Annotated in this window: 48 protein-coding genes; 32 read left to right on the top strand and 16 right to left on the bottom strand. The window is 60.7% G+C overall.

Features of this window, described 5'->3' with window-relative positions; genetic code table 11:
- The 5 genes from ACIO0C_RS28425 to ACIO0C_RS28405 form a co-directional block, all read left to right on the top strand.
- Positions 1–206: hypothetical protein (locus ACIO0C_RS28425; RefSeq protein ID WP_401317372.1), on the top strand; the 206-nt coding region annotated here is incomplete at its 5' end.
- A gap of 130 nt (positions 207–336) precedes the next feature.
- Positions 337–1,593: a serine hydroxymethyltransferase gene (glyA, locus tag ACIO0C_RS28420; protein WP_401317368.1), complete on the top strand. Its 1,257-nt coding sequence runs from the start codon at positions 337–339 to the stop codon at positions 1,591–1,593.
- Between the two features lie 116 nt (positions 1,594–1,709).
- Entirely contained in the window at positions 1,710–2,663 is a 954-nt protein-coding gene (gene lipA, locus ACIO0C_RS28415; RefSeq protein WP_401317365.1) for a lipoyl synthase, read from the top strand.
- Positions 2,664–2,701: 38 nt separating this feature from the next.
- Positions 2,702–3,463 (top strand): M15 family metallopeptidase, encoded by a 762-nt coding sequence (locus ACIO0C_RS28410; RefSeq protein ID WP_401317362.1) that lies wholly within the window; start codon positions 2,702–2,704, stop codon positions 3,461–3,463.
- The gene (locus ACIO0C_RS28405; protein WP_401317359.1) at positions 3,460–4,182 is read left to right on the top strand and encodes a L,D-transpeptidase; all 723 of its coding nucleotides are present in this window, start codon (positions 3,460–3,462) and stop codon (positions 4,180–4,182) included. The genes ACIO0C_RS28410 and ACIO0C_RS28405 overlap by 4 nt, the downstream gene beginning before the upstream one ends.
- Here ACIO0C_RS28405 and ACIO0C_RS28400 read toward each other — a convergent pair.
- The 3 genes from ACIO0C_RS28400 to ACIO0C_RS28390 form a co-directional block, all read right to left on the bottom strand.
- Positions 4,085–5,188 (bottom strand): sterol desaturase family protein, encoded by a 1,104-nt coding sequence (locus ACIO0C_RS28400; protein ID WP_401317357.1) that lies wholly within the window; start codon positions 5,186–5,188, stop codon positions 4,085–4,087. The genes ACIO0C_RS28405 and ACIO0C_RS28400 overlap by 98 nt on opposite strands.
- Positions 5,189–5,291: 103 nt before the next feature.
- Entirely contained in the window at positions 5,292–6,173 is an 882-nt protein-coding gene (locus ACIO0C_RS28395) for a nitrilase-related carbon-nitrogen hydrolase (RefSeq protein ID WP_401317355.1), read from the bottom strand.
- A complete protein-coding gene (locus ACIO0C_RS28390; protein WP_401317353.1) occupies positions 6,170–7,669 on the bottom strand; it encodes a purine-cytosine permease family protein in 1,500 nt (499 codons plus the stop codon). Before ACIO0C_RS28390 ends, ACIO0C_RS28395 begins: the two co-directional genes overlap by 4 nt.
- Positions 7,670–7,868: 199 nt before the next feature.
- Between ACIO0C_RS28390 and ACIO0C_RS28385 the strand changes: the two genes are divergently transcribed.
- Positions 7,869–8,774 (top strand): LysR family transcriptional regulator, encoded by a 906-nt coding sequence (locus ACIO0C_RS28385; RefSeq protein WP_401317351.1) that lies wholly within the window; start codon positions 7,869–7,871, stop codon positions 8,772–8,774.
- A 39-nt stretch (positions 8,775–8,813) separates the two neighbouring features.
- Here ACIO0C_RS28385 and ACIO0C_RS28380 read toward each other — a convergent pair whose 3' ends face one another.
- Complete coding sequence (locus tag ACIO0C_RS28380; protein ID WP_401317349.1) at positions 8,814–9,347, bottom strand: cysteine hydrolase family protein; 534 nt, start codon at positions 9,345–9,347, stop codon at positions 8,814–8,816.
- Between the two features lie 63 nt (positions 9,348–9,410).
- Positions 9,411–11,138 carry a gamma-glutamyltransferase gene (gene ggt / locus ACIO0C_RS28375; protein ID WP_401317347.1) on the bottom strand — a complete coding sequence of 576 codons (1,728 nt, stop codon included), beginning with the start codon at positions 11,136–11,138 and terminating at the stop codon, positions 9,411–9,413.
- Positions 11,139–11,274: 136 nt separating this feature from the next.
- On the opposite strand from ggt, the gene ACIO0C_RS28370 reads away from it, so the two are divergent.
- Positions 11,275–11,787, top strand: coding sequence for a methylated-DNA--[protein]-cysteine S-methyltransferase (locus ACIO0C_RS28370; protein WP_401317344.1), 513 nt, complete (start codon positions 11,275–11,277; stop codon positions 11,785–11,787).
- 12 nt (positions 11,788–11,799) lie between these two features.
- Here the strand turns inward: ACIO0C_RS28370 and ACIO0C_RS28365 are convergent, their stop codons facing one another.
- A complete protein-coding gene (locus ACIO0C_RS28365) occupies positions 11,800–12,237 on the bottom strand; it encodes a hemerythrin domain-containing protein (protein WP_401317342.1) in 438 nt (145 codons plus the stop codon).
- A 145-nt stretch (positions 12,238–12,382) separates the two neighbouring features.
- On the opposite strand from ACIO0C_RS28365, the gene ACIO0C_RS28360 reads away from it, so the two are divergent.
- Positions 12,383–12,808 carry a GNAT family N-acetyltransferase gene (locus ACIO0C_RS28360; RefSeq protein ID WP_401317340.1) on the top strand — a complete coding sequence of 142 codons (426 nt, stop codon included), beginning with the start codon at positions 12,383–12,385 and terminating at the stop codon, positions 12,806–12,808.
- Positions 12,809–12,911: 103 nt separating this feature from the next.
- Here ACIO0C_RS28360 and ACIO0C_RS28355 read toward each other — a convergent pair whose 3' ends face one another.
- Positions 12,912–13,262 (bottom strand): hypothetical protein, encoded by a 351-nt coding sequence (locus ACIO0C_RS28355; protein ID WP_401317338.1) that lies wholly within the window; start codon positions 13,260–13,262, stop codon positions 12,912–12,914.
- 148 nt (positions 13,263–13,410) lie between these two features.
- On the opposite strand from ACIO0C_RS28355, the gene ACIO0C_RS28350 reads away from it, so the two are divergent.
- From ACIO0C_RS28350 to ACIO0C_RS28310, 9 genes are all read left to right on the top strand, one after another.
- Complete coding sequence (locus tag ACIO0C_RS28350) at positions 13,411–13,677, top strand: hypothetical protein (RefSeq protein ID WP_008064345.1); 267 nt, start codon at positions 13,411–13,413, stop codon at positions 13,675–13,677.
- A 2-nt stretch (positions 13,678–13,679) separates the two neighbouring features.
- The gene (locus ACIO0C_RS28345) at positions 13,680–14,009 is read left to right on the top strand and encodes a DUF6388 family protein (protein ID WP_401317335.1); all 330 of its coding nucleotides are present in this window, start codon (positions 13,680–13,682) and stop codon (positions 14,007–14,009) included.
- A gap of 24 nt (positions 14,010–14,033) precedes the next feature.
- Positions 14,034–14,738 (top strand): YoaK family protein, encoded by a 705-nt coding sequence (locus ACIO0C_RS28340; RefSeq protein WP_401317332.1) that lies wholly within the window; start codon positions 14,034–14,036, stop codon positions 14,736–14,738.
- Positions 14,739–14,936: 198 nt separating this feature from the next.
- Complete coding sequence (tusD, locus tag ACIO0C_RS28335) at positions 14,937–15,329, top strand: sulfurtransferase complex subunit TusD (RefSeq protein WP_008062056.1); 393 nt, start codon at positions 14,937–14,939, stop codon at positions 15,327–15,329.
- A gap of 1 nt (position 15,330) precedes the next feature.
- Positions 15,331–15,693, top strand: coding sequence for a sulfurtransferase complex subunit TusC (tusC, locus tag ACIO0C_RS28330; protein ID WP_401317329.1), 363 nt, complete (start codon positions 15,331–15,333; stop codon positions 15,691–15,693).
- Positions 15,693–15,986 carry a sulfurtransferase complex subunit TusB gene (gene tusB, locus ACIO0C_RS28325; protein ID WP_401317327.1) on the top strand — a complete coding sequence of 98 codons (294 nt, stop codon included), beginning with the start codon at positions 15,693–15,695 and terminating at the stop codon, positions 15,984–15,986. The genes tusC and tusB overlap by 1 nt, the downstream gene beginning before the upstream one ends.
- Entirely contained in the window at positions 15,983–16,318 is a 336-nt protein-coding gene (locus tag ACIO0C_RS28320; protein WP_008062047.1) for a TusE/DsrC/DsvC family sulfur relay protein, read from the top strand. The genes tusB and ACIO0C_RS28320 overlap by 4 nt, the downstream gene beginning before the upstream one ends.
- The gene (locus ACIO0C_RS28315) at positions 16,315–17,316 is read left to right on the top strand and encodes a glycosyl transferase family protein (protein ID WP_401317324.1); all 1,002 of its coding nucleotides are present in this window, start codon (positions 16,315–16,317) and stop codon (positions 17,314–17,316) included. Before ACIO0C_RS28320 ends, ACIO0C_RS28315 begins: the two co-directional genes overlap by 4 nt.
- A 90-nt stretch (positions 17,317–17,406) precedes the next feature.
- Positions 17,407–18,405 (top strand): glutathione S-transferase family protein, encoded by a 999-nt coding sequence (locus ACIO0C_RS28310; RefSeq protein WP_401317322.1) that lies wholly within the window; start codon positions 17,407–17,409, stop codon positions 18,403–18,405.
- A 133-nt stretch (positions 18,406–18,538) separates the two neighbouring features.
- Here the strand turns inward: ACIO0C_RS28310 and cysG are convergent, their stop codons facing one another.
- The 6 genes from cysG to ACIO0C_RS28280 all read right to left on the bottom strand — a co-directional run bounded on the left by cysG (position 18,539) and on the right by ACIO0C_RS28280 (position 26,208).
- A complete protein-coding gene (gene cysG / locus ACIO0C_RS28305; RefSeq protein WP_401317320.1) occupies positions 18,539–19,933 on the bottom strand; it encodes a siroheme synthase CysG in 1,395 nt (464 codons plus the stop codon).
- Positions 19,934–21,214 carry a serine--tRNA ligase gene (gene serS, locus ACIO0C_RS28300; RefSeq protein WP_401317317.1) on the bottom strand — a complete coding sequence of 427 codons (1,281 nt, stop codon included), beginning with the start codon at positions 21,212–21,214 and terminating at the stop codon, positions 19,934–19,936. It abuts the gene before it with no gap.
- 15 nt (positions 21,215–21,229) lie between these two features.
- Positions 21,230–21,604 carry a fluoride efflux transporter CrcB gene (gene crcB, locus ACIO0C_RS28295; RefSeq protein WP_008062037.1) on the bottom strand — a complete coding sequence of 125 codons (375 nt, stop codon included), beginning with the start codon at positions 21,602–21,604 and terminating at the stop codon, positions 21,230–21,232.
- A complete protein-coding gene (locus ACIO0C_RS28290) occupies positions 21,604–22,926 on the bottom strand; it encodes a replication-associated recombination protein A (RefSeq protein WP_401317315.1) in 1,323 nt (440 codons plus the stop codon). The genes crcB and ACIO0C_RS28290 overlap by 1 nt, the downstream gene beginning before the upstream one ends.
- Positions 22,927–23,074: 148 nt before the next feature.
- Positions 23,075–23,698 (bottom strand): outer membrane lipoprotein chaperone LolA, encoded by a 624-nt coding sequence (lolA, locus tag ACIO0C_RS28285; RefSeq protein WP_401317313.1) that lies wholly within the window; start codon positions 23,696–23,698, stop codon positions 23,075–23,077.
- A gap of 68 nt (positions 23,699–23,766) precedes the next feature.
- Positions 23,767–26,208: a DNA translocase FtsK gene (locus ACIO0C_RS28280; protein ID WP_401317310.1), complete on the bottom strand. Its 2,442-nt coding sequence runs from the start codon at positions 26,206–26,208 to the stop codon at positions 23,767–23,769.
- 272 nt (positions 26,209–26,480) lie between these two features.
- Here ACIO0C_RS28280 and trxB point away from each other — a divergent pair, with 272 nt between their 5' ends.
- The 4 genes from trxB (at position 26,481) to infA (ending at position 29,279) form a co-directional block, all read left to right on the top strand.
- Complete coding sequence (trxB, locus tag ACIO0C_RS28275) at positions 26,481–27,440, top strand: thioredoxin-disulfide reductase (protein WP_401317308.1); 960 nt, start codon at positions 26,481–26,483, stop codon at positions 27,438–27,440.
- A 63-nt stretch (positions 27,441–27,503) separates the two neighbouring features.
- A complete protein-coding gene (gene aat, locus ACIO0C_RS28270) occupies positions 27,504–28,184 on the top strand; it encodes a leucyl/phenylalanyl-tRNA--protein transferase (protein ID WP_401317305.1) in 681 nt (226 codons plus the stop codon).
- Between the two features lie 57 nt (positions 28,185–28,241).
- A complete protein-coding gene (locus ACIO0C_RS28265; RefSeq protein WP_008062021.1) occupies positions 28,242–28,949 on the top strand; it encodes an arginyltransferase in 708 nt (235 codons plus the stop codon).
- Positions 28,950–29,060: 111 nt separating this feature from the next.
- Positions 29,061–29,279, top strand: coding sequence for a translation initiation factor IF-1 (gene infA / locus ACIO0C_RS28260; RefSeq protein ID WP_002553999.1), 219 nt, complete (start codon positions 29,061–29,063; stop codon positions 29,277–29,279).
- A gap of 138 nt (positions 29,280–29,417) precedes the next feature.
- On the opposite strand, the gene clpA is transcribed toward infA, so the two are convergent.
- Complete coding sequence (gene clpA, locus ACIO0C_RS28255; protein WP_401317302.1) at positions 29,418–31,688, bottom strand: ATP-dependent Clp protease ATP-binding subunit ClpA; 2,271 nt, start codon at positions 31,686–31,688, stop codon at positions 29,418–29,420.
- Positions 31,689–31,718: 30 nt separating this feature from the next.
- On the bottom strand, positions 31,719–32,102 hold the full coding sequence (gene clpS, locus ACIO0C_RS28250) for an ATP-dependent Clp protease adapter ClpS (RefSeq protein WP_020799529.1): 384 nt from the start codon (positions 32,100–32,102) through the stop codon (positions 31,719–31,721).
- 224 nt (positions 32,103–32,326) lie between these two features.
- On the opposite strand from clpS, the gene cspD reads away from it, so the two are divergent.
- Entirely contained in the window at positions 32,327–32,593 is a 267-nt protein-coding gene (gene cspD / locus ACIO0C_RS28245; protein WP_401317299.1) for a cold shock domain-containing protein CspD, read from the top strand.
- An 81-nt stretch (positions 32,594–32,674) separates the two neighbouring features.
- Here cspD and icd read toward each other — a convergent pair whose 3' ends face one another.
- A complete protein-coding gene (gene icd, locus ACIO0C_RS28240) occupies positions 32,675–33,931 on the bottom strand; it encodes an NADP-dependent isocitrate dehydrogenase (RefSeq protein WP_007951441.1) in 1,257 nt (418 codons plus the stop codon).
- A 495-nt stretch (positions 33,932–34,426) separates the two neighbouring features.
- On the opposite strand from icd, the gene ACIO0C_RS28235 reads away from it, so the two are divergent.
- From ACIO0C_RS28235 to ndhC, 10 genes are all read left to right on the top strand, one after another.
- Positions 34,427–36,652 carry an NADP-dependent isocitrate dehydrogenase gene (locus ACIO0C_RS28235; protein ID WP_401317295.1) on the top strand — a complete coding sequence of 742 codons (2,226 nt, stop codon included), beginning with the start codon at positions 34,427–34,429 and terminating at the stop codon, positions 36,650–36,652.
- A 190-nt stretch (positions 36,653–36,842) separates the two neighbouring features.
- Positions 36,843–37,289 (top strand): NUDIX hydrolase, encoded by a 447-nt coding sequence (locus ACIO0C_RS28230; protein WP_401317292.1) that lies wholly within the window; start codon positions 36,843–36,845, stop codon positions 37,287–37,289.
- A 59-nt stretch (positions 37,290–37,348) separates the two neighbouring features.
- Complete coding sequence (gene mnmA, locus ACIO0C_RS28225) at positions 37,349–38,494, top strand: tRNA 2-thiouridine(34) synthase MnmA (RefSeq protein ID WP_401317289.1); 1,146 nt, start codon at positions 37,349–37,351, stop codon at positions 38,492–38,494.
- Entirely contained in the window at positions 38,491–39,114 is a 624-nt protein-coding gene (gene hflD, locus ACIO0C_RS28220) for a high frequency lysogenization protein HflD (protein ID WP_008062011.1), read from the top strand. The genes mnmA and hflD overlap by 4 nt, the downstream gene beginning before the upstream one ends.
- Before the next feature lie 124 nt (positions 39,115–39,238).
- Positions 39,239–40,609 carry an adenylosuccinate lyase gene (gene purB / locus ACIO0C_RS28215; protein ID WP_401317287.1) on the top strand — a complete coding sequence of 457 codons (1,371 nt, stop codon included), beginning with the start codon at positions 39,239–39,241 and terminating at the stop codon, positions 40,607–40,609.
- 86 nt (positions 40,610–40,695) lie between these two features.
- On the top strand, positions 40,696–41,865 hold the full coding sequence (locus ACIO0C_RS28210) for a JmjC domain-containing protein (RefSeq protein ID WP_401317286.1): 1,170 nt from the start codon (positions 40,696–40,698) through the stop codon (positions 41,863–41,865).
- Entirely contained in the window at positions 41,858–42,280 is a 423-nt protein-coding gene (locus ACIO0C_RS28205; protein ID WP_401317284.1) for a GNAT family N-acetyltransferase, read from the top strand. Before ACIO0C_RS28210 ends, ACIO0C_RS28205 begins: the two co-directional genes overlap by 8 nt.
- Positions 42,281–42,514: 234 nt before the next feature.
- Positions 42,515–43,276 carry a secretin N-terminal domain-containing protein gene (locus tag ACIO0C_RS28200; protein WP_401317282.1) on the top strand — a complete coding sequence of 254 codons (762 nt, stop codon included), beginning with the start codon at positions 42,515–42,517 and terminating at the stop codon, positions 43,274–43,276.
- 473 nt (positions 43,277–43,749) lie between these two features.
- Positions 43,750–45,075: an isocitrate lyase gene (gene aceA, locus ACIO0C_RS28195; protein WP_019689825.1), complete on the top strand. Its 1,326-nt coding sequence runs from the start codon at positions 43,750–43,752 to the stop codon at positions 45,073–45,075.
- A gap of 579 nt (positions 45,076–45,654) precedes the next feature.
- Positions 45,655–45,899, top strand: a 245-nt coding sequence (gene ndhC / locus ACIO0C_RS28190; protein ID WP_401317280.1) for an NADH-quinone oxidoreductase subunit A, incomplete at its 3' end; no start/stop codon positions are given.

The raw sequence follows: 45,899 nt of genomic DNA, 5'->3' as shown, positions 1-45,899 counted from the left end.
AGGACGACAACCCACTGAAAAACGCCCCGCATACCGCGGCGGAGCTGGTCGGCGAGTGGTCGCACCCGTACAGCCGTGAGCAGGCGGTTTATCCGCTGGACACCTTGATCGACAGCAAATACTGGCCGCCCGTAGGTCGCGTCGACAACGTCTTCGGCGATCGCAACCTGATCTGCGCCTGCCCATCCATCGCCGACTACGCCTGAAAACACCGCATAACCCTGTAGGAGCTGGCTTGCCAGCGAAGCTTTTAGCGGCCTTGAGGGCCCCTTCGCTGGCAAGCCAGCTCCTACAAGAGGGTGTCAACCTATTTCGAGAACAACAGAGGGCTTCACCATGTTCAGCAAACACGACCAGATCAAAGGCTACGACGACGAACTGCTGGCAGCGATGAACGCCGAGGACGCGCGGCAGGAACACCACATCGAGCTGATCGCTTCGGAGAACTACACCAGCCAACGGGTCATGGAGGCGCAAGGCAGCGGCCTGACCAACAAGTACGCCGAAGGTTATCCGGGCAAGCGCTACTACGGCGGTTGCGAACACGTCGACGTGGTCGAGCAACTGGCCATCGACCGCGCCCGGCAACTGTTCGGCGCCGACTACGCCAACGTCCAGCCGCACTCCGGCAGCCAGGCCAACGCGGCGGTGTACCTGGCGCTGCTGCAGGCTGGCGATACGGTGCTGGGCATGAGCCTGGCCCATGGCGGTCACTTGACCCACGGCGCCAAGGTGAGTTTCTCCGGCAAGCTCTATAACGCCGTGCAATACGGCATCGACACCGCGACCGGGTTGATCGACTACGACGAAGTCGAACGCCTGGCCGTCGAGCACCAGCCGAAAATGATCATCGCCGGCTTCTCCGCCTACTCCAAGACCCTGGACTTCCCGCGTTTTCGGCAGATCGCCGACAAGGTCGGTGCCTATCTGTTCGTCGACATGGCCCACGTCGCCGGGCTGGTGGCCACGGGTCTGTACCCGAACCCGCTGCCCTACGCCGACGTGGTCACCACCACGACCCACAAGACCCTGCGCGGTCCGCGCGGTGGCCTGATCCTGGCCAGGGCCAACCCCGAACTTGAGAAAAAGCTCAACGCCGCCGTATTCCCTGGCGGCCAGGGCGGCCCGCTGATGCATGTGATCGCCGCCAAGGCCGTGTGCTTCAAGGAAGCCCTGGAGCCGGCGTTCAAGACCTACCAGGCGCAGGTGATCCGCAACGCCCAGGCAATGGCGCAGGTCTTTATCGAACGGGGTTATGACGTGGTGTCCGGTGGCACCGACAACCACCTGTTCCTGGTCAGCCTGATCCGCCAGGGCCTGACCGGCAAGGACGCCGACGCCGCCCTGGGCCGTGCCGGCATCACCGTGAACAAAAACGCCGTGCCCAACGACCCGCAGTCGCCGTTCGTGACCTCAGGCCTGCGCATCGGTACGCCGGCGATCACCAGCCGCGGGTTCAAGCAAGCCCAGAGCATCGAGCTGGCCGGCTGGATCTGCGACATCCTCGATCATCTCGGCGATGCCGATGTCGAGGCCGAGGTCGCCCGCCAGGCTGCCGCTCTGTGTGCGGATTTCCCGGTGTACCGCGACTGATCGCACAACACAAAACCCTTTGTAGGAGCTGGCTTGCCAGCGAAGGGGCCCTCAAAGCCGCTAAAAGCTTCGCTGGCAAGCCAGCTCCTACAATTCCGTGTACACAAGGAAAGAATATGAGCGTTGAAGTCGGCACCAAACTGCGCGGCGCGGAAAAAGTCGCGCGGATTCCAGTGAAAATCATCCCCACCGAGGAGCTCCCGCGCAAACCCGACTGGATCCGGGTACGCATGCCAACCTCCCCCGAGGTCGACCGAATCAAGCAACTGCTGCGCAAACACAAGCTGCACAGTGTCTGCGAGGAAGCCTCGTGCCCGAACCTGGGCGAGTGTTTTTCCGGGGGCACCGCGACGTTCATGATCATGGGTGACATCTGCACCCGTCGCTGTCCGTTCTGCGATGTCGGCCACGGGCGTCCGAAACCGCTGGACGTGGAGGAACCGACTAACCTCGCCGTGGCCATCGCCGAACTGCGCCTCAAATACGTGGTGATTACCTCGGTGGACCGCGACGATTTGCGCGACGGTGGCGCCCAACACTTCGTCGACTGCCTGCGCGAGATCCGCAAGCTGTCGCCGGGCATTCAACTGGAAACCCTGGTACCGGATTACCGTGGCCGAATGGACGTCGCCCTGGCGATCACCGCCCTTGAGCCGCCGGATGTGTTCAACCACAACCTGGAAACCGTCCCGCGCCTGTACAAGGCCGCACGACCCGGCTCGGATTTCGAGTGGTCGCTGGATCTGCTGCAGAATTTCAAGCAGCGGGTGCCGCGGGTTCCCACCAAGTCCGGGCTGATGCTGGGCCTTGGCGAAACCGACGAGGAAGTGATCGAAGTCATGCAGCGCTTGCGCGAGCACGATGTCGACATGCTCACCCTCGGCCAGTACCTGCAACCGTCGCGCAGCCACTTGCCGGTCCAGCGTTTCGTGCACCCGGACGTGTTTGCCTGGTTCGCCGAGGAAGGCTCGCGGATGGGGTTCAAGAACGTCGCGTCCGGGCCATTGGTGCGCTCGTCCTATCACGCCGACCAACAACTTCATGGAGGTGCCGCCAATTTCAAGCCATGATGAAGTGACTTGTCATGCCATTACGCAGGCCCGACCCGATGCCATTTGTCGTTCGAACATTGCTCCCGATCCTGAGTCTCGCCTTGTCGGGTGTCGCCGCTGCCGAGCCCAGGCCCGGGCACATGGTGTATTTACGCACGATTGATCCGGGTATCGAACAGGACATTCGTTATGCCAGCGCCCACAATTTCACCGGGCACCCGCTCGAGGGTTACGAAGCGCCCGAGTGCTTGCTGTCGCAGGATGCCGCCAAAGCTTTGTCCCGCGTACAAACGGCACTGCAGGCGCAAGGCTACGGCTTGAAGGTATTCGATTGCTATCGCCCCAGCCGCGCGGTCGCGGACATGGGGCGCTTCGCCACCGAGCCGGGCGACCCGCGCAAGGCCGAGTTCTACCCACGGGTGGACAAGCAGGACTTCTGGCGCCTGGGCTATGTGGCGCGCGTCTCCAATCACTCCAAAGGCGGTACCGTCGACCTGAGCATGACGGGACCGGGCGCCCTGCCCGCCGACACCTGGACGCCATCCGCCACGCCCGTCGACTGCACGGCGCCTTATGGTCAGCGTTGGCACGACGGCGCAGTCGACATGGGCACCGGTTTCGATTGCTTCGACGAGCGCGCCCATACCGATTCGACGTCGATCACGACGACGGCCATGGAAAATCGCCAGCGACTGACCCGCGCCATGGCGCAGGAGGGATTCACCGGTTACTCCGCCGAGTGGTGGCACTTCACCTATACCCGGGATGCGACGTTGAACAGCGTCATGAACTTCCCCATCACCCCGCTGGCGCCATGAACAGGCTTGACAGAATCTGCGCGCTGCTGATCCTGCTGCTGCCCTGTGCCGCGATAGCCCAAGGGCTCGAAGCAAGTGGCCAGTTGATCGTGGTCACCAGCAAGCACTGGGATGACATCCAGGGCAGCGCCCAACGTTACGAGCGGCACGGGGATAGCTTCCAGAAAGTCGAAGCGCCGTTTGCCGTCGTGCTGGGAAAAAACGGCATGGGCTGGGGCAAGGGACTGCTCGACACTCGGCCACTTGAGGGGCCGGTGAAACAGGAAGGCGATGGAAAGGCGCCAGCCGGGATGTTCAAGCTGGGCAGCGCTTTTGGCTACGACGTTTCAGCTGAAACGCGCCTGCCCTACCTCGCACTGACCTCGACCATCGAATGCGTGGATGACAGCCGGTCCGCTCATTACAACGAACTGGTCGACGGCGCCACGATGGCCCAAGACTGGAACAGCTCTGAACGCATGCGTCGCAATGATGACTTGTACCGCCAGGGCATATTCATCGAGCACAACACACCCGCATCCCCCGCCGCCGGTTCCTGCATTTTCTTCCACATCTGGCGTGGTCCCACACTACCGACGCGGGGCTGCACCGCGATGGACCCGATGGATATCGCACGCCTGCTCAGTTGGCTGGACCCACGCCAGTCCCCGCGGCTGGTGCAACTGCCCGAGACGCAGTACGAGCAGTTGCGCGAACGCTGGAACCTGCCTGCGCGCTGACCGCAAGCGAGCGCCTGGCCAGGCGGATCTTGCCCAGCGTTTCGACAAAGGGCGTGATGATCAGGCTGTAGACGGTCAGGTAACGTCCATGATCCGCTTCGCAGGTGCCGAAGCGGATGGGCTCCGGTTGCGTTTGGGTGACGTACAGCGTGCCGAACATCCAGTCCCAGAGTGACAGGTTGACCCCGAAGTTCTTGTTGAAGTGCCGCGGCGCATCGCTGTGGTGGACCTGGTGCTGGGCCGGGCTGTTCAGCACATGCTCGACCACAGGCCCGAAGGACAGCCAGACATGGCTATGGCGCAGATTGGCCGCCAAGGCATTGAAGATGAACACCATGTAGGTCACCCCGAACAACGTGTAGCGGCTGATCTCCCCGCCACAGGCGTACCAGAAGAGTCCGGCAAAGGCGCTGATGAACACAAGGTCAGTCAACCGCTCGACCACTTTCTCGAGGAAATGCACCCGACTGGCCGTGGCCGGGACCAGCACCGTCGCCGAATGATGGACTTTGTGGAACGCCCACAGGTAGCGCGAATGGTAAGCGCGGTGGGTCCAGTAATGGATGAAGTCCTGCAGCAAGAAAACGCCCAGGCCATAGAGCAAGGTCAGGGTCAGGTGCTCCTCGATCTGCACCCGTGCCCCCCACAGCTGAATGAAAAAGCGGATGTAGTCACCGGAACGCAACACATAGGGGTCCACTAGCCCGACGATGGGCACCACCAGCACGACCTTGAGGATCGCGCGCACGAAGTAGTAGCGGTAATCGAGCAGCGCCGAAGGATGAAAATGCACACGGTTGCCGCCGATGAATTGCCAGAAGCTGTGCGCGTCCGTCAGCCCGCGAGCTTGACGCCAGCGGAACAAGCCGTAGGCAACGGCGTAGGAAGTGAAAAGAAAGGCGACACAGAGACGGCCATTGAGGTCGAAGAGCCCGAGGAATTGGTTGCTGACAGGCGCAATCACCCACCTGGACAGGTATTGCTCGATCAGTGCGAGAACATCCATGAAAGGCTGCCCCCTGCTGAAAGTAGAGCGTTGTGTGTGGGATGGAAAAACGCGTGTCGCAGGAACACGGCCGGCTCCTGCGGGACATTATTGCGGATGTATCTTATTCAGGTCTTGGGATTTCGGCAACCTCAGGACCAGGCGTCACTTCACTGCTCAAGCCATACAACTGCGGCCGCCGGTCCCGGTGCAGGTCGTTGCGCTCACTGATGCGCTTGTTGCGTGCCTCGGCCAGGTTCAGGGTGGCCAGCAGCATCTGCTCGCCACCCTGCTCCGCCGGACCGGCCAATGGATAACCGTCGGCGTCGACGATCACCGAACCTTGCACCCAACTCACTCCGCGCTCAAAGCCATGGCGGTCACAGGCGGCGATGAACATGCGGTTGACCGAGGCATTGGCCTGCACCCGCAAGACTTCCGCCGGGCGCTCGGTCTGCGGTCGCGGGCCGTCGGGCCAATTGACCGGCGCACAGAGCAGGTCCGCACCGGCCAGCGCTGGCAGGCGCACCCATTCGGGAAACTCCAGGTCGTAGCAGATCAGCATGCCGATGCGTCCGTGGACCGTTTCGATCACCGGCGGCGCGGCAGTGCCGGCTGTGAAAACTTCTTTCTCCGCATCCCACAGGTGCGCCTTGCGGTACACCGCGCGCAAACCCCGGGCATCGATCAGTGCCGCGCTGTTGGCCAGCTCATCCCCGGCCAGACGCTCGCAGAATCCGCCGACGATGACGATGTTCAATTCACTGGCCAGCGCCTGCCACAGGTGCAAGGTCGGACCCTCGGCTGTTTCCGCGAGGGCCAGTGCTTCCGCGCGGTCGGCAAACAGGTAGCCGCTCTGCACCAGTTCCGGCAACACCACAACCTGGGCACCCTGCAGGGCCGCCGAGCGGATCGCGCGTTCGGTGAGCGTGCGGTTGTACGCGAGGTCGCCGATTTTCGGCGCCAATTGGCAGCAGGCGACCCGGATATTCTTTGCCATGTTCAACGCACCGACTCCGTGGATGAATGGGTCATGGCGATAATCTCGTTTTCACTGATTGCCTCGATGACCCGGCGCTCGGCGGCCAGGTCGAGGGAGCGGCTGAGCAGGTAATAGGTCAGGCCCGAAACCAGCAGGCCCACCAGCCAGGCGATGTCCACGCCTTCGAGCACCCTCGCCAGCGGTCCGACGAAGACTTCTTTGCCGGCGGCGGCGTCAAAGATGTAGAAGAACGGCACCATGGCGGCAAAGCCGATCAGGTAGGCCACGATGCCGCGAAATTGCCAGGCGCCGTAGATGCCCTTCGGCGAGAAGAAATGCGGGATCGCGTAGCGACCCTTGCGCACGAAGAAATAGTCCACCAGGTTGACGGCGGTCCAGGGCACGAGGAAGTACAACAACAACACAAGGAAGGTGTTCAGCAGCGCGATACCGTCACCCTTGATCGACAGCACGCAGGTCAACAGGATGACGCTGATGGCGCTGATCGACAGCACCCGGGCGCGGGGTGTCGGGGTGATCTTGCTGATCGAATCGACACCGGTCAGCAACGTCAGCATGGCACTGTAGGTGTTCAGCGCAATGATCGGCAGAAAGCCCGCCACCGACACCACCACCAGCAGATTGCCCAGCCCGGGAATCATCGAGGAACCCACCTGGTTCAGCGCCACCAACGCGTCCACCGCTTTCAGTTCCTGGGCGAGCCAGGCACCGAGGCCGATCATCCAGCTGCCCGACAACGAGGCGCCGACGAATATCGCCGCGATCAGTTTCGGCCGGCTGGTGTTTTTCGGCAGGTAGCGGGAATAGTCGGAGACGTAGGGCGCATAGGAAATGTTGTAGCTGGCGCCAATGGCGAACAGGGTGGCGAAGGCGATCCAGCTGAAACCCAGGTCGGTGGCCGGCGTGACGCCTTCGGAACCCGCGCCGAACATCAGTGCGATGGTGACCAGGGCATACAGCGGCAGCGTCGCCAGCAGCGCCCACTTGAAGGCTTTGTGCATCAGGTCGTGGCCGTAGATCGACAGCAGCGCGCCGATCAGCACCACGGTCACGGCGACGATGGTCGGGTCGATGCCGAACACATGCTCCAGCCCGTTCATGATCAGCGAGACGTTCACCACGTTGAAGCCGACGAATACGAACATCGTCGCCATCAACGCCAGGATCACCCCTCGATAGCCGAACTGGGCACGGGACTGGATCATCTGCGGCAGGCCCATTTCCGGACCTTGCGAGCCGTGAAAGGCCATGAAGATCGTGCCGAACATGATGCCCAGCGCGCCGGCCAGCAGGGTCCACAGCGCCGACAAGCCCAGGCTGGGGCCGACGAAACCGATGGAGATGGTGAAAAAGTGGAAGTTGCCGAGGAACCAGAACGGCCCCTGGCTGCTGAGTTTGGCATGGCGTTCGTTTTCCGGGATGTAATCGATCGAGTGGCCTTCGATGGCCAACCCGCTGCTCGCCTCGGCGGCGTGCGCAGAAAGTGGAGACCCTGACATACGATGATTCCTATGCAGTTGATTGTTTTTGTTTTGAGCGCAGCGGTCGATTCGCCATCCGGATCAGGTGAAACTCCAGAAAAAGCTGACGATGACCCTGGTTTCCCTGCAATGTATGGCGTTGGCCTGCGCCTTAAAATATCCACGGCGCACTGTTCACATAGATCGGCGTCAATGTAATCGAGCCACGGGAGCCCCCATGCTTGGAACTGTAACGGAGCTGGATCTGCGCCTGATCCGGGTATTTCTCACGGTGGTCGAGGCCGGCGGGATTTCGGCGGCGCAAACCGCCCTCAACACCACGCAACCGACCATCAGCGCACAACTGGCGACGCTGGAGGCACGGGTGGGTTTCCGCCTGTGCGAACGCGGTCGTGGCGGATTTTCCGTAACGCCCAAGGGCGGTCAGTTCGTCGAGGCGGCGCGCCGGTTACTGGCCGCCGCCGAGGGCTTCAGGGTTGAGGTGCAGCACATCAACCGCAAGGTATCGGGCAACATCAACGTCGGCCTGCTGGGGCAGATCGACCCGGTGGCAAATACGAAAATCGGTTTGGCCATTGCCCGCCTGCGGGCTCGGCACGAGGGTTTGTACTTTCACTTCACCGAGCTGTCGTCGTCGCTGCTGGAAGAAAAAACCATCAATGGCCATATCGATCTGGCGATCGGTTATTTCTGGCATCGCTTGCCCAATATCGACTACTTCCCGTTGTTCCAGGAAACCCAGATCGCTTATTGCGCGCCGTCACACCCGCTGTTCGGGCAGGTCGGTGCGCTGACCCGCGAGGATGTCAGCCACCATGACTGGGTCTGGCCGAGCCACCCCTTGCCGGAAATGCCGGCGCCGACCTCGATCGAACGCCTGACCGTGCTCACCGACAGCATGGACGGGGCCGCCTTGCTGATCCTGTCCGGCCAACACCTGGGCTTCCTGCCGCAGCATTATGCGGCCCGGCATGAACAGCTCGGGCAGTTGCATCCGCTCAATCCGCAGTTGCTGCGCTACGAGGTCGGCTTCCACGCGGCGGTGCGGCATTCGGCGCGGCAGCGGGATCTGGTCAGTGCGTTCCTCAATGAGCTGATCGATATCTTCGGCTCGCCTTTGTAGGAGCGAGCAGGCTCGCTCCTACAGGGGACTGTGGTGTTATCAGAAGCGGATTTCAGCAGCCGGGACCACGTCGATCCGCGCCACCGAACCGCTCAGGTCGGCCCAATCCTTGTTGTGTTCGGCAATGATGTCTTCGGCCGTGGTATTGCCATTGTCGACGGTGGAATGCGCGTCGGCGGCCAGCACCACGTCGTAGCCCAGTTGATGCGCCTGGCGCAGGGTTGCATTCACGCAGTAATCGGTTTGCAGGCCACAGATGACCAGGCGGTCGTAGTCTGACACCGGCACCAGTTTCTGCAGGTTGGTCTGATAGAACGAATCGCCGGTGGTTTTACGTACGCGATGATCGTCAGGTGAAGTGAGCAACCCTTTGGCCAGTTGCCAGCCCGGGGCGCCGTGCTTCAACAGGTCGCCCTCTTCTTCGTGCTGGACCAGCACCACCGCAACGCCGGCTTTTCTCGCCCGGGTACTGAGGCCATTGATCGTTTCGATGACGCGCTGGATCTCGAAGCACTCGTACTCGCCGGAGCACAGGGCCTGCTGAACGTCGATGATTAACAGTGCGGTGGTCATGATCCCTTCCTTGATGAGTTGAAAAATCGGGGGACGCGTGCGCCCCCCATTCAAACACAATCGTCAGTAACCGAGCGACAACCCGGTATTACGCCGCGGATCGTTGGCCCCGTAGAAACGGTTCTTGCCCACCGGCTTGCCCTCCAGCGACGGCGCGCCCACCAGGATCGCCGCCAGGTGGTTGGCATCCTGGGGACCGGCAAACTTGTGGCCCCAGCTTTCGAGGATCTTCACCGTGTCGGGGCTGGTGGTGAAGGTCTCCAGGTTGGTTTCCTCCGGCAGCCATTGCTGGTGGAAACGCGGCGCATCGACCGCTTCCTGAATGTTCATGCCGTAGTCGATCACGTTGAGCATGGTCAGCAGGGTCGCAGTGATGATGCGGCTGCCGCCGGGGGTGCCGACCACCATCACTACCTTGCCGTCCTTGGTGACGATGGTCGGGCTCATGGAAGACAGCGGCGCCTTGCCGGGCGCGATGGCGTTGGCCTCGCCCTGCACCAGGCCGTACATGTTCGGCACGCCGATTTTCGAGGTGAAGTCGTCCATTTCGTCGTTGAGGATGACCCCGGTCTTGCTGGCCATGACACCTGCACCGAACCAGTCGTTGAGGGTGTAGGTCACCGACACCGCGTTGCCCCATTTGTCGACGATGGAGTAATGGGTGGTGTTGCTGCCTTCATGGGGCGCCACGCCGGGCTTGAGATCCTTGGAGATGCCGGCCTTCTGCGGCTGGATGGCTTCGCGCAGCTTGGTCGCGTAGTTTTTGTCGAGCAGATGCGCGATCGGGTTTTTCACGAAGTCCGGGTCGCCCAGGTAGCTGTTGCGGTCCACATAGGCGTGACGCATCGCTTCGATCTGGTAGTGCATGCCCTGGGCCGAGTGGTAGCCCAGATCCTTCATCGGATAGCCTTCGAGGATGTTCATGATCTGGCAGATCACCACCCCACCGGAGCTCGGTGGTGGCGCCGAAACCACATGGTAGCCGCGGTAGTCGCACTCGATGGGCGCCAGTTCGCGGGTCTTGTACTTGTCGAGGTCGGCCTGGGTGATGATGCCCTTGTTGGCCTGGCTGGAGGTGACGATGGCGTCGGCGACCCAACCCTTGTAGAAACCGTCGGCGCCTTTATCGGAGATTTCCCGCAGGGTTTTGCCCAGGTCCTTCTGCACCAGCTTCTGCCCGACCTGCATCGGCTCGCCATTGCTCAGGAAGATCGCGCCGGAATCCTTGATGTCCTTCTTGAACACGTCGGTGGCGTACTCCAGCAACTCGACATCGCCCTGCTCCAGCACGAACCCGTCTTCAGCCAGCTTGATCGCCGGGGCGATCACTTCGTTGCGCGGCTTGGTGCCGTATTTGGACAGCGCCAGCTCCATGCCGGACACGGTGCCCGGCACGCCGACGGCCAGATGCCCGCGGGTGCTCAGGTCGGGGATGACGTTGCCCGCCTTGTCCAGGTACATGTCGGCGGTGGCGGCCAGCGGGGCTTTTTCGCGGAAGTCGAGGAAGGTCTTGCGACCGTCCGCCAGTTGAATGGTCATGAAACCGCCGCCACCCAGGTTACCGGCCGCGGGATACACCACCGCCAGCGCATACCCCACTGCAACCGCGGCGTCGACCGCGTTGCCGCCATTTTTCAGCACATCCACGCCTACATGGCTGGCCAAATGCTGGGCGGTGACCACCATGCCGTTTTCGGCCGCGACCGGGGCCACAGAGGCCGCATGGGCCATCAGGCAGCTGAGCGCCAACGACGTCGCCATCAGCGATTTGGCAAAAGGTTCGTACTTCATGAGTCGGTCTCTTTTTTGTTTTAAAGTAGGAAAACGCTTCAAGAGCAGTAGGCAGTATGGTCGGGATTGCGTATTGCGCCTCCCCGGCAAGGCAGTATGCTTAACACCTGTTCAGCAATTCGGCGATGCTCGCGGCATGACCTACACCTACATCACCCTGGCGTCACCGGTCGGCGAGCTGAAGCTGGTGGCCAACGATTCACGTCTGGCGGCCATCCTCTGGGAAAATGACAAACCGGGCCGAGTGCGCCTCGGCCCGATGATCGAAGCGCCGGACACCCCGGTTTTGCTACGCACCGCGCAACAGCTGGGCGAATACTTCGCCGGCACACGCCAGACTTTTGAACTCGACCTTGATTTTGCCGGGACGGAATTCCAGAAGAAGGTCTGGATGGCCTTGCTGACCATTCCTTTCGGCCAGACCCGCAGCTACAGCCAGATCGCCGAGCAGATCGGCAACCCGAGCGCGGTGCGGGCGGTGGGTGCGGCCAATGGCAGGAATCCGATTTCGATCATCGCGCCCTGCCATCGGGTGATTGGCGCGTCGGGGCAATTGACCGGGTTTGCCGGGGGGTTGGAGGCGAAGCAGAAGTTGCTCACGCTGGAAGGCGGGCGTTGGCCCGGAACCGCGCGCCTCCCAGGCTTCTAGCTCCTGCATTCCTCAAGCAAGCTGCGCCTTGTATTCCTTTTCATACTGAGTCGCCAGCGACTGTTTCTGCTTGTCGTCAAGCAACTTGCCGGCCATCTGGAAGAACTTCTGCTCTTCTTCCTCGAGATGGTGATGAACCTTCTCCGACAGCTTCTTCGCGGTCGCCAGCCACGCCGGGCTGGACATCTCGGTGCCGTCCAGTTCTTCCATCATTTCATCCATCTCGTGATGCTCGGCGATCGCATGGCGGCTGAGGTCGACGCCATTGTCGAACTCCATCAGCGGGATGTAGAAATGCCGTTCTTCAGCGGTTTCGTGAGCCTGCAGTTCCGACTTGAGCTGCTTGTATGCGTCGACGCGCTCAGGGGTATCGCCGCTGGTGCGGATCAGGGCTTTGGCGTAGGTACGCTGGCGCTCGTGGCTTTCGCGCAAGGCTTCGAAAATATTCACGGAATGTCCTCATCGGTCGCACTCGGGAATGGCGCGTCACAACAAGTGACATCTGCGCATTGGCGACGGTTCCACTCGCCGGGGGTCATGGAACAATCGCGGCAACCGCGATAGGCTGCCGATTCACTGCCATAAGGACATAGCCATGAACCTGCGAATAGAGTTCTCGCCCACCCCCACGGAAGAAGAGCGCCAGGCCATCCTGCTGCCGCTGCGCGCCTACAATGCCTCGAAGGCCGACGGCGCCGTACCCGAGCAGATTGCCCTGCTGGTACGAGACGAACACGATGTGATCCTCGGCGGCCTTTACGCCAGGCTGTTTTACCAGTGGATGTTCATCGACCTGCTATCGGTACCGGAGCAGGCCCGGGGACAGGGCATGGGCACCAGGCTGATGCAGATGGCCGAAGACCTGGCGCGAGAGAGAAAGTGCGTCGGATTGTGGCTCGATACCTTTGAATTCCAGGCACCGGAGTTCTACCGCAAATGCGGTTACAGCGAGATCGGCCACATCGCCGACTACCCGCCGGGGTACAAGCATTTCTTCTTCCAGAAGCGCCTGGACTACTGATCCACACCGCAAAACCCTGTAGGAGCCCGGCTTGCCGGCGAACGCGATTTCGTAAACGCCTTCGCCGGCAAGCCGGGCTCCTACAAGGGGGGACAACGTCAGATCAGAGACAGGTCGCCAGTGCCGCCAGGCGGCGCTTGGCGACAAAGTCGTCCTGCTGCGCGTAGTAGCTCAATACTGTGCCCGAGGCATCGGTGGTCACGTCGACAAAGGATTCCGCCGAGCGGGTGTAGACGGTGGTGCTGCCCTTTTCTCCCTGCTCCAGGTACGCGGCAGCATCAACGCCGAACACCCCTTCGTCCTGCCAGGAAAACTGCACGCACTGGGCGACGTCCTTGGCCGGCTTGTCGGAGTTCAGGGTCTTGTACGGGGCCTTGGTACGAGCATCGTTCATCGCCGAGCCCGCGCATCCCGCCAGCAAGGCAGCGGCCAGCGCCACCATCAGAATTCGCATTGCATTCACTCATCAGGAAAAAGCGGACTGTATCACCGTGGCAGCGCGTATCGTTCTGCTTTACTTCATTTAACCCGCGACATCGCGTGACGATTCGCGCACCCTGTTGCGCCAATCGCGCTGTATCGCAATTTTCACTGGAAGCCCCATGACACCCAACGCCGAGTTTTACAAACCGACCACTGAATATGCCGACAAGCTGATCAGCCAGATCGGTCAGACACCTTCCTGGATCGCCAAGCGAATCGGCGTCACCGACAAGCGGATTCGCTACATCCTTGAGGGCGAAAGAACCGTCAAGGGCCAAACCACACCGATCCAGATGACCTATACCGAACAGTTTGCCCTCGAGTGCCTGGCGGCAGCGGCCAAGGCCAGCAAGAAGCAATCTGCGTCATCCGTTCCCAAGGAGTGACCATGGCGGCACCCGAGCAGCAACACGAACAGGCACTGGCAAAGTTTCTCGACGTACGTCCCGAACTGCGCGACGAGCTCGACCACCTCAACCCGCTTCTGGCCCAGGCCAAGGGCGAAACCCTCGAGCAGTTTCGCGATGAGCGTTTGCACGAGGCCTTTGAAGCCGAAGCCGAGCGCCTCGGTTTGTTTGCCTGGGAGCTGACACTGCAACTGACCGCCGCCACACCTGAGGACTACCAGGCCCAGCGCCTGGAAGTGCACCGGGAAGTCGCGGAAATGGCCGGCATGGACTGGCTGGAATATTGCGACCTGTACGGGATAGAACCGTAACCCTGCCGAAGGATCCCTGCATCGATGCTGCCCACCCCCTCGAAGACCCACGCCAGCCCCGGACACCTGCACACGCATAAATGGCGAGGGCGTATCGGCCTGAGCCTGGTGGCCATGTTCTCGGTGCTGGCCGGCATGACCGATGCGATCGGTTTCATGGCCAGCGGCGACTTCGTCTCGTTCATGAGCGGCAACACCACGCGGATGGCCGTCGCCATCAGTGACGGCGACCCGGGGTTGACCCTGCGCCTGGTGATCCTCGTCGCCACCTTCATCGTCGGCAACGCACTGGGCATTATCGTCGGCCGCCTGACCGGGCGTCGGCCACTGCCCTTGCTGTTGTGCATTGCCGCCCTGCTATGCGCCGCCGCAGCCTGGCCCTATGACTCGCAGCTGCCCGCCCTGCTGGCGGCCATCATCGCCATGGGCATGCTCAATGCCGCCGTGGAAGAGGTCAACGGCCTGCCGGTCGGCCTGACTTATGTCACCGGCGCCCTGTCGCGCTTCGGCCGCGGACTGGGGCGCTGGATGCTCGGCGAGCGCCGTAATGGCTGGCGCGTGCAACTGATCCCCTGGACCGGCATGTTTGCCGGCGCGGTACTGGGTGCGGTGCTGGAACATCATTTCGGGCTCAAGGCGCTGTTTGCCAGCGGCGTGCTGGCGGCTGCGCTGGGGCTGTTGTCGCTGAAGATCCCGCGGCGTTGGCAGTTGGGGTATATGCCGCGCTGAGTTTTGTGCTGCCTGTGCGGGCCTCTTCGCTGGCAAGCCAGCTCCTACAGTTGATGTGTGGCGATCTGCAATTTTGTGCTCGACTCATTTCCTGTAGGAGCTGGCTTGCCAGCGAAGGGGCCCGCCCAGGCGACATCGATTTAGCCCCTGCGCCGATAAAGCTTTATCATGGCCGCAGTTTCGCTGATCGAGTTCGCCATGAAGTTCGCCATCGCCGTATTTTCCGCCGCCCATGCGCCCTCCTCGCGCCGCGCCTTGCTGTTCGCCCAGGCGCTGCTCGCCGGTGGGCATGAGATCGTCCGGCTGTTTTTCTACCAGGATGGCGTGTACAACGCCTCCAGCAGCGTGGTCACGCCCCAGGACGAGCTGGATGTGCCCAAACAATGGCGCACCTTCGTCGGCGAAAACCAACTCGATGGCGTGGTGTGCATCGCCGCCGCCTTGCGCCGTGGGGTGTTGAACGAGGAAGAAGCCAAGCGCTACCAGCGCGAGGCTGTCGCCGTCGGCGCGCCGTGGGAATTGTCCGGGCTCGGCCAGTTGCATGACGCGGTGCAAGACGCGGACCGCCTGATCTGCTTCGGAGGTGCGTGAAATGGCCAAATCCTTGCTGATCATCAGCCGCCAGTCGCCCTGGTCCGGTCCGGGTGCGCGGGAAGCGCTGGACATCGTCCTGGCGGGCGGTGCCTTTGATCTGCCGATCGGCCTGCTGTTCCTCGACGACGGCGTGTTCCAGCTCGCTACCCGTCAGAACGCCAAGGCACTGCAACAGAAGGACCTGAGCGCCAACCTGCAGGCACTGCCGATGTTCGGCGTCGAAGAGCTGTTTGTCTGTGCCGACAGCGCCGCCGAACGTGGCCTGGACCAAGGCGCCCTGTCGCTTGCGGAAGCCCGCGTGTTGGCCGCCCACGAAATCACTGCACTCATTGACCGTTACGACCAGGTGATCACCCTCTGATGTCGACTTTGCATGTGTTGTCTCATTCTCCGTTCGGCGACGACCGCCTGAACAGTTGCCTGCGCGTGATCGGTACTCACGACGCGCTGCTGCTGTGCGGTGACGCGGCCTATGCCCTGCAGCCGGGCACCGCACCTTTCACCGCGCTGAATACGCGCGGCCTGACCCTCTACGTTCTGGCCGAAGATGCCCAGGCCCGGGCTATCGATGTTCCGGACTGGGCAACGGCTGTCGATTATCCGGCCTTCGTCGAACTATCGATCCACCACGACAAGGTCAACAGCTGGCTATGAATGTATTGACGGTCGGCGCACGCGCCATCGAGCTGGACAAGGACGGTTTTCTGCTGGAGCTCAGTGACTGGTCGGCGGACGTCGCCAGTGCGCTGGCCGCCGCCGAGGACATCGAGTTGAGCCCCGAGCACTGGGAAATCCTCGAACTGCTGCGCAGCTTCTACGCTGAATTCCAGTTGTCGCCGGCCACCCGGCCGCTGATCAAGTACACCGCATTGAAACTCGGCCCGGACAAAGGCAACAGCCTGCACCTGAACCGACTGTTCAAAGGCACCCCTGCCAAACTCGCCGCGAAACTGGCGGGCCTGCCCAAACCGACGAATTGCTTATGACCGACTACCCAGCGTTGACCCTCCAAACGCCTGCCGAGCACCCGTTCGCCCAATTCGTGCGCATCCTCGGCAAAGGCAAGCGTGGCGCCCGCGACCTGACGCGTGAAGAAGCCCGCGCCGCCATGGGCATGGTGCTCGACGACAAGGTCGAGGACACCCAGCTCGGCGCCTTCCTGATGCTGTTGCGCCACAAGGAAGAAAGCGCGCAGGAAATGGCCGGCTTTACCGAGGCCCTGCGCGAACGCTTGCAAGCGCCGGCATTGACGGTCGACCTCGACTGGCCGACCTATGCCGGCAAGAAGCGGCATCTGCCGTGGTACCTGCTGGCGGCCAAGTGCCTGGCGCAAAACGGCGTGCGGGTGTTCATGCACGGCGGCGGCGCGCACACCACAGGGAGGCTCTACAGTGAACAATTGCTCGATGAGCTGAACATCCCGTTGTGCCGCGACTGGCAGCAAGTGGGCGTGGCGCTGGACAACGGCGGCCTGGCCTTCATGCCGTTGGTGGACTGGGCGCCGCAACTGCAACGCATGATCGACCTGCGCAACACCCTCGGCCTGCGCTCGCCGATCCACTCGCTGGCGCGCATTCTCAACCCGCTGGGCGCCCGTTGCGGCTTGCAAAGCATCTTCCACCCCGGTTACCAGGCGGTGCATCGCGATGCCAGCGGCTTGCTTGGCGACACCGCGATCGTGGTCAAGGGCGATGGCGGCGAGATCGAGATCAACCCGGACGCCGACAGCCACTTGTACGGCACCACCGGCGGCGAGAGCTGGGATGAGGAGTGGCCGCAACTGTCGAGCCAGCGCCACGTCAAGCCCGCCAGCCTGGAACCTGCGCATCTCAAGGCCGTATGGCGCGGCGATGTGGTGGACAGCTACCCGCAAATGGCCCTGATCTCGACCATGGCCCTGGCGCTGCGCGGCCTCGGCCAGAGCCGCGAGCAGGCGTTCGAGACCGCCGAGAAATTCTGGGACGCGCGGGATAAATCGATTTAGTCGATTATAACCCGGCAAACTTTGCGCTATTTTATCGAACCTATCAGCATAGACTCTTCTCCAACGCTTATCGGTTGAGGAGTCTCGGACATGGGTTTGTTAGTTGAAGGTCGCTGGCAGGACAAATGGTACGAAAGCAAGGACGGCACGTTCCAGCGTGAACAGGCGCAGCGTCGTAACTGGGTCACCGCTGGCGGCCTACCCGGCCCCAGTGGCATCGGTGGTTTTGCCGCTACGCCTGGTCGCTATCACCTCTACGTGTCCCTCGCCTGTCCCTGGGCCCATCGCACGCTGATCCTGCGCAAACTCAAGGGCCTGGAAAGCCTGATCGATGTGTCGGTGGTCAGCTACCTGATGCTGGAGAACGGCTGGACGTTCGACAAGTCCCACGGCTCCACCGGCGACAAGCTCGATCACTTTGACTTCATGCACCAGCGCTACACCGCCGATACCACCGACTACTCCGGCCGCGTCACGGTGCCGGTGCTGTGGGACAAACATCAAAAGCGCATCGTCAACAATGAGTCGGCGGAAATCATCCGCATGTTCAATGGCGCCTTCGATGAGCTGACCGGCAATGACCTGGATTTCTATCCGGCACCGTTGCGCGGCGAGATTGACGCGCTGAACGAGCGGATCTATCCGGCAGTGAATAACGGCGTGTACCGCGCCGGGTTTGCCACCTCGCAATCCGCTTATGAAGAAGCCTTCGATGAACTGTTCGCAGAACTGGGTCGGCTGGAGCAGTTGTTAAGTGCCAACCGTTACCTGACCGGCGAGTACCTGACCGAAGCGGACATCCGCCTGTTCACCACGCTGATTCGTTTCGACGCGGTGTATTACGGTCACTTCAAGTGCAACCTGAAGCGTATTGCCGATTATCCGAACCTGTCGAACTGGTTGCGGGAGATCTATCAGTGGCCGGGGATTGCCGGGACGGTGGATTTCGAACACATCAAAAACCACTACTACGGCAGCCACAAGACCATCAACCCGACGGGGATCGTCCCCAAAGGGCCGCAGCAGGATTTCACCGCGGCCCATGATCGGGAGCGGTTGAGCGGGAAAGGGGTTTGGCGCAAAGCCTGAGTTTTGTGCAGGGTGTTAGAGCCTCATCGCTGGCAAGCCAGCTCCCACAGGTTCTTTGGTGAAGCTGCTATCTCAAGCATCACACAAATCCCTGTGGGAGCTGGCTTGCCAGCGATGGGTGTCACGCGCAGGCTCAGACTTGTGATTGAGCCCCTTCAAACCACGCCAGTTTCTCGCGCAGTTGCACCACTTCCCCAACGATCACCAGCGTCGGTGCATGCACTTCATGCTCCGCCACCAGCCGTGGCAAGTCCGCCAGCGTGCCGGTAAACACCCGCTGATTGACCGTGGTGCCCTGCTGGATCAACGCCGCCGGGGTATCGGCCCCGCGACCATGCTTGATCAACTGTTCGCAGATGCTCGGCAAGCCCACCAACCCCATGTAGAACACCAGGGTCTGCGCTGGCGCGACCAGGTCGGCCCAAGGCAGATCAGTGGAACCGTCCTTCAGGTGACCGGTAATGAACCGCACCGACTGCGCGTAATCACGGTGAGTCAGCGGAATTCCGGCATAGGCCGCGCAACCGCTGGCCGCCGTGATGCCCGGGACGACCTGGAACGGGATGCCATGGGCCGCCAGTTCTTCAATCTCTTCACCGCCACGGCCGAAGATGAACGGATCGCCGCCCTTCAACCGCACCACACGCTTGCCCTGCTTCGCCAGGTCGACCAATTGCTGGTTGATCTGGTCCTGTGGCACGGCGTGATCGGCGCGGCGCTTGCCAACGTAGACGCGCTCGGCATCGCGCCGGCACAACTCGAGAATCGCTGGCGCAACCAAGCGGTCGTACAGCACCACGTCGGCTTGCTGCATCAGGCGCAGGGCACGGAAAGTCAGCAGGTCCGGATCACCGGGACCTGCGCCCACCAGATACACCTCACCGGTGGCCACCGGCGCTTCTCCAGCGATTTTCGCCTGCAGCAAACGCTCGGCTTCACCACCCTGCCCGGCCAGTTGCCGGTCGGCAATCGGGCCCTGGAACACGTCTTCCCAGAACGCGCGGCGTTGCTGCACGTCCGGGAACAGCTTCTTCACCTGATGACGGAAACCCGCCGCCAGGCCAGCCAGTTGACCGTAGGTCGAAGGAATCCAGGTTTCGATCTTGGCGCGGATCAAACGTGCCAGCACCGGCGCATCGCCACCGCTGGACACGGCAATGATCAGCGGCGAACGGTCGACGATGGCCGGGAAGATCACGCTGCACAAGGCCGGCGCGTCCACCACATTGACCGGCACACAACGCCGGTGTGCATCAGCGGACACTTGAGCATTGAGCGCTTCGTCGTCGGTGGCGGCAATGATCAGCGCGCAACCGTCCAGATCCGCCTCGACGTAACCGCGCGTCAGGCACTCACCAGCGCTGGCGGTGACCAGTTCGCGCAGTTGCGTTTCGATTTCAGGTGCGACCACCCGCAGCAGCGCACCGGCGTCGGCCAGCAGGCGGGATTTGCGCAAGGCAATCTCCCCCCCACCGACGACCAACACACGACTGCCGCGAAGGTTATGGAACAGCGGCAGATAGTTCATTTAGCCGATGACCTCAAGGCCACCCATGTACGGCTTGAGCACCTCAGGCACACGGATCGAACCGTCGGCCTGCTGGTAGTTTTCCAGCACCGCCACCAGGGTACGACCGACCGCCAGGCCGGAACCGTTCAGGGTGTGCACCAGTTCCGGCTTGCCGGTTTCCGGGTTGCGGAAGCGCGCCTGCATGCGGCGGGCCTGGAAGTCGCCGCAGTTGGAGCACGACGAGATTTCGCGGTATTTGTCCTGGCTCGGAATCCACACTTCCAGGTCGTAGGTCTTGACCGCGCTGAAGCCCATGTCGCCGGTGCACAGGGCGATGGTACGGTAAGGCAATTCCAGCAGTTGCAGGACTTTCTCGGCGTTGGCGGTCAGGCCTTCCAGCGCTTGCATCGAAGTCGACGGCTCGACGATCTGCACCATCTCGACCTTGTCGAACTGGTGCTGGCGGATCATGCCACGGGTGTCGCGACCGGATGCACCGGCTTCACTGCGGAAGCAAGGCGTGTGGGCAACGAACTTGATCGGCAGCAGTTTCGAATCGACGATTTCGCCGGCGACGATGTTGGTCAGCGACACTTCGGCGGTCGGGATCAGGTACAGGTCGGCTTCGCCTTCGCGCGCGATCTTGAACAGGTCTTCTTCGAATTTCGGCAGCTGACCGGTGCCTTGCAGCGCCGGGGCCTGGACCAGATAAGGCGTGTAAGCCTCTTCGTAGCCGTGCTCGGTGACGTGCAGGTTGATCATGAACTGCGCCAGGGCGCGGTGCAGGCGGGCGATCGGGCCGCGCAGCAAGGCGAATCGGGCGCCGGACAACTTGGCGGCGGTTTCGAAATCCAGCCAGCCGAATTTTTCGCCCAAGGCAACGTGGTCCTGCACCGGGAAATCGAATGCGGTCGGCGTGCCCCAGCGGCGCACTTCGACGTTGCCGTCTTCGTCGTCGCCGATCGGCACCGATTCGTGCGGCAGGTTGGGGATACCCAGCACGATCGAGTCCAGCTCGGTCTGGATCGCGTCCAGCTCGGTTTTACCGGCACCCAATTCGCCCGCCATGCGCTCGACGTCGGCCATCAACGGCGCGATGTCTTCGCCGCGCTGCTTGGCCTGACCGATGGATTTGGAGCGCGCGTTACGTTCAGCCTGCAGGGCTTCGGTGCGGGTCTGGACGGTCTTGCGCTGTTCTTCCAGCGCTTCGATGCGCGCGACATCCAGGGTAAAGCCACGGGATGCCAGGCGGTCCGCTACGTCCTGAAGGTTGCTACGTAACAGTTTGGAATCGAGCATGTCGGTCTCTCGTTATCAAAGTTTGGTCAAGGACAGGCCAGCCCAGGTGGCGAGCAGCCCGCCGAATACGCTGATGGCAGCATAGCCCAGGGCCAGCGGTACCTGCCCGCTTTCCAGCAGGCGCACCGTATCCAGTGAAAAGGATGAAAAAGTCGTCAGCCCTCCGAGGAAGCCGACGATCAACCCGGCGCGCACCTCGATCGGCACCTCCGGGCGTAGCAAAAACAGACCGTATAAAACGCCGATCAGCAAACAGCCGACGATATTAACGGCCAGCGTCGCGGTATAGAAGTGCCGCGGCCAATTAGCGTTGATCCAGTTACCCGTGGCAAAGCGTAGCAAGGTGCCGGCCACACCGCCGGCGGAAACCGCAAGGATCAAGGGAAGCACTATTTTCTCCGCTGCCGGGGGCTCAAACGGTCCAGTTTCGCCAGGTGATTGAGCTTTTCGCCAATCTTCAGCTCCAGGCCACGGGGCACCGGCTGATAGAACGGGATAGGGTCGAGCTCTTCCGGGAAGTAATCTTCCCCGGCGGCGTAGGCATCGGGCTCGTCGTGGGCATAACGGTATTCGTCGCCGTAGCCGAGCTGCTTCATCAGCTTGGTCGGCGCATTGCGCAGGTGCAGCGGCACTTCCAGGGAACCGTGCTCGGCAGCGGCACGCAGGGCGGTCTTGAAGCCCATGTACACCGCGTTGCTTTTCGGCGCGCAAGCCAGGTAGGTGATGGCCTGCGCCACCGCCAGCTCGCCTTCGGGGCTGCCGAGGCGCTCCTGCACTTCCCACGCCGCCAGGCACAGGCTCAGCGCGCGCGGGTCGGCATTGCCAATGTCTTCGCTGGCCATGCGCACCACACGCCGAGCCAGGTACAGTGGATCGCAACCGCCATCGATCATGCGCGCGAACCAGTACAACGCACCGTCGGGGTTGGAGCCGCGCACGGACTTGTGTAGCGCGGAGATCTGGTCGTAGAAAGCTTCGCCACCCTTGTCGAAACGCCGACGGGTATCACCGAGCAAGCTTTGCAGCAGGTCGATGCCGATCTCGCTGTTGTCTTCAGCCAGGTCCGAGGCGTTTTCCAGCAGATTGAGCAAGCGCCGGCCATCACCATCGGCGGCCGACAGCAGTATCTGGAAGCCTGCGTCGCTGAGGGTCAGGTTGCGCTTGCCCAGGCCGCGCTCTTCGGTCAGCGCGCGGTGCACCAGTTTACGCAACGCGCTTTCGTCGAGGCTTTTGAGCACATAGACCCGCGCACGGGACAGCAAGGCGTTGTTGAGTTCGAAGGAGGGATTTTCCGTGGTCGCGCCGATGAAAATCAGCGTGCCGTCCTCGACATACGGCAGGAACGCATCCTGCTGGGACTTGTTGAAGCGGTGCACTTCATCAACGAACAGAATCGTCCGTCGACCGTACTGGGCCGCCTGCTGCTTGGCGATTTCCACCGCCTGACGGATTTCCTTCACCCCGGCGAGCACCGCCGACACCGTTTCGAAGTGCGCCTCCGAGACTTCCGCGAGCAACCGCGCCAGGGTGGTCTTGCCCACTCCGGGCGGCCCCCAGAAAATCATCGAATGCAGGGCACCCTGCTCCAGCGCTTCGCGCAAGGGCTTGCCGCGAGCGAGCACGTGTTCCTGACCGACATACTCGTCCAGGTTGGTCGCGCGCAGGCGGGCGGCCAATGGTTGAGCGATCGGGGTGCTGCGAAACAGGTCCATGGTTACGGGTGAAACCTCACGTGGTTCTAACTCCTGTAGGAGCGAGCTTGCTCGCGATTAACTCAAGGACAAAGCGTAAAGCCAGGATGCACGCGTTATCGTTAACGTCCATCGCGAGCAAGCTCGCTCCTACACCAGGTTCTGCGTTTTACTCCTGGATCACGTCCGCACCCTTGGGAATGTCGAACTTGAATTTGGAGGCCGGGATCGGCTCGTTGGCCTTCACCCCGGTGAACAGGATATTGGTGCGCTGGCCGACACTGTCAATCAGCTGCATGTCATTGACCAGGCCATTGCGGAACGACAGGCGCAGGCTGTCGAACAGGGTGTCCTTGGTTTTCGGCTTCAAGGTGAAGTCGATCACGCCACCGGCTTCCTTGGCGCTGATGTCGAAGCTCTGGCTGATCTTCGACACGTCACCGGACAGCAGCAGCGCTGGCGTCTGGGTCAGGCGCTGATCGAGGTTCTTGATGGTGACCTGCTCCAGGTCCGGGTCCCACAGGGTGACTTTTTTACCATCGGAGACCATGGTCTGCTCGGCAGGTGCATCGGTGTGCCAATAGAACAGGCCCGGACGCTGCAGCGACATCTGGCCGGCGGTTTCCTGCAACTGGGTACCGGTGCCATCCAGGGTCAGCTGGGAGAAACGCGCGGTCAGGGTCTGGGATTTTTCCAGCAATTGGGTCAGGCGTGCCACGTCCTTGTCATCGGCGTGGGCCGAAAGCGTGCTCAAAGCCAGTACCGGCAGCAACAGCATGCGGATCAGACGCATGGGAGTCCTCATAACATTCGTGGGAGTGCGGGCGGCGCCTGAGGGCGCCGCCCCTTTTCAGTATCGGGTCAGTCGCGTACCGGGCCAGGGGCCAGAACTTCACGCGAACCGTTGGTATTCATGGACGTCACGACCCCGGCCATTTCCATGGCCTCGATCATGCGTGCGGCGCGGTTGTAGCCGATCTTCAGCTTGCGCTGAACCGCGGAGATGGACGCACGACGGCTTTCCAGGACGAACTGCACCGCTTCGTCATACAGCGCGTCGGCCTCTGGATCGTCGCCATCGCCGCCACCGCTGCTGCCTTCAAAGCCGCTGCCGGCCTCTTCGACACCGTTGAGGATGTCGTCGTTGTATTCCGGCGCACCGCGCAGTTTCCAAGCCTCGACCACGCGGTGAACCTCATCGTCGGACACGAACGCGCCGTGAACCCGGATCGGCAGGCTGGTACCCGGCGGCATGTACAACATGTCACCGTGACCCAGCAGTTGCTCGGCACCGCCCTGGTCGATGATGGTCCGCGAGTCGATCTTGCTCGACACCTGGAACGCCATACGGGTCGGGATGTTGGCCTTGATCAGACCGGTGATCACGTCCACCGACGGACGCTGGGTCGCGAGAATCAGGTGGATGCCCGCCGCCCGCGCCTTCTGGGCGATACGGGCGATCAGTTCTTCAACCTTCTTGCCGACGATCATCATCATGTCGGCGAATTCGTCGACAACCACCACGATGGTCGGCAGCTTCTGCAGCAATGGCGCTTCGTCGTGGATGCTTTCGCGCTTGTACAACGGATCGCTCAACGGCTCGCCAGCGTCTTGCGCTTCCTTGACCTTGGCGTTGAAGCCGGACAGGTTACGCACCCCCATCTTCGCCATCAGCTTGTAGCGCCGCTCCATCTCGGCGACGCTCCAGCGCAAGGCGTTGGCGGCGTCCTTCATGTCGGTGACCACTGGGCACAGCAGGTGCGGAATGCCTTCGTAGATCGACAGTTCGAGCATTTTCGGGTCGATCATGATCAGCTTGGCGTCATCCGGGCCGGACTTGAACAGGATCGACAGGATCATCGCGTTCACCCCCACCGACTTACCGGAACCGGTGGTACCGGCCACCAGCAGGTGCGGCATCTTCGCCAGGTCAGTGATCACCGGCTTGCCGCCAATGTCATGGCCCAGGGCCAGGGTGACCGGCGACTTGAAGTTGTCGTACTCGGGGGTCGACAGCACTTCGGAGAAGCGCACGATCTGCCGGTCTTCGTTGGGAATCTCGATACCGACCGTGGTCTTGCCCGGAATCACTTCCACCACACGTACGCTGGTCACGGCCAGGGAACGCGCCAGGTCTTTCGCCAGGTTGGAGATACGGCTGACCTTGACCCCGGCCGCTGGCTGGATCTCGTAACGGGTAATCACCGGACCCGGGTGAATCGAATCCACGGTCACTTCGACGCCGAATTCCTTGAGCTTGATTTCCAGCAAGTGGCCGACGGCCGCCAGGGATTCGGGCGAGTAATTGAGTTGTTTCTTTTCCGCCGGGTCGAGAATCGAGATCGGTGGCAAGGTGCCTTCCACGGCGCTGTCGACGAACAACGGCGCCTGTTTTTCTTTTTCCACGCGCTTGCTCGGCGCTGGCGGCTTGGGTGGCGCCGGGGCGATCACCGGTGGCACCTGCTTCTCGCGCTCGGACATGTGCTTGCTCAGGGCCTGCTCGCGCTCGATCAGGCGTTCCTTGACCTTGGCCTGTTCACGCTTGTCGGTGACGGTCGGCGCGACCACCTCGTGCACGCGCTCATCGACTTCACGCAGCTGCGCCACCAGTTGCTTGCGCTCGGTACGGGCCGCCCACCAGCGATTGGCGGCGCCCTGGAACAACTCGAACAGATCGAGGGTGATCTTGCCGGTAACGTCCATCACCTTGAACCATGACAGGTCCGTGAACACCGTGAGACCGAACAGGAACAAGGCGATGAACAGCAGCGTGCTGCCCTGGATGTTCAGCGCGTTCTTCGCCAGGTCGCCAAGGCTCTCGCCCAGCGCCCCGCCGGCGCCGGCCGGCAGACCGGTCGCGGCATGGAAATGGATGTGCGCCAGCGCGGCGCCGGACAACACCAGGAACACCAGGCCGATCAGGCGCCAGGAAAACAACCAGCCGCTCCACTCCCACGGCTCGTGGCGTTGGCGGAAGATCTGATAGGCCTTGATCGCCAGCAACAGCGGGAAGATATAGGCAAAGTAACCCAGCACCATGAACAGGATATCGGCGCTGTAGGAGCCCGCCGGGCCGCCGAAGTTCTGAACGTCGTCGATCTTGCTGTTATGACTCCAGCCCGGATCGTCCTTGCCATAGGTCAGCAAGGCCATCATCAGGAACAGGCACAACGCACCGATGGCGATCAATGCACCTTCCTTGAGGCGGTAGTGCAGGTGTTGACGCCAGAGTGGAACGACTGTTTTGGGTGCTGCGGTGGATTTCTTCAAAACCTGTTTTTCCTGCGCCAACGGCGCGTCCATCTGTTGAATGACTATAAAACTGCCCAATCCAGGCAGGTAAAAAAGTTAACAGGTGTAACCGGGACTACTTTTAACACTGCGCATCGGTTTTCATAAACACGAAACGCGATGCCTATTTTGTTACAAACACTGTTACAGCCAGGCATTGTACGGGTTTGTACGTGCGATGCCATGCTGGCAACTCTTGGGTGTAGCATAGTCAACAGCACATTACGTGCGACTCAATTTGAGCACGCATTCTCTTTTGTGACAAAGGCTTATGAGGTGTTTTTATGAGTGTAGCGAAGCATTCCCGCCTGATCATCCTCGGTTCCGGCCCCGCGGGTTACAGCGCAGCCGTGTATGCCGCTCGCGCCAACCTCAAGCCTGTTGTCATTACCGGCATACAGGCAGGTGGCCAGCTCACCACCACCGTGGAAGTCGATAACTGGCCAGGCGATGTCGAAGGCCTGACCGGCCCGGTCCTGATGGAGCGCATGCAAAAACACGCCGAGCGCTTTGCCACCGAGATTGTTTACGACCATATCCATACCGCCAAGTTGCAACAGCGCCCCTTCGAACTCATCGGTGACAGCGGCACTTACACTTGCGACGCACTGATTATCGCCACTGGCGCCTCGGCACAGTACCTGGGCCTGCCCTCGGAAGAGGCATTTGCCGGCAAAGGGGTTTCAGCCTGCGCGACTTGCGACGGCTTCTTCTATCGCAACCAGGTGGTCGCGGTGGTGGGCGGTGGCAATACCGCCGTTGAAGAAGCGCTCTACCTGTCGAACATTGCCAGCGAAGTCCATCTGATCCACCGTCGCGACAAATTGCGTTCGGAAAAGATTCTTCAGGACAAACTCTTTGAAAAAGCCGCCAAGGGCAATATTCGCCTGCACTGGAACCAGAATCTGGACGAGGTGCTGGGCGACGCCAGCGGCGTGACCGGCGCACGCCTGCGCGACAGCCATAGCGGTGCAATCACCGAGCTTGCGCTGACCGGCGTGTTCATCGCCATCGGTCACAAGCCCAATACCGACCTGTTCACCGGTCAACTGGAAATGCGTGACGGCTATCTGCTGGTCAACGGTGGCAGCGAAGGCAATGCTACGGCCACCGCCATCGAAGGCGTGTTTGCCGCGGGTGACGTCGCCGATCACGTCTATCGCCAGGCGGTCACCTCCGCCGGCGCCGGCTGCATGGCCGCCCTGGACGCGGAAAAATACCTCGACGACATTCCCGCCGTTTGACGGCACACTTCACGGCGGGCCCGACGCCCGCCATCGCCCTCCCCTTCTGTAAGCCCTGACGCCATGCTGACCTGGTTACAACGCAACACCCTGACGTTCCCGGCCCTGGAAAAGGCCATGCGCGATCCCAATGGATTGCTGGCGGCCGGTGGCGACCTGTCCGCCGATCGACTGATCCAGGCCTACCGCCATGGCTGTTTCCCCTGGTTTTCCGAAGGCCAGCCGATTCTCTGGTGGTCGCCGGACCCTCGCACCGTGCTGTTTCCCGATGAACTGCACGTGTCCCGCAGCCTGAACAAACTGCTGCGCCAACAACGCTACCAGGTGACCTTCGACCAGGACTTTGCCGCGGTCATCCGCGCCTGCGCCGCTCCCCGGGAATATGCGGACGGCACCTGGATCACCGAAGCCATGCAGGATGCCTATATCGAACTGCACAAACGCGGCCATGCACATTCGGTGGAGGTCTGGGACCAGGATGAACTGGTGGGCGGGCTGTATGGCCTGGCGATGGGCCAGCTGTTTTTCGGCGAATCCATGTTCAGCCTGGCCGACAACGCCTCGAAATTTGGCTTTGCCACACTGGTGCGACATCTGAAAGACTCGGGTTTCGTACTCATCGACTGCCAGATGCCCACCGATCATTTGCACAGCCTGGGTGCGCGGGCCATTGCGCGCCGTGAGTTTGCCGACTACCTGGCGCGGCATCTGGACCAACCCAATCGCGCAACCTGGGTTTGCTGAGCGACTTTTGCGTGTGTGGCTTACACTTAATCCAAAGCACTATCCCGAGGGTTGATCATGACCGAGTTGGCGCGCTTGAAGTTTTATGCCACTCAACCCCACTCCTGCAGCTATCTGCCCGAGGAGCAGGCCACGACCCTGTTTCTCGACCCTAGCCAGCCCATGGATGTGCACGTGTATGCAGATCTGTCTGAAATGGGTTTTCGGCGCAGCGGCGACCATCTGTACCGCCCGCATTGCCAGAATTGCAATGCGTGCGTACCGGCGCGCATTCCTGTAGGGCAATTCACACCCAATCGTCAGCAGAAACGCATTTTCAAGCGCAACGCCGACTTGCAGGTGCGCCCCGCCAAGCCAGGCTTCAGCGAAGAATATTTCGACCTTTATCAGCGCTACATCGAAGAACGCCATGCCGATGGCGACATGTACCCACCCAGCCGCGATCAGTTTTCCACCTTCCTGGTCCGCGACCTGCCTTTTTCGCGGTTCTACGAATTTCGCCTTGAGGGTCGACTGCTGGCCATCGCCGTCACCGATCTTCTGCCGAACGGTCTGTCGGCGGTCTACACCTTCTATGAGCCTGCCGAAGAGCGCCGCAGCCTGGGGCGCTACGCCATCCTCTGGCAAATCGCCGAAGCCCGGCGGCTGGGGCTGGACGCGGTTTACCTGGGCTACTGGATCAAGAACTGCAAAAAAATGAGCTACAAGACGCAGTATCGCCCCATCGAACTGTTGATAAACCAGCGCTGGGTCGTTCTGAACTAGAGCAAGCCCTAAACCCCTTGGCTTAAACACCACTTTTCGGGCACAATGCACGCCGCTTTTGCCTGGCGCAGTTGCACCGGGCCATTCATTGGACACCGAGGGCTTTACTGCATGTCGAAAGAAGACAGCTTCGAAATGGAAGGCACTGTCGTCGACACCCTGCCCAACACCATGTTTCGTGTGGAGTTGGAAAATGGGCACGTCGTAACCGCGCATATTTCCGGCAAGATGCGCAAGAACTACATTCGTATTCTTACCGGTGACAAAGTGCGCGTCGAGCTGACGCCCTATGACTTGAGCAAAGGGCGCATCACTTACCGCGCTCGCTAATCAGGTCAATACAAGACGCCCGGCTTATGCCGGGCGTTTTTGTTTGCCTGCGACGCCGATCGTTCCCACGCTCTGCGCGGGAACGATCAAGACAACAAAAAGGCGCCTCTCGGCGCCTTTTTGTTTTGCTTGCGAACGTCAGGCCATTTCAGCCGTAGTCTCGAACTCGAAGGTCAGCTCGCCATCCTTGATGTCGATGTGCACCACACCGCCATGTTCGGCCAGTTCGCCAAAGAGGATCTCCTCCGCCAGTGGACGCTTGATCTTGTCCTGGATGAGTCGCGCCATGGGACGCGCGCCCATCGCCGAGTCGTAACCACCGGCCGCCAGCCAGCTGCGGGCGGCATCGGTGACTTCCAGCAAGACACGTTTGTCTTCCAGCTGCGCCTGAAGTTCGGTAAGGAACTTGTCCACCACGCTCTTGATGACCTCATGACTGAGGCGACCAAACTGGATGATGGTGTCCAGACGGTTGCGGAACTCTGGGGTGAAGCTCTTCTTGATCACTTCCATCGCATCGGACGAGTGGTCCTGATGGGTGAAACCGATCGAAGCACGGGCTGCGGTTTCGGCACCGGCGTTGGTCGTCATGATGACGATCACGTTACGGAAGTCGGCCTTGCGCCCATTGTTATCGGTCAGCGTCCCGTGGTCCATGACCTGCAGCAGCAGGTTGAAGACTTCCGGATGCGCCTTCTCGATTTCATCGAGCAACAACACGCAGTGTGGCTGCTTGGTGATGGCTTCGGTCAGCAGACCGCCCTGATCGAACCCGACATAGCCTGGAGGCGCACCGATCAGACGCGATACGGTGTGGCGCTCCATGTACTCGGACATGTCGAAGCGAATCAATTCCACACCCAGCGCCTTGGCCAGCTGACGTGCCGCTTCGGTTTTACCGACACCGGTAGGACCTGCGAACAGGAACGAACCGACTGGCTTGTCAGGCGACTTGAGGCCGGCACGGGACAGCTTGATCGCGGTCGCCAGCGAATCGATCGCCGCATCCTGACCAAACACCGTCAGCTTCAGGTCACGCTCAAGGTTACGCAGCAGCTCTTTGTCGGAGCTGGTGACGTGTTTTGGCGGAATCCGCGCGATTTTCGCGACGATATCCTCGACTTGAGGCACTTCGATGCGTTTCACCCGTTTTTCCACCGGCTGCAGGCGCTGGAAGGCACCCGCTTCGTCGATGACGTCGATGGCTTTGTCCGGCATGTGCCGGTCATTGATGTAGCGCGAAGCCAGTTCGGCAGCGGCGCGCAGGGCCTCATCACTGTATTCGATATTGTGATGGGTCTCGAAACGCCCCTTCAGGCCGCGCAGGATACCGATGGTGTCTTCCACCGAAGGCTCCGACACATCAACCTTCTGGAAGCGCCGGGCCAGGGCTCGGTCCTTCTCGAAGATCCCGCGGAATTCCTGGAAGGTGGTCGAACCGATGCAGCGGATATCACCGGACGACAGCAGCGGCTTGAGCAGGTTCGAGGCATCCATGACGCCACCGGACGCGGCACCCGCACCGATGATGGTGTGGATTTCGTCGATGAACAGGATCGCCTGCGGACGTTTTTTCAGCTCATTGAGCAACGCCTTGAAGCGCTTCTCGAAATCGCCGCGGTATTTGGTCCCGGCCAGCAACGCCCCCAGATCAAGGGAGTAAACCACGCTGTTGGCCAGCAGGTCCGGCACCTGGTTGTCGACAATGCGCTTGGCCAGGCCTTCGGCAATCGCGGTTTTACCCACGCCTGCCTCGCCCACCAGCAACGGATTGTTCTTGCGACGACGCGCCAGGATCTGGGCGACGCGCTCGACCTCCAGCTCACGGCCTACCAATGGATCGATTCGACCCTGGCGCGCGAGTTCATTAAGGTTGCTGGCATAAGCATCCAGTGGATTGCCTGAAGATGAAGACTCACCGCCCTCGTCGTCCTGCATATCTTGCTCACCCTCAGAGTGATCGCCGTGCCCTGGCACCTTGGAAATGCCGTGGGCGATGTAGTTGACGACATCGATACGGGCAACGCTCTGCTGTTTCAGCAGGAACACTGCCTGACTCTCTTGCTCACTGAAGATCGCGACCAGCACGTTGGCGCCAGTCACTTCGCGTTTGCCCGAGCTCTGTACGTGAAACACAGCACGCTGCAGTACACGCTGGAAGCCCAGGGTTGGCTGGGTTTCGCGATCCTCGTCATGCACGGGGATCAACGGCGTGGTGGAGTCGATGAACTCCTGCAGGTCATGCTTGAGTTTGTCGAGGTTCGCGCCGCACGCACGCAAAACGGTGGCGGCAGCCTCATTGTCCAATAGGGCCAGCAGAAGATGTTCGACGGTCATGAATTCATGACGCTTCGAACGAGCCTCCTTGAAGGCAAGATTGAGGGTGACTTCGAGCTCGCGGTTTAACATAGCTTCACCTCATACCCAAGTGGTCGGCGATTAACCGTCCTTCTCGATTTCACAGAGTAGCGGATGCTGGCTTTCCCTGGCGTACTGGTTGACCTGCATGGCCTTTGTCTCGGCGATGTCGCGGGTAAACACTCCACATACTGCCCGTCCTTCTGTATGGACGGCCAGCATGACCTTGGTCGCCAGCTCGCGATTCAGGTTAAAAAACACCTCGAGCACTTCGACGACGAAATCCATCGGTGTGTAGTCATCATTGAACAAAACCACCTTGTACATCGGCGGCGCCTGTAAAGCAGGCTTGGCCTCCTGAACAGCAATGCCTGCGGAATCGTCGTCGTGTTCCTCCGGGCGATCTTTCTGGAGAGTCGGGCGATCCTGATTGAATGTTAGTCGAATCTGGCTGATTGCATGCATGGAAAGAAAGGTTCGTCAGTTGTGCAAATACAGTGGTGGGGGCGGTCTTGGGCGATTTCAACTCCGACTGCCTGGTCACCTTGACTATCGGCAAAACGGTGTTACAACCAATAGAGCCCACAGTGGGTAAAAAAGGTCCGCGGAGTCAACTTTTTTCCTAAGAAGTGACTGCGGATGTACTGGATGATACTCCAGTGATGGAGTCTGTTGCAGAGGGAGTTGGTATGTCAGGTGTCAAGGTCAGTGGCAAGGTGAAATGGTTCAACAACGCCAAGGGTTACGGTTTCATCAACGAGGACGGCAAAACGGAAGACCTGTTTGCTCACTACTCGGCCATTCAAATGGAAGGTTATAAAACCCTGAAAGCCGGGCAAGCCGTTGTCTTCGAGATAATCCAGGGGCCAAAAGGCCTGCATGCGGTCAACATCGGCGCCCCTGTCGATCCGACGAAGGCCACCACACCTGCTACGCAACAGACAGTTACGGTTTAACGCAGAACCGTCATCCAGTCATAAAAAAACCGCCCGACTCATTCATCTGAATCGGGCGGTTTTTGTACGCCTGTCGTTTACCTACATGTGCTTGATCAGTGCTTCACCGAACCCGGACGACGAAACCAGCGTGGCGCCTTCCATCAGGCGTTCGAAGTCATAGGTCACGGTCTTGGCCTTGATCGCGCCATTGGTGCCCTTGATGATCAGGTCCGCCGCCTCGGTCCAGCCCAGATGGCGCAGCATCATTTCTGCCGAAAGGATCACCGAACCCGGGTTGACCTGGTCCTTGCCGGCATACTTCGGCGCAGTACCGTGGGTAGCTTCGAACATGGCCACGGTGTCGGACAAGTTGGCACCCGGTGCGATACCGATACCCCCCACTTCCGCCGCCAGGGCGTCGGAGAGGTAGTCACCGTTGAGGTTCAGGGTGGCGATCACATCGTACTCGGCTGGACGCAGCAGGATCTGCTGGAGCATGGCGTCGGCGATGGCGTCCTTGACGACGACTTCGCGGCCGGTTTTCGGGTTCTTGAATTTCATCCACGGGCCGCCATCGAGCAGCTCGGCGCCGAATTCTTCCTTCGCCACCTCATAGCCCCAGTCCTTGAAGGCGCCTTCGGTGAATTTCATGATGTTGCCCTTGTGCACGATGGTCAGCGACTTACGGTCGTTATCCACCACATATTGCAGGGCCTTGCGCACCAGACGCTTGGTGCCTTCCTTGGAAACCGGCTTGATGCCGATGCCGCAGTCCTGGTCGAAACGGATCTTGGTGACGCCCATTTCTTCTTTCAGGAACTTGATGACTTTAGTGGCTTCCGGCGAGCCGGCCTTCCACTCGATACCGGCATAGATGTCTTCGGAGTTCTCGCGGAAGATCACCATGTCCACGTCGCCAGGTTTTTTCACCGGGCTTGGCACACCTTCGAACCACACCACCGGGCGCAGGCACACATACAGATCCAACTGCTGGCGCAGGGCAACGTTGAGCGAGCGGATACCGCCACCGACCGGCGTGGTCAGCGGCCCCTTGATGGAAACGACGTAATCTTTCACGGCATCCAGGGTTTCCTGGGGCAGCCAGGTGTCCTGGTCATAGACTTGTGTTGCTTTTTCGCCAGCATAGACTTCCATCCAGGAAATCTTGCGCTTGCCCCCGTAGGCCTTTTCCACGGCAGCATCGACAACCTTGATCATGACGGGGCTGACGTCGACGCCAATGCCGTCGCCTTCAATGAACGGGATGATCGGATTATCAGGAACATTGAGAGAATGGTCTGCATTGACGGTGATTTTGTCGCCGACGGCTGGAACCTGAATCTTCTTGTAACCCATGCTGAACTCCATTGATTGGATTGAACATCTGGCTTGGTTCGAGCGTAACCCAGTTAAATCGGCGCGCAAACCCTATGTTCTATCGATAGGCCGCAAAGCCATGCAACCCGCGACCTACAAGCCTGAAAACAAAGGGAAAAGCGCCAAACTCAAGCATAACGGATCACCTTACGCCCTGCCCGTCCCTGCGACCTTTAGACCAATGGACGACAAACGTTGTGTATGAACCATCGGCAGATTGCCAGCTACCTATGTATAATGCCGCCGCTGACTAAAGGGTCACGTCAGGCTGAACAGCTCTACGACGAGTGTTTTCGCCCGATGAGACGGTCTGCTACCGCAGCCCGCCTACTTTGACGCCCTACTGATGCACCCAACATCACAGCAACGAAATCTCGATATTCGGCTCATGGATGACTTTGAACGAACGCGCTTACCCGGCGCCCCTCGAGTTTCTGCGCACGCTTTAGCAAAGAAGAGAGAGTTAATCCGAATATGCCCACCCGCTCGAAGATCATCTATACCTTCACCGACGAAGCTCCCGCCCTCGCCACCTATTCACTGTTGCCTATCGTAGAGGCGTTCACCGCCTCAGCTGATATCGCCGTTGAAACCCGCGATATCTCTCTTGCAGGGCGCATCCTGGCCAGCTTCCCCGAGCAATTGGGTGATAAAGCCGTAGCCGACCACCTCGCCGAACTGGGCGCCCTGGCCGTTACGCCTGAAGCCAACATCATCAAGCTGCCGAACATCAGCGCCTCGGTTCCGCAGCTGCAAGCCGCGATCAAGGAATTGCAAGCCCAGGGCTACGCCCTGCCGGACTACCCGGAAACCGTGACCTGCGACGCCGACAAAGAAGCCAAGGCGCGCTACGACAAGGTCAAGGGCAGCGCCGTGAACCCGGTACTGCGCGAAGGCAACTCCGACCGTCGCGCTCCGCTGTCGGTAAAGAACTATGCGCGCAAGCACCCGCACAAAATGGGCGCCTGGGCTGCGGACTCCAAGTCCCACGTCGCGCACATGAGCAGCGGTGACTTCTACGGCAGCGAAAAAGCCGCCCTGATCGACGCCCCTGGCGCGGTCAAGATCGAACTGATCGCTCAAGACGGCACCACCACCGTCCTGAAAGAAAAAACCAGCGTTCAGGCTGGCGAGATCCTCGACTGCGCCGTAATGAGCAAAAACGCCCTGCGCGCCTTCATCGCCGCTGAAATCGAAAGCGCCAAAGCACAAGGCGTGCTGCTGTCGGTTCACCTGAAAGCCACCATGATGAAGGTCTCAGACCCGATCATGTTCGGCCAGATCGTTGCCGAGTTCTACAAGGACGCCCTGGCCAAGCACGCTGACGTGCTGGCGCAGATCGGCTTCAACCTGAACAACGGCATCGGCGACCTGTACTCGCGCATCAAGGCCTTGCCTGCCGAGCAGCAAGCCGCCATCGAAGCGGACATCCAGGCGGTCTACGCCGTTCGTCCGTCGCTGGCCATGGTCAACTCCGACAAAGGCATCACCAACCTGCACGTGCCGAGCGACGTCATCGTCGACGCCTCGATGCCGGCGATGATCCGTGACTCCGGCAAGATGTGGGGCACCGACGGCCAGCTGCACGACACCAAGGCCGTGATCCCGGATCGCTGCTACGCCACCATCTACCAAGCGGTCATCGAAGACTGCAAGGCCAATGGCGCGTTCGATCCAACCACCATGGGCAGCGTGCCGAACGTTGGCCTGATGGCGAAAAAAGCCGAAGAATACGGCTCCCACGACAAGACGTTCCAGATCAAGACCAACGGTGTTGTCCGCGTGACCGACACCAACGGCACCCTGCTGCTGGAACAGTCAGTTGAAGCCGGCGACATCTTCCGCATGTGCCAGACCAAAGACGCGCCGATCCAGGACTGGGTCAAGCTGGCCGTCAACCGTGCTCGCGCAAGCAGCACTCCGGCGATCTTCTGGCTGGACCCGATGCGTGCCCACGACGGCGTTGTGATCGAGAAAGTCCAGGCTTACCTGAAGGATCACGACACTGCCGGCCTGGACATCCAGATCATGGCACCTGTCGACGCGATGAAGTTCACCCTGCAGCGCACTCGCGCAGGCAAAGACACCATCTCGGTAACCGGCAACGTATTGCGCGACTACCTGACTGACCTGTTCCCGATCATGGAACTGGGCACCAGCGCCAAGATGCTGTCGATCGTTCCGCTGATGAATGGCGGCGGTCTGTTCGAAACCGGCGCTGGCGGTTCGGCTCCCAAGCACGTGCAACAACTGCTGGAAGAAAACTTCCTGCGCTGGGATTCCCTGGGCGAGTTCCTGGCCCTGGCCGCTTCCCTTGAGCATTTGGGCGTGAACTACAACAACCCGAAAGCCCTGGTACTGTCGAAAACCCTGGACCAGGCCACCGGCCAGTTCCTGGACAACAACAAGTCGCCATCGCGCAAAGTCGGCAACATCGACAACCGCGGCAGCCACTTCTACCTGGCGCTGTACTGGGCTCAAGCCCTGGCCGCCCAGACCGAAGATGCTGCACTGCAAGCGCAGTTCGCGCCCCTGGCCAAGACCCTGACCGAGAACGAAGCAACCATCGTTGCCGAGCTCAACGCCGTTCAAGGCAAGCCAGTGGACATCGGCGGTTACTACCACGCCGACGCCGAGCTGATCAGCAAGGCCATGCGCCCAAGCGCAACCTTCAACGCGGCGGTTGCTGCGTTGGTTTAAGGTTGTTAGGGAACATCACAAACCCCGGCCATGTGCCGGGGTTTGTGTTTGTGGCTGAAGCACGCAACCCCGTAGGAGCTGGCTTGCCAGCGAAGGCAATTTATCATTCAACACCTTCATTGACTGATCCACCGCATTCGCTGGCAAGCCAGCTCCTACAGGGACAGCATTTCAACATTGAGGGCATTTTATGGACTGGCAACCCCACATCACCGTCGCCACCATCGTCGAGGACAACGGCCGCTTCCTGATGGTCGAGGAACTCAAGCACGGACGCGTGGTGCTCAACCAGCCCGCCGGCCACCTGGACCCGAACGAAACCCTGACCGAAGCCGCGGTGCGCGAAACCCTCGAGGAAACCGGCTGGGACGTCGAACCCACCGGCGTACTGGGCATTTATCTCTATACCGCTCCGAGCAATGGCGTAACCTATCAACGGGTCTGCTTCATCGCCAAATCGCTGAAACATCACCCTGAGTATCAACTGGACGACGGCATCGTGGGCGCCAAGTGGTTGACCCGCGAGGAATTAATCGAGCAGCGCGACAACTGGCGCAGCGAACTGATTATCCGTTGCATTGACGACTATCTGGACGGAAAACACTTCGGCCTCGAATTGATCCGCCCTTCTCTTTAGCCTTGCAGGCCCGAGCCTGTTAGAATCGCGTCCTTTTTCAAGACACTCATTGAATCCCTATGCGTGATCCAGCCCCTTCTGACACACAAAAGAAGCGCGTCATTGTCGGCATGTCCGGCGGCGTGGACTCTTCCGTTTCCGCCCTCCTGCTGATCGAGCAGGGCTATGAGGTGGAAGGCCTGTTCATGAAGAACTGGGAAGAAGACGACGGAACCGAATATTGCACCGCCATGGATGACCTGGCGGACGCCCAGGCCGTGTGCGACAAGATTGGCATCAAGCTGCACACCGCCAACTTCGCCGCCGAGTACTGGGACAACGTGTTCGAGCACTTCCTGGCCGAATATAAGGCCGGGCGCACGCCGAACCCGGACATCCTGTGCAACCGCGAGATCAAGTTCAAGGCGTTCCTCGACTACGCCATGATGCTCGGCGCCGATCTGATCGCTACCGGCCACTACGTACGCCGCCGCGACATCGACGGCCGCACCGAACTGCTCAAGGGCCTGGACCCGAACAAGGACCAGAGCTACTTCCTGCACGCCGTTGGCGGTGAACAGATCGCCAAGACCCTGTTCCCGGTCGGCGAGCTGGAAAAACCCCAGGTTCGCGCAATCGCCGAGAAATACGAGCTGGCGACCGCGAAAAAGAAGGATTCCACCGGCATCTGCTTTATCGGCGAACGGCGCTTCAGCGACTTCCTCAAGCAATACCTGCCGGCGCAACCGGGCGAGATCAAGACCACCGAAGGTGAAATCATCGGCCGCCATCATGGCCTGATGTACCACACCATCGGCCAACGCCAGGGCCTGGGCATCGGCGGCCTGAAAGACGCCAGCGACGAGCCGTGGTACGTGCTGATCAAGGACCTGGAACACAACGAGCTGATCGTTGGCCAGGGTAACGATCACCCGTGGCTGTTCTCCCGCGCCCTGCTCGCTTCGGATATCTATTGGGTCAACCCGATCGACCTGAGCCAGCCGCGCAGGCTGACCGCCAAGGTACGTTATCGCCAGGGCGACCAGCCCTGCACCCTGGAGAAAACCGCTACCGGCTATCGTGCGACCTTCGATGACCCGCAACGCGCGGTCACTCCAGGCCAATCCGTGGTGTTCTACGACGGCGAGATTTGCCTCGGCGGCGGCGCGATCGAAGTCGCGGAGCCATGGACAAGCAAGAGCACCAGTAAAGGCCAGGCCCAATGAGCCCGACCCAGGAGCAACTGACGGCGCTGGGCGGCGTATTTCTCGCCGCCGTACTGGTCGACAAGATCGCCAAGACCGGCCAGACCAACGAGGCCGGCCTGACCTGCATGCTCGGCAGCCTGCTGATTCGCGACCCCAAGGACACCCTGGAAGTCTATGGCGGCGACGATATCAACTTGCGCGAAGGCTATCGCGCCTTGATCGGCGCCCTGGAACGCGACCCGAGCGCCCTGCAGCGCGAACCGCTGCGCTACGCCCTGGCCATGCTGGGCCTGGAGCGTCAGCTGGCCAAGCGCGAGGACATGCTGGAGGTCATCGGCAAACGCCTGCCGCAGATCCAGTCCCAGGTTGAGCACTTCGGCCCGGCCCACGAAAACGTGATCGCCGCGTGCGGCGCGCTGTACCAGGACACCCTGAGCACCCTGCGCCAACGCATTCAGGTGCACGGCGACATGCGCAACCTGCAGCAACCGAGTAATGCCTCGAAAATCCGCGCCCTGCTGCTGGCCGGCATTCGCTCGGCACGCCTGTGGCGGCAATTGGGCGGGCATCGCTGGCAGCTGGTGATCAGCCGCCGCAAATTGCTGAAAGAGCTTTACCCATTGATGCGTAACGAATAACCCGCATCGACAGCACCGAACTTAGTAATACGCGTAATACGCCGGTCAGTTGGCGACGGACCGGCGGATTTTTTCATGTATGATACGCGCCCCATTTCGTTGCCCGACTGTCCGAGAACACCCCATGCAGCTCTCTTCGCTCACTGCGGTTTCCCCTGTTGACGGCCGCTACGCCGGCAAAACCCAGGCCCTGCGCCCAATTTTCAGCGAGTACGGCCTGATCCGTGCCCGCGTCCTGGTTGAAGTGCGCTGGCTCCAGCGCCTGGCCGCTCACCCTGCCATCAGCGAAGTGCCGGCGTTCTCCGCCGAAGCCAACGCGGTATTGAACACCCTGGCGGAAAACTTCTCCCTGGAGCACGCCGAGCGTGTCAAAGAGATCGAGCGCACCACCAATCACGACGTAAAAGCCATCGAGTACCTGCTCAAAGAGCAGGCGGCCAAGCTGCCGGAGCTGGCCAAGGTCAGCGAATTCATCCACTTCGCCTGCACCAGCGAGGACATCAACAACCTGTCACACGCCCTGATGCTGCGCGAAGGCCGTGATGACGTGATGCTGCCGCTGATGCGCCAGACCGCCAACGCCATTCGCGAACTGGCCCTCCGTTTCGCCGACGTGCCGATGCTGTCGCGCACTCATGGTCAACCGGCATCGCCAACCACCCTGGGCAAGGAACTGGCGAACGTGGTTTACCGCCTGGAGCGCCAGATCGCCCAGGTCGCTGCCGTTCCACTGCTGGGCAAGATCAACGGCGCTGTCGGCAACTACAACGCTCACCTGTCGGCCTACCCTGAGATCGACTGGGAGGCCAATGCCCGCGCCTTCATCGAAGACGAGCTGGGCCTGGGCTTCAACCCGTACACCACGCAGATCGAACCGCACGACTACATCGCCGAGCTGTTCGACGCGATCGCGCGCTTCAACACCATCCTGATCGACTTCGACCGTGATATCTGGGGCTACATCTCCCTGGGTTATTTCAAGCAGCGCACCATCGCTGGCGAAATCGGCTCGTCGACCATGCCGCACAAGGTCAACCCGATCGACTTCGAAAACTCCGAAGGCAACCTGGGCATCGCCAACGCGCTGTTCCAGCACCTGGCGAGCAAGCTGCCGATCTCCCGCTGGCAGCGCGACCTGACCGACTCCACCGTACTGCGCAACCTCGGTGTTGGCTTCGCCCACAGCGTGATCGCGTACGAAGCCAGCCTCAAGGGCATCAGCAAGCTGGAGCTCAACGAGCAGAAGATTGCCGCTGACCTGGACGCCTGCTGGGAAGTGTTGGCCGAGCCAATCCAGACGGTCATGCGTCGCTACAACATCGAAAATCCGTACGAAAAGCTGAAAGAATTGACCCGCGGCAAGGGCATCAGCCCTCAAGCGCTGCAAACTTTCATCGACGGCCTGGACATGCCAGCCGCCGCCAAGGCCGAGCTGAAACTGCTCACCCCGGCGAACTACATCGGCAACGCTGTAGCGCAAGCCAAACGCATCTGATCGACCGCTTGACCCTTTTAAGACGCCCGGCCGCGCCGGGCGTTTTTATTCCCGTATGAAAAGTGCTTTTTTTCAATAGGTTACACATGAATCCTGACATTCCTCTTCAACTTCTGGGCGGCATCACGGCACGCGAGTTCCTGCGCGACTACTGGCAGAAAAAACCGCTGTTGATCCGCCAGGCGATTCCCGATTTCGAAAGCCCGATCGATGCCGACGAACTGGCCGGCCTGGCGCTGGAAGAAGAAGTCGAATCGCGCCTGATCATCGAGAACGGCGAGCGCCCATGGGAATTGCGTCGCGGCCCGTTCGCTGAAGACGAGTTCAGCAAATTGCCGGAGCGCGAGTGGACCCTGCTGGTGCAAGCCGTCGACCAGTTCGTGCCGGAAGTCAGCGAGCTGCTGGAGCACTTCCGCTTCCTGCCGAGCTGGCGCATCGACGACGTGATGATCAGCTTCGCCGCCCCCGGTGGCAGCGTCGGTCCGCACTTCGACAACTACGACGTTTTCCTGTTGCAAGGCCACGGCAAGCGCAACTGGAAAATCGGCCAGATGTGCGACTCCGAAAGCCCGCTGCTGCAACACGCGGACCTGCGCATCCTCGCCGACTTCGAAGCAACCGATGAATGGGTGCTGGAACCGGGCGACATGCTCTACCTGCCGCCGCGACTGGCCCACTGCGGCGTGGCCGTCGACGACTGCCTGACCTACTCCGTGGGTTTCCGCGCACCGAGCGCCGCTGAAGTGCTGACCCACTTCACCGACTTCCTCAGCCAGTTCCTGCCGGACGAAGAGCGCTACACCGACGCCGACGCCCTGCCTGCGGCCGATCCGCACCAGATCCAGCACGACGCCCTCGACCGCCTGAAAAGCCTGCTGGCCGAGCACATGAGCGACGAGCGCCTGCTGCTGACCTGGTTCGGCCAGTTCATGACCGAGCCACGCTATCCGGAACTGGTGGTCGGCCCTGAAGACCTCGAGGAAGACGACGTTCTGGGCGCACTGGAACAAGGCGCAGTATTGATCCGCAACCCGAGCGCGCGCCTGGCCTGGTCGGAAGTCGATGACGACCTGCTGCTGTTCGCCAGCGGCCAGAGCCGTTACCTGCCGGGCAAACTGCGCGAGCTGCTGAAGATGATCTGCGCCGCCGACGCCCTGCACGTCGACAACCTGGGTGACTGGTTGTCCGACGAAGACGGCCGCGGCCTGCTGTGCGAACTGGTCAAGCAAGGAAGCCTGGGGTTTGCCGATGAATAAGATTCACGTACGTGTCGCAGACTGGCAGAAGGACAACGCCGAGATCCGGCGCATTCGTGAAGCGGTGTTCGTCGCCGAGCAATCGGTGCCACCCGAGCTGGAATGGGATGCCGATGATGTGACGGCCGTGCACTTCCTGGCCCTCGAAGGCGACTTTCCGGTGGGCACCGCCCGCCTGCTGCCAGACGGTCACGTCGGCCGGGTGTCGGTGCTCAAGGACTGGCGCGGCCTCAAAGTCGGCGATGCGCTGATGCACGCGGTGATCGGTGAAGCCGAAGAGCGCGGACTGAAGCAGCAGATGCTCAGCGCCCAGGTGCAAGCCACGGCGTTCTATGAGCGCCTGGGCTTCCACATGGTCAGTGAGGAGTTCCTGGAAGCAGGGATTCCGCATGTGGACATGGTCCGCCACAGCTAAGATCAAAAGCTGGCAGCACATCACAAAACGCCCCGCCATCCTCGGATGCCGGGGCGTTTTGCTGTCCAGGACTCAACTTGCCCCACCCTGAGCCGACAAACTGGCAACATCAATACCTGTAGGAGCGAGCTTGCTCGCGATGGTCGTCAACGATGACACTTGAAGCCTGACACCCAGCGGTGCTCTCACGTCCATCGCGAGCAAGCTCGCTCCTACACAACGGAGATAACGGATATGTCCCTACGCACCCTGCTCACCACACTGCTGGTTAGCTGCAGTTTTTCGCTCATGGCAGCCACCGAAATCGTGCCGCTGAACTACCACACCAGCGCCGACATGTTGCCGGTGGCGCAGGATTTCATCGGCAAGGAAGGCCAGGTCAGCGCCTATGGCAATCAACTCATCGTCAACGCCGATCAGCGCAAGATCGACGAACTTAAAGCCATGTTGAACCAACTCGATACCGCACCCAAACGCCTGCTGATCACCGTCGACACCAACGAAAACAACATCCAGGGCGATCAGGGTTACTCGGTGAACGGCGCCAAGCCGAGCCAGACCCGCATCATCAGCCACAGCACCGCCAGCCGCGAAGGTGGCATCCAGCAAATCCAGGCCACCGACGGTATGCCGGCGCTGATCCAGGTCGGCCAGAGCGTTCCGCTGACCAGCACCCAGAGCGACAGCTACGGCGATCTGCGCAGCCAGACCGAATATCGCAATGTCACCCAGGGTTTTTACGTCACCGCCAACGTCACCGGCGAGATCGTTCACCTGTCGATCAGTACCAACCGTGACCGCATGAGCCAGGAGCGTCCCGATGTAGTGAACGTGCAAAGCACCGACACAACCGTCACCGGCCGCCTGGGCGAATGGATCCTGCTGGCCGGGGTGAATCGCCAGACACAGGCCGACAAACAGGGCGTGGCCCGCAGCTACGGGACCCAGGGACACGATGACATGACCCTGCGGGTGAAAGTCGATACTTTGGACTGAGACATCAAAAACTGACTGACAAGTCGTATTAGACCAAAGATGTAGTGCACGAAAAAAAGCACTACAAAACGTTTGACGAGCCAAAAAAGCAAAGGCATGATGGCCTCGCTCCCGCTAACCAGGGGCCCTGGCAAGGGCCTTCGAGGCGATGTTCGCACCTACCCCGCGAACCGCTTCGTGTCTGTACCGCCCACAAGGTGTGTTTGACGAGGTTGCCGACTGGAACGAAGTTGTCCCGAGGGACGGAAGCGTAATTAGGTAACCCGGCACCACACTGATGTTCGTACCAAGGCCCACGACGCCCGAATGCGCTCGCAGTTCGCCTTTACCTGCTCACTTCCCCTCGAGCCCATCGTTCATCCCGTCGCCATCCCCGCCGAACCCGACTTGAACGCCTAAGCTTCTGGTCAGCGAGCGCAGGAATTTTCCACCGCAGAACAACTTTTCATAAGACGCGACGAGGTTTATCTCCCATGGCACTGACACGCGAACAGCAAATTGCAGCCCTCGAAAAAGACTGGGCTGAGAACCCGCGCTGGAAAGGCGTGACACGCACTTACTCCGCTGCTGACGTCGTCCGCCTGCGTGGCTCGGTTCAACCTGAGCACACTTTTGCAAAAATGGGCGCCGAGAAGCTGTGGAACCTGGTTACCCAGGGTGCCAAGCCAGCCTTCCGTCCTGAGAAAGATTTCGTCAACTGCATGGGCGCCCTGACTGGCGGCCAGGCTGTACAACAAGTCAAAGCCGGCATCCAGGCGATCTACCTGTCGGGCTGGCAAGTGGCTGCGGACAACAACTCCGCCGAATCGATGTACCCGGACCAGTCGCTGTACCCGGTGGACTCGGTTCCAACCGTGGTCAAGCGCATCAACAACTCGTTCCGTCGTGCCGACCAGATCCAGTGGAAAGCCGGCAAGAACCCGGGCGACGAAGGCTACATCGACTACTTCGCGCCAATCGTGGCTGACGCCGAGGCCGGTTTCGGCGGCGTACTGAACGCCTACGAGCTGATGAAGAGCATGATCGAAGCAGGCGCCGCCGGCGTTCACTTCGAAGACCAGCTGGCTTCCGTGAAAAAATGCGGCCACATGGGCGGCAAGGTACTGGTTCCTACCCAGGAAGCCGTACAGAAGCTGACCGCTGCCCGTCTGGCGGCTGACGTGGCCGGTACTCCGACCATTATCCTGGCCCGTACCGACGCCAACGCCGCTGACCTGCTGACTTCGGACTGCGACCCGTACGACCAGCCATTCGTGACTGGCGAACGTACCCAGGAAGGCTTCTACAAAGTGCGCGCCGGCCTGGACCAGGCGATCGCTCGCGGCCTGGCCTACGCGCCGTACGCCGACCTGATCTGGTGCGAAACCGCCAAGCCAGACCTGGACGAGGCTCGTCGCTTCGCTGAAGCGATCAAGAAGGAATACCCGGACCAACTGCTGTCGTACAACTGCTCGCCTTCCTTCAACTGGAAGAAAAACCTGGACGACGCGACCATCGCCAAGTTCCAGCGCGAACTGTCCGCCATGGGTTACAAGCACCAGTTCATCACCCTGGCCGGCATTCACAACATGTGGCACAGCATGTTCAACCTGGCGCACGACTACGCCCGCAACGACATGACTGCCTACGTGAAGCTGCAGGAGCAGGAATTCGCTGACGCTGCCAAAGGCTACACCTTCGTGGCTCACCAGCAGGAAGTGGGCACCGGCTACTTCGACGACATGACCACCGTGATCCAGGGCGGCTCGTCGTCGGTGACCGCACTGACCGGTTCGACCGAAGAAGAACAGTTCCACTGATCTGCTTCGCCTGAGACATCAGCCGCCGCGGGCCCTATAGAAAGCTAACCGCAGCGCTGCACACCTGACGCCCCGACTGGTTCGGGGCGTTTTTTTTGCCCTTTTCACACACAACACACCCCCTGTAGGAGCGAGGCTTGCCCGCGAAGAATGCACTGCGGTCTACCTGACATACCGCGGCGCGTTCTTCGCGGGCAAGTCGGATCGCCGCACCGCTCACTCCTACAGTTTCCTGCAACTTGCAATAACCGTCATATAAGACAACTTCCCGACGCCCTGACGGATAAACAGTTTAAAAACCACCTCAAACAATATTGATTATCATTTAGACAAAACTATGTTCGTTACATTCCCTACAAAACATAATTCCCGAAAAGCCGGCTAATGCCCGCAACGCAAGGGCTACGGCGCTTTTGCCCCTCGCTATGTCCTTAATCCTATAAATAATTTCGCTATAGGAATTTTACTTGCTGGGTGTTTAGCCATAAAATCAGCGGGATTGATTGCTGCGACATATCGTCACTGCGTTGTTACTTTTTCAAGCTCAGAGACCTTTGCTCTCTGTTAAGGATTTCCAGCATGCCCGAAGCGACAGGACTCATGGCCCACAACTGGGGCTTTGCCATTTTCCTTCTAGGCGTCGTCGGCCTCTGTGCCTTCATGCTGGGCGTCTCCAGCCTCCTTGGGTCAAAAGCCTGGGGCCGCAGCAAAAACGAACCGTTCGAGTCCGGCATGCTACCTACAGGTGGCGCCCGCTTGCGGCTCTCAGCCAAATTCTATCTGGTCGCGATGCTCTTCGTGATCTTCGATATCGAAGCCCTCTT

Source organism: Pseudomonas sp. NPDC087336 (assembly GCF_044744285.1).
GTDB lineage: Bacteria > Pseudomonadota > Gammaproteobacteria > Pseudomonadales > Pseudomonadaceae > Aquipseudomonas.
The sequence above is the reverse complement of the archived record's forward strand: the minus strand, read 5'-3'. Positions and strand labels throughout refer to the sequence as shown.

Bases quoted from the DNA above. Each gene is read 5' to 3' on its own strand.
- glyA (WP_401317368.1), top strand. From the start codon at position 337: ATGTTCAGCAAACACGACCAGATCAAAGGCTACGACGACGAACTGCTG.
- lipA (WP_401317365.1), top strand. From the start codon at position 1,710: ATGAGCGTTGAAGTCGGCACCAAACTGCGCGGCGCGGAAAAAGTCGCG.
- ACIO0C_RS28410 (WP_401317362.1), top strand. From the start codon at position 2,702: ATGCCATTTGTCGTTCGAACATTGCTCCCGATCCTGAGTCTCGCCTTG.
- ACIO0C_RS28405 (WP_401317359.1), top strand. From the start codon at position 3,460: ATGAACAGGCTTGACAGAATCTGCGCGCTGCTGATCCTGCTGCTGCCC.
- ACIO0C_RS28400 (WP_401317357.1), bottom strand. From the start codon at position 5,188: ATGGATGTTCTCGCACTGATCGAGCAATACCTGTCCAGGTGGGTGATT.
- ACIO0C_RS28390 (WP_401317353.1), bottom strand. From the start codon at position 7,669: ATGTCAGGGTCTCCACTTTCTGCGCACGCCGCCGAGGCGAGCAGCGGG.
- ACIO0C_RS28385 (WP_401317351.1), top strand. From the start codon at position 7,869: ATGCTTGGAACTGTAACGGAGCTGGATCTGCGCCTGATCCGGGTATTT.
- ACIO0C_RS28380 (WP_401317349.1), bottom strand. From the start codon at position 9,347: ATGACCACCGCACTGTTAATCATCGACGTTCAGCAGGCCCTGTGCTCC.
- ggt (WP_401317347.1), bottom strand. From the start codon at position 11,138: ATGAAGTACGAACCTTTTGCCAAATCGCTGATGGCGACGTCGTTGGCG.
- ACIO0C_RS28370 (WP_401317344.1), top strand. From the start codon at position 11,275: ATGACCTACACCTACATCACCCTGGCGTCACCGGTCGGCGAGCTGAAG.
- ACIO0C_RS28360 (WP_401317340.1), top strand. From the start codon at position 12,383: ATGAACCTGCGAATAGAGTTCTCGCCCACCCCCACGGAAGAAGAGCGC.
- ACIO0C_RS28355 (WP_401317338.1), bottom strand. From the start codon at position 13,262: ATGCGAATTCTGATGGTGGCGCTGGCCGCTGCCTTGCTGGCGGGATGC.
- ACIO0C_RS28350 (WP_008064345.1), top strand. From the start codon at position 13,411: ATGACACCCAACGCCGAGTTTTACAAACCGACCACTGAATATGCCGAC.
- ACIO0C_RS28345 (WP_401317335.1), top strand. From the start codon at position 13,680: ATGGCGGCACCCGAGCAGCAACACGAACAGGCACTGGCAAAGTTTCTC.
- ACIO0C_RS28340 (WP_401317332.1), top strand. From the start codon at position 14,034: ATGCTGCCCACCCCCTCGAAGACCCACGCCAGCCCCGGACACCTGCAC.
- tusD (WP_008062056.1), top strand. From the start codon at position 14,937: ATGAAGTTCGCCATCGCCGTATTTTCCGCCGCCCATGCGCCCTCCTCG.
- tusC (WP_401317329.1), top strand. From the start codon at position 15,331: ATGGCCAAATCCTTGCTGATCATCAGCCGCCAGTCGCCCTGGTCCGGT.
- tusB (WP_401317327.1), top strand. From the start codon at position 15,693: ATGTCGACTTTGCATGTGTTGTCTCATTCTCCGTTCGGCGACGACCGC.
- ACIO0C_RS28320 (WP_008062047.1), top strand. From the start codon at position 15,983: ATGAATGTATTGACGGTCGGCGCACGCGCCATCGAGCTGGACAAGGAC.
- ACIO0C_RS28315 (WP_401317324.1), top strand. From the start codon at position 16,315: ATGACCGACTACCCAGCGTTGACCCTCCAAACGCCTGCCGAGCACCCG.
- ACIO0C_RS28310 (WP_401317322.1), top strand. From the start codon at position 17,407: ATGGGTTTGTTAGTTGAAGGTCGCTGGCAGGACAAATGGTACGAAAGC.
- cysG (WP_401317320.1), bottom strand. From the start codon at position 19,933: ATGAACTATCTGCCGCTGTTCCATAACCTTCGCGGCAGTCGTGTGTTG.
- serS (WP_401317317.1), bottom strand. From the start codon at position 21,214: ATGCTCGATTCCAAACTGTTACGTAGCAACCTTCAGGACGTAGCGGAC.
- ACIO0C_RS28290 (WP_401317315.1), bottom strand. From the start codon at position 22,926: ATGGACCTGTTTCGCAGCACCCCGATCGCTCAACCATTGGCCGCCCGC.
- lolA (WP_401317313.1), bottom strand. From the start codon at position 23,698: ATGCGTCTGATCCGCATGCTGTTGCTGCCGGTACTGGCTTTGAGCACG.
- ACIO0C_RS28280 (WP_401317310.1), bottom strand. From the start codon at position 26,208: ATGGACGCGCCGTTGGCGCAGGAAAAACAGGTTTTGAAGAAATCCACC.
- trxB (WP_401317308.1), top strand. From the start codon at position 26,481: ATGAGTGTAGCGAAGCATTCCCGCCTGATCATCCTCGGTTCCGGCCCC.
- aat (WP_401317305.1), top strand. From the start codon at position 27,504: ATGCTGACCTGGTTACAACGCAACACCCTGACGTTCCCGGCCCTGGAA.
- ACIO0C_RS28265 (WP_008062021.1), top strand. From the start codon at position 28,242: ATGACCGAGTTGGCGCGCTTGAAGTTTTATGCCACTCAACCCCACTCC.
- infA (WP_002553999.1), top strand. From the start codon at position 29,061: ATGTCGAAAGAAGACAGCTTCGAAATGGAAGGCACTGTCGTCGACACC.
- clpA (WP_401317302.1), bottom strand. From the start codon at position 31,688: ATGTTAAACCGCGAGCTCGAAGTCACCCTCAATCTTGCCTTCAAGGAG.
- clpS (WP_020799529.1), bottom strand. From the start codon at position 32,102: ATGCATGCAATCAGCCAGATTCGACTAACATTCAATCAGGATCGCCCG.
- cspD (WP_401317299.1), top strand. From the start codon at position 32,327: ATGTCAGGTGTCAAGGTCAGTGGCAAGGTGAAATGGTTCAACAACGCC.
- icd (WP_007951441.1), bottom strand. From the start codon at position 33,931: ATGGGTTACAAGAAGATTCAGGTTCCAGCCGTCGGCGACAAAATCACC.
- ACIO0C_RS28235 (WP_401317295.1), top strand. From the start codon at position 34,427: ATGCCCACCCGCTCGAAGATCATCTATACCTTCACCGACGAAGCTCCC.
- ACIO0C_RS28230 (WP_401317292.1), top strand. From the start codon at position 36,843: ATGGACTGGCAACCCCACATCACCGTCGCCACCATCGTCGAGGACAAC.
- mnmA (WP_401317289.1), top strand. From the start codon at position 37,349: ATGCGTGATCCAGCCCCTTCTGACACACAAAAGAAGCGCGTCATTGTC.
- hflD (WP_008062011.1), top strand. From the start codon at position 38,491: ATGAGCCCGACCCAGGAGCAACTGACGGCGCTGGGCGGCGTATTTCTC.
- purB (WP_401317287.1), top strand. From the start codon at position 39,239: ATGCAGCTCTCTTCGCTCACTGCGGTTTCCCCTGTTGACGGCCGCTAC.
- ACIO0C_RS28210 (WP_401317286.1), top strand. From the start codon at position 40,696: ATGAATCCTGACATTCCTCTTCAACTTCTGGGCGGCATCACGGCACGC.
- ACIO0C_RS28205 (WP_401317284.1), top strand. From the start codon at position 41,858: ATGAATAAGATTCACGTACGTGTCGCAGACTGGCAGAAGGACAACGCC.
- ACIO0C_RS28200 (WP_401317282.1), top strand. From the start codon at position 42,515: ATGTCCCTACGCACCCTGCTCACCACACTGCTGGTTAGCTGCAGTTTT.
- aceA (WP_019689825.1), top strand. From the start codon at position 43,750: ATGGCACTGACACGCGAACAGCAAATTGCAGCCCTCGAAAAAGACTGG.